The organism is Legionella bozemanae (assembly GCF_900450575.1).
In the GTDB taxonomy this organism is placed as follows: Bacteria; Pseudomonadota; Gammaproteobacteria; order Legionellales; family Legionellaceae; genus Legionella; species Legionella bozemanae.
Genome location: NZ_UGGY01000001.1, coordinates 290,001 through 347,671 on the forward strand (window position 1 = coordinate 290,001; position 57,671 = coordinate 347,671).

A 57,671-nucleotide genomic window follows, 5' to 3' on the forward strand; every position below is an offset into this window, starting at 1 on the left:
GCAGAGTAAAATAAAAAATCGAAGTAAAAATGGGTCTGTAGATCAGTTGGTTAGATCGCACCCCTGATAAGGGTGAGGTCGGTGGTTCAAGTCCACCCAGACCCACCAATCCTACGGAATTCTTCAGAGGCTTATCCAGATTAAAGTGCTTTTGTTTTGAGGGTATTTTCATCTGGAGTAACCAGAGGTTCATTAAAAATTAGGGTAAATGAAGAGGTAACACAAGCGTACTTGTATTGAAGCAGTATGGACATATAGTTTGAGGTAATTGAGATTATATGGTCAAGAAGAGAAGCGCAAACGGTGGATGCCTTGGCAGTAAGAGGCGAAGAAGGACGTGGAATCCTGCGAAAAGCTCTGGTGAGCTGGAAACGAGCGTTTAACCAGAGATGTCCGAATGGGGGAACCCGGCCATGAGCAGTCATGGTCATCGTTAGCTGAATTCATAGGTTAACGAGGCGAACTCGGGGAACTGAAACATCTAAGTACCCGAAGGAAAAGAAATCAAGAGAGATTCTCCAAGTAGCGGCGAGCGAACGGGGAGGAGCCTGGTGTGATTTATAGTGTAAAGAAGTAGAACAACTTGGGAAGGTTGGCCATAGAGGGTGAAAGCCCCGTATATGCAGATTACATTAAGAACTAAGCACGCGAGCAAGTAGGCCGGGACACGTGAAATCCTGGTTGAATATGGGTGGACCATCATCCAAGGCTAAATACTACTTACTGACCGATAGTGAACCAGTACCGTGAGGGAAAGGCGAAAAGAACCCCGGAGAGGGGAGTGAAATAGAACCTGAAACCGTTTGCGTACAAGCAGTGGGAGCATGGCTTAGGCTGTGTGACTGCGTACCTTTTGTATAATGGGTCAGCGAGTTACTTTCAGTGGCGAGGTTAACTGAATAAGGAAGCCGTAGAGAAATCGAGTCTGAATAGGGCGCGAGTCGCTGTGAGTAGACCCGAAACCGGGCGATCTAGTCATGTGCAGGATGAAGGTTGGGTAACACCAACTGGAGGTCCGAACCGGGTAATGTTGAAAAATTATCGGATGACGTGTGACTAGGAGTGAAAGGCTAATCAAGCCCGGAGATAGCTGGTTCTCCCCGAAAGCTATTTAGGTAGCGCCTCGTGAATGATTGTTGGGGGTAGAGCACTGTTTCGGCTAGGGGGCTGTCATGGCTTACCAAACCGATGCAAACTCCGAATACCGGCTAATTGAATCACGGGAGACACACGGCGGGTGCTAACGTCCGTCGTGAAGAGGGAAACAACCCAGACCGCCAGCTAAGGTCCCAAAGTACTAGTTAAGTGGGAAACGATGTGGGAAGGCATAGACAGCCAGGAGGTTGGCTTAGAAGCAGCCACCCTTTAAAGAAAGCGTAATAGCTCACTGGTCGAGTCGGCCTGCGCGGAAGATGTAACGGGGCTAAAACTAGTCACCGAAGCTGCGGATGTGTACTAAGTACACGTGGTAGGGGAGCGTTCTGTAGGCTGAAGAAGGTGGATTGAGAAGTCTGCTGGAGGTATCAGAAGTGCGAATGCTGACATGAGTAACGATAATGAGGGTGAAAAGCCCTCACGCCGGAAGTCCCAGGTTTCCTGCACGACGTTAATCGGAGCAGGGTGAGTCGGCCCCTAAGGCGAGGCTGAAGAGCGTAGTCGATGGGAACCAGGTTAATATTCCTGGACTTTTTATAAGTGGTGAAGTGGGGACGAAGAAGGCTAGATGAGCCAGGCGTTGGTTGTCCTGGTATGTGCATGTAGGGGGATGGTTTAGGCAAATCCGGACCATTGTTAACTCTGAGGTGCGACATGGTGCTGACACTTCGGTGTACAGCGAAGTCATTGATGCCCGGCTTCCAGGAAAAGCTGCTAGCCATAACTTATAGAGAACCGTACCGCAAACCGACACAGGTGGACAGGTAGAGAATACTAAGGCGCTTGAGAGAACTCGGGTGAAGGAACTAGGCAAAATGGTACCGTAACTTCGGGAGAAGGTACGCCCTTTTTGGTGATACGCCTGCGCGTAGAGCTGGAGAGGGCCGCAGAGACCAGGTGGCTGCGACTGTTTATTAAAAACACAGCACTCTGCAAATTCGTAAGAAGACGTATAGGGTGTGACGCCTGCCCGGTGCCGGAAGGTTAATTGATGGGGTTATCTTCGGAGAAGCTCTTGATCGAAGCCCCGGTAAACGGCGGCCGTAACTATAACGGTCCTAAGGTAGCGAAATTCCTTGTCGGGTAAGTTCCGACCTGCACGAATGGCGTAACGATGGCCACACTGTCTCCACCCGAGACTCAGTGAAATTGAAATCGCTGTGAAGATGCAGTGTACCCGCGGCTAGACGGAAAGACCCCGTGAACCTTTACTATAGTTTTGCACTGGACTTTGATGATGACTGTGTAGGATAGGTGGGAGGCTAAGAAGTAGGCACGCTAGTGCTTATGGAGCCGACCTTGAAATACCACCCTGTTGTTATTGAGGTTCTAACTTAGTCCCGTAATCCGGGATGAGGACAGTGTATGATGGGTAGTTTGACTGGGGCGGTCTCCTCCCAAAGAGTAACGGAGGAGCACAAAGGTACCCTCGGTACGGTCGGACATCGTACCAAGAGTGTAAAGGCATAAGGGTGCTTGACTGCGAGAGCGACGGCTCGAGCAGGAACGAAAGTTGGTCTTAGTGATCCGGTGGTTCTGAATGGAAGGGCCATCGCTCAACGGATAAAAGGTACTCCGGGGATAACAGGCTGATACCGCCCAAGAGTTCATATCGACGGCGGTGTTTGGCACCTCGATGTCGGCTCATCACATCCTGGGGCTGAAGCAGGTCCCAAGGGTATGGCTGTTCGCCATTTAAAGTGGTACGCGAGCTGGGTTTAGAACGTCGTGAGACAGTTCGGTCCCTATCTGCCGTGGGCGTAGGAAAATTGAGAGGAGCTGCTCCTAGTACGAGAGGACCGGAGTGGACGAACCTCTGGTGTACCGGTTGTCACGCCAGTGGCATTGCCGGGTAGCTAAGTTCGGACGGGATAACCGCTGAAAGCATCTAAGCGGGAAGCCTCCCTCAAGATGAGTTTTCCCATGAAGCCCGTTGAAGACTACGACGTTGATAGGCAAGGTGTGGAAGCGCAGTAATGTGTGAAGCTAACTTGTACTAATTGGCTGATTGTCTTGACCATATAATCTGAGTTACTTCAGAGTGACTGATTGAATACAAGGGCATCTAGGTTGGGTAACCCTCAGCCTAAATGCTGAAATATATGTGAACTCTTTATTTACCTAATGCATGATTCGGGTATAATACGCCCATTGTTCATGCAAACCAGTTTTCCTGGCGACCATAGCGGTTTGGAACCACCTGATTCCATCTCGAACTCAGAAGTGAAACGAACCCGCGCCAATGATAGTGTGAGGTCTCCTCATGTGAAAGTAGGTCATCGCCAGGGTTTTATTCTTAGAAAGCGGCTTTAGAGCCGCTTTTTTTTTCAGCTTTATATTGCTATAAAAACTATAAATGATACGCAGTATTCAGGCCGTTTTCCTATGAGCATTGTGAATTGAGATAAATTCTTGCCTGCTTTTTAATTTAGTTTCCTATAGTTACTGTTATTTCTTGTAAAGTTTAATAATTGATTTTTATTTGACTTTAGTTTAAGTTAATCTTATTTAAGGATAGGTTGTAGTTTATGTTAGTCCAACGAATTTTGGATTTTATTCAAACTTTAGAAAGGGAAGGCAATCTCAGTTCATGTGATGCAAAGTTACATGAATGTCTTTTTGAGCGTTTTTCTAAACGAATAGCAGGTGACGATTTAACCCGTGATGACTTTTTTTACCTTCTTGCTTGCTATAAAAGCCGTTGGGAAGCAATTGTGGATCGTGACGATGATTACACACGTAATCCCTCGACTATTAATCAACACTGGATCGATTTGGCTAAAGAACTTGCTCCATTAGTGAAGATTAATTATTTAAAAATTCTGATACCAACTTTGGTAAATGAAAAAGATTTAAATGATTTTTCATCGCTTGATGAAACCGTAAATCTCTTTAACTTTTATCTAGGCCATGGCGAGAAGACTTTATATAGAAAATTGAGCTTTTGCAGGCACTTAGAAAGCTGGCAATTTGAGCTATCGACCTACAGAGCAGATAAAAAATTAAGTGTTGTTACGGTAGATGAATTGGCTCGTCTCAAATTATGCAAACAAACTTCACGAGAAGTAAGCGTAAATTCTGAACCATTCAAAAACTTTTGGGATCTTATGCGCAAAAAAGTCTTTGTTAGGTTAAGAAATCGGGGCCATATGCCTATAGCATTTTTGCCTCATTTACTGGAGTTAATCGAACAATACTATTCTTTAAAAGAGAGGGGTTTAGATTTTACACACTTCAAAAAAGAAATTAATAATCTTTTCCGACGCTTATATGATTATAATTTGGCTGATGTAAATTTCTTGTACGGCACGAAAATTGAGTATAAAGAAAATGAAGAATACCTGTTGGATTTATTTATCGCACTTCATACTGCGAATAGTTATGATGAGATAAATTATGAAATGCAAACGCTCGGTAAATGGCTATTTGCATTTAATTCAGATTTAAAAGCTACAAGTAAGGAATTACAACCTGTTTACCAGGATCGGGCCGAAAAAATTGCAGAAAAACCATTCATTAAAACAGATGCTTTTGTGAATTGCTGCAAGCTGCTTGTTTCTCTATTTACTACTCAATTTGAACTTTCGTTTTTTTTCACGCGGCAAACGCATAGTTTATGGGATAAAAAAGCCAACGTTTTTCCAGAGGCATATGGGATTTTTACGGTTTTGCTACCCCTTATCGCAGCAAATAAGCCTAAAGCTTTGGAAGACGCTTATGAAGAAATTATCCAGGATATTATTATTCCTGCACGTAGAGATAATAGTTTTTATACATGGTTTACTCGTTATCAACCGACAATTAAATGGTTGGAGCTTGTTCAAGATTGTAAGTTAAACGAACTTGGTGTTCATTGGTTTGAGCCCGAGTTGTTATTTAATGCATTGCAGCTTTTTGATACAAGAAATCCGTCAGTTCAAATGCGTATTAATCATTTATTAGATGACATCATTCAAACTTACGCTCAACACCAAAATGAGCTCATGAAGCAGTTTCGTGTTAATATCTTATTTACTGAATTTCTCAATGGATTAAGTGAATACCATTCTAAGCGATTATTAATTTTAATTAAATTATGTGATTTAGAAAGGGCAAAGTCCCAATTTCTCAGTAATTGCACCAAACATATCAATGCACAAATAGCTCAATTGAGTCAAAGTACTGAAAGTTCATCGTTATGCTTTTTCTCTCGTATCCGTAATAAATCAGAAAGGGTAGATTTATTTAAATTGCCCGAAAAAGCAAAAGATGTTGAATCAATGATTGTTGAGTATAAAACTCAATTATCTGATCTCTCTGTTGAACCCAGGAAAGCAGAGAATATAAGTACCTACTTATTTAAAATAGGCCAACCTATTTTAACTGTAACGCAAAAGGAAAAGGCTAAGAATAGCGGCAGACCCATTCTTGATTATATAGGTCAATATACGTAACGATTTTAAAGTTCTAAATGGAATAATGGTGAGCAGGCAGTTAACTTGCCATTATAGATTTTTGCTTTACATCCGGGACTCAAATGGTCAGTGTTGGGCTGCAAGAAGGTTTTATTTAGTATATTGTGCGCAAAGCTTGATAAAATTTTCGTATCGTTTTTCTGAAATCAAGCCGTCATTTTTTGCTTTAATAATGGCACAATGCGGGGTGTCTTTATGGGTGCAATTACGAAATTTGCATTGCGGCAAGTAGGGTCTAAACTCAGGGTAACCGCGCACGATTTCAGCAGTATCTATATGCCATAAGCTAAATTCCCTTACTCCAGGAGAGTCAATTAAAGCCCCGCCACTAGGTAAATGGTAGTAGCGAGAATTGCTCGTAGTATGCCGACCTAATTCTGATATTTCAGAAATTTCATTAATTGAGATATTTTGTTCGTGAGGCAGGATGCTCGAAATAAGCGAAGATTTACCTACCCCAGATTGACCTACAAAAACACTGATTTGATGATTTAATCTATGTTTGAGTTGCTCTAAGCCCTTAGGAGAGTGTTTATTAGTCAGTAGAATGGGATAATTAAGATTTCCATAGTCTAGAAGTAATTGTTCTTTAAGCGATTCACAGGGTAAGTCAGTTTTATTTAATAAAATTATTGCCTGCAAGTGCAGGGTTTCCGCCATAACTAAATAGCTATCAAGCAATGGCCAGGATATTTCTGGTTTTGGTGCGATGACGACTATGAGTTGTGTGATATTAGCAGCAACAGGTTTTATCAGCCCTGAACTGGTTGGTTTTGCCAAGACACTGCTTCGTGGATATAGGCTGACTACTACACCTTGATTAACGCCCTCTGCTTGCCAAATTACCCTATCCCCGGCTACTACTGTTTCCAGATTAGGTCTGATGGAACAATGAATCTGTTTACCCTGATTGTCTTCGACTACAACGTGCTTGCTAAAGCGAGTAATAACTAAACCATCAACCAGATCACCATCACTTTTTTTATTTTCATGATAATTTTGTTGAATTTTTTCAATACGGGCAGATTGTTGTTTAGTAATACGTCTTTTACTCATGGTTCTGATCTATATTATAATTATTAAAAATATCCTTAGCTCAGAGAGAAAGCCAGAGCTAAATAATCAATACAGTATGAAGGTAAATTAAATTTAATGAAAGTCTACTTGGTGGGTGGTGCTGTTCGTGATCAATTATTAAATCTTCCAGTAAAAGAGCGCGACTGGGTTGTTGTTGGTTCTAGTTCGGATGAATTATTGGCAAAAGGATTCAGAAAAGTTGGCCGTGATTTTCCAGTTTTTTTGCATCCTAAGACCAGTGAGGAATATGCTTTAGCACGAACCGAAAGAAAATCAGCTTCTGGATATTATGGTTTTTCCTGTGATTTTGATAAAACTGTAACTTTGGAAGAGGATTTAGTACGTCGTGATTTAACAATTAATGCAATAGCTCAAGATGAAGAAGGGCAGCTCATTGATCCCTTCAATGGCAAAAAGGATATAGAGGCTAAGTTACTCCGTCATGTATCTCCAGCTTTTGTAGAAGATCCTGTACGTGTGCTGCGTGTTGCTCGTTTCGCCGCACGCTTTCATCATTTAGGTTTTAAATTAGCTGATGAAACACGTGCATTGATGTATACCATGGTTCAACGAGGTGAATTGGCTCATTTGGTGCCCGAACGTGTTTGGCAAGAATGGCAAAAAAGTCTGGGGGAAAAAAATCCAGAACAATTTATTGCTACCTTGCGTTCCTGTGATGCATTGCGTGTTATTTTGCCTGAGCTTGATGCACTGTTTGGTATCCCTAATCCTTATCGCTACCATCATGAAGTAGATACTGGAATTCATACTTTGCTGGTTTTACACGCTGCAGTGACTTTAACTGCAGATCCTGTGATACGTTTTGCTGCATTAGTTCATGATTTAGGTAAGGCTTTATCACCAGCAAACAATTGGCCAAGCCATCATGGCCATGAAGAACGAGGTGTTCCTATTATTGAGGCTTTGTGTTCTCGTTTACGGATTCCCAATGATTATCGTACTCTCGCAACTATGGTTTCACGATTTCATTTGAATATTCATCGTTTATCTGAGTTGCAAGCCAGTACCATTGTAAGACTTTTAGAACAATGTGATGCATTCCGCCGCCCACAACTCTTTTATAATATGTTAATTGCTTGTGAATCTGACGCAAAAGGCTGTGGCCGAGATATTGAGTACCGGCAGAGTAAATTATGGAGTTACTTGCTCACTGAGTGTGCTAAAGTGAATAGCCAAGCGATTATTGCTGAAGGTTATAAGGATGATGCAATTAAACAAGCCTTGCATCAAAGACGAGTGGCTTGTGTAGAACTGATACTAAACTCCTGGAAGACAAATGAAAAATAATCAAAATTTAATTTGGATAGATTTGGAAATGACAGGACTTGAGCCTGAAAAAGATAGGATCATTGAGCTTGCTACGGTGGTAACTGATCCCCATTTAAATATAATTGCTGAAGGACCAGTCTTTGCTATTTCTCAACCTAAAGTGTTGCTGGATGGAATGGATTCCTGGAATACCAGACAACATGGACAATCTGGTTTAGTCAATCGAGTTTTGCAAAGTCAAATCAGTGAGGCGCAAGCAGAGCAATTAACCATTGAATTTCTAAAGCAGTATTTGGATAAAGGTAAATCGCCAATGTGCGGTAACAGTATATGTCAGGACAGGCGATTTTTGTATAAATACATGCCAGATCTTGCTGCATTTTTTCATTACCGAAATTTGGATGTGAGTACATTAAAAGAATTGGCCATACGTTGGAGACCTGAATTGCTAAATGGGGTGGTTAAAGAATCAAAACACCTTGCATTAGACGATATTAAAGATTCCATTGCAGAATTAGTATATTATCGTCACCATTTTATAAATTTGCCGGATGTAACAAAATGACACAAAGAGAGCGATTAGAACTACCTAACAGTGCAGATAAATTGTTATTGCATTCATGTTGTGCACCCTGCTCTGGTGAGGTTATGGAAGCGCTTATCAGTTCAGAAATTAATTTCACTATCTTTTTTTATAATCCGAACATTCACCCTGTTCAAGAATATGAAATCAGAAAAAATGAAAATATTAATTTTGCACAAAAACACAATATTCCATTTATTGATGCGGACTATGACAAAGATAATTGGTTTGCTCGGGCTAAGGGTTTGGAGTGGGAACCTGAGCGTGGTAAACGATGCACCATGTGTTTTGATATGCGTTTTGAACGCACAGCATTATATGCTCACGAACATGGTTTTCCTGTGATCAGCAGTTCTTTGGGAATTTCACGCTGGAAAGATATGAATCAAATTAATGATTGCGGCATTCGAGCTGCGAGCAAATATCCCAATCTGGAGTATTGGACTTATAATTGGCGCAAAAATGGGGGTTCAGAACGCATGTATGAAATTGCCAAGCGCGAAAAATTTTATAAACAAGAATATTGTGGATGTGTGTATTCTTTACGCGATACAAATGCTTGGCGTAAACAAAAAGAGCGTAATCGAATAAAAATCGGCATTAATTATTATTCGGAAGAGCAAAAAGATGAAGGAGCGTTATGAGTACGCACTCACATGGTGGTGGTTCACATCATCATCACGGGCAACAGCATACTGCTACGTATAATAAAGCGTTTATTATTTCCATAATAGCCAATGGCCTTTTTGTACTCATACAAATTGTTTTTGCCTACTTATCTAATTCGACCAGTTTGTTGGCCGATGCGTTTCACAATTTGGGTGATGTTTTAGGTTTAATTTTAGCCTGGATTGCTACAGTACTTATGAAACGCGCACCTACGATGAAAGCAACTTATGGTTTAAAAAAAATATCCATTCTCTCCGCGTTGGCAAATGGGATTTTGTTAGTCTTTACTTGTGGAATTATTGCCACCGATGCTGTTTATAAATTATTTTCACCATCAGAGGTCCAGGCTTTATCCGTGATGATTGTCGCAGGTATAGGTATTGTAATTAATTCAACCACTGCTTTATTGTTTGCTCATGGTTCTGAGGACTTAAATATTAGAGGAGCTTATTTACATTTATTTTATGATGCCTTAGTTTCAGTTGGCGTGGTTTTGTCAGCGGCATTATTGTATTGGACTGGTTGGCTTTGGATAGATCCTGTAGTCGGTTTGTTGATTGCATTAATTATGCTTAAGGGCACCTGGAGTTTATTTGCAGGGAGTTTCAGATTAATTATAGATGGCGTGCCAGACAATATTTCCTGGACGGCTGTGAGCGATTTTCTATTAAACAAACCGGGTGTAAAAGGATTCCATGATTTACATATTTGGGCACTTAGTACTCAGGAAAATGCGATGTCAGTCCATTTACACATGCCTGATGAAGAACTTTCTGATGCATTAAGGGCAGAATGGGTTAAACAATTACGTCATGAATTTAATATTCAACATGTAACAATTCAAGTAGAAAAAACTAAGACAGATTGTAATGATGCATGTCATCAACCAAAGTTCTTATAGATAAGTATCAGAGGTCATTGCTGGCTTTCAGCTTGAGATATCATTACTTTTTTAATTTGTTTAATCTGTAGACTCCAACGTCCCGCGGCTTGTCCGCAGGATCCAGAGATATACAAAATTGCAAGGTATTTTTGTTATTTCAAGATCATAGTGGATCCCGCGGACAAGCTGCGGGACGTAGGGGATGGAGAAATTTAGCCTTAAAAGGTGAGAGTACCTCAGGCTGAAAACCCAGTTTCTTTTGGGTGCCAAAGTATTTTTCTTTAAGTTGATGCCCTAGGCTCAGCACTTACGATATAAATTTAGGTTTCTTTGGTGATTAACTCTAATCCTTGCTTATAACTTTTACATGCGAGTGATTCTTCGCCAAGCTTTTCATGCAACTGTCCTTGAATTTTGTAGGCTAAAGAGCTAGGTTCGATCTCATTTGATTTTTCAATATAATATTTGGCTTTGCCCCACAGTTGTTGTTTCATACAGATTTGCCCTAAACATAAATAAAGTGCTGCTGAATGCGTATTTTTTTTGAGTAATCCCTCAGCAAAAGCCAATTGCTTTTCATTAGATGGTAATGCGCTATAAAGTCCAATCAATTGGGGGTTAAGATCTTTACGCAATGCACGTTGCAGCAGATTACTCGCGGTAGTATAGTCCCCTTTTTTTAATAAGAAACGTACATATTCTGCGATAATATTGGGCTCATTAGCCAAAGGTTTAGGAATTGAATGAAAAAAAGCATCCACAACTTCTGCTTGATTTTGCTTTACCAGGTCAATAAGCCTTTGTAAATAAGCATTATATTGTAATAACTCAAATTCCTGTTGATTCACAACCTGATGCTTTTTTAAATCAGGCAAAATAGTTATAAGTTGCGGCCAGTCTTTTACTTCTTGATAAAGCTGCATGATTAGTTTTAAAACGTAAGGATGGCGTGGTGCTATATCATGTAAATGTTTTAAGGTCGCCAGGGCTTGTTCCCATTGATGGTTTGCCAGTTGCAACTCTGCTTGCGTTAATTCAACAGCAATTTTAGCTTCTGGCATTGAGTGCTGGGCTTCACGCAAATAGTCATCACGTAATTGATTGTCCCCCATTTTTTGCGCTGCTCGAGCTGCTGTTAAATAATTGAGTAGCGGCGTATCGGTATTAGGTAATGCCTGAATCAAATGATTTTTTGCTTTTAACCAATATCCCTCACTGTATTCAATTAAACCTTTTCGAGTAATTGCTTGTGCTTTTTGCGCCAGTCGTTTCGAATGCCATTGAGTTAATGCACTTGGGGTATGCGAAATCTTTTGACATAAGCGAAGAAGAAAATACAAAACAATAAATAAAATAATAATACCAAAGACAGCTACCCAGACGGTTGTTTCAATGGTCCAATGGTTGATTGCAATTAATACATAGCCTGGATCTTTATTAAGTTGAACTCCTAAAGCTACAGCACCGAGTAAAATCAAAAAAGCAAAGAGAAGACGCATCATTATTGATTTCCTCCTTGTTCGCTATTTATGGATTGGTTTGCTGAAGTTTTTTGGGTATCAATCAATTCATTGAGCATAGGAAGTGCAGAGCCTATACGGGGTCTTTTTTGAGTGATATTTGTTTGTTGCAACTCAGTGAGTTTTTTGATTAAAGCGGCCGTGTTTGGCGTATTTGCATTAAAGTTCGTTTTAAGACTGTCAATTGCCTGTTTTAGAACCAGTTGATAAACAAAAGGTTCATTATTTAGAATTGCCCATTGTGCTTCTTGAAGATTAAGCCGGAGTTTTTCCTTAAGTATGGCTTCGAATGCGGGGGATATAAGTGGTTTAATTTCCTGCTTATGACGTCGGATCACAACAAGTTTTTCCAGTACATTCATACTGTTTTGTAAGCGAGTGCGCCAAGTGGGTGAGTTATTTGCTGGCGATGTTGTATTTTCTGTTGAAGTTACCTTTTCACTTACCGGTAATGGAACACCCAAATTATTAATGCTGCTTTGTGCTGCATCCAGTTGGCTAAGCAATCCAGCAATATCCACAGAGGGTAGGGCCTGGGTTTGGGCTATATCTTTAGCGACTGCCTGCCGTATATCCAAAATTTTAGGACCATTTAATTGTTTTAAGAGCTGATCTGCTTGTCTTAACAATGCTATTGTGGAGTCCGCTCCGTTACTCCAATGTGCATTGATTTGCGCTAATTCAAGGTAGTAACGTGCTTTAAGAAGAAGCCAGTCCTGATTTTGATAGAACTGTTGGTTCATTGCATTTTGTAATTGTTTGCTTAAATTTTCAAATTTGGTTTGTAATTGTTTTTGTATTTCTTCAGCATTATTTGTTTTTGCATTGATCAGCTCTTGAGCTTGATCTTGTTTTTGTTCTAGTTGTTGTAGGTGTGTGGAAAAATTATTTTGCACTTCACTTAATTGATCGTGCAATTGTTTGTTCAGAAAAAAGGTATATGCAGCGAGGCCAAGCGCGACGAAAGCAATAAGGCAGCTTAATACAAATATTAGATATTTATTTTTACAAACAGGGGAATTACTTTTGGGTTTCGTCTTTTCAGTAGGTGTCGCGTTGACTGCTTTTTTTGCTTTTTGTATTTGTTCTTCTTTGCCGCTTGCCATAAATTAATCCTTGTTTCTATAGTCAAACAATGTATTCATTACCCGATTAGGAGTGCATACTCTAATATTTCTTATTTTCATTGAAGAGGCAATTTGAGCCAGCCGCTCACTAATTATTAGCCATTTTTTATTGCGAAGCCAATCATGGGCTTCTTTATCAAACAGTTTAAAAAGGTTATGCAAAGACTGTTCGCTTGTTAACAGTATAATGTCCACTAAATCATCGCGCCATATCGATTCAATAAATTGACGGCTTATTTGAGGAATAACCCTTTGATATACTTTGAGAGTAATCAGTTTGGCTCCTCTTTGCATCAATTGTTCCTCAATGAGAGGTCTACCTCCCTCACCCTTAAATAGTAGCACGTTTTGTTTTTCTGGTTGTTGTAATGTTTTTAATGCCAACAAATGTTCACTGTCAGGCACCTCAGGAACTGCACTCACACGTATGCCGAATTTTTGCAGTGCCGCTGCACTACCTTGACCGATTGCAATGACTTGAATCGAAGATGGCCATTTAATATGTCGCTGGTTTAATTGAGTAAAACAATAATAAACCGCATTCGCGCTAATAAAAATGGCTTGATCCACTTTTTCTAAATTAGGTAATGAATTGATCCAATTGCTGTTTGCTGCTTCAATTTTTAAAGTTGGTAGTTCAATTGCTACTCCTCCTGCCGCACGAATACTTTGGCTCAATTGACGTGCTTGCTCTCGTGGGCGAGTATTTAAAATGCATAAACCGTGAAGTGAGCTGCTCATCGTGGAACTGATGCAAGAAGGTTTGCTGCACCTTGTGCCAGCAAGGATTGAGCACAACGCTCAGCCATGCTGGTCGCTTGCTCTATTGGGCCGGTTTGCGTACTTGTGATGATTTGTGATCCATCAAGGGTTAAAATTTTCGCGTGCAAAGAAAGTTGCTTGTTCTCTATTGGAGCGCAAAAAACTGCTAAAGGCACATGACAATTACCGCCAAGAAGAGCGTTAACTCTTCGTTCTGCGTGGACACAAATAGAAGATATGGGATCATTGAGTTCCGTAATGAGCGTTTGGATTTCATGATCATCGCTTCTGCATTCGATTGCTAAGGCGCCTTGACCGCACGCAGGAAGCATAATTTGTGCTGATAATTGTTCGGTTATGACATCAGTGAATCCCATACGCTCAAGGCCCGCAGCAGCAAGGATAATTGCGTGATACTCTCCTGATTTGAGTTTTTCAAGTCTCGTATTAATATTACCTCGTAAGGATTTAACATTTAAATCTGGTCTGTAAGCTAATAATTGCGATTGTCGTCTAAGGCTTGATGTACCAACAATAGATTGGGCAGGCAGCGTTTGCAACTCGTTGTATTGGTAGCTGACTAAGACATCGAAAGGATTGTCTCTTTTACAGATCGCGGCCAAGTTCAGGCCTTCAGGAAATTCCGCGGGCATATCTTTTGAAGAATGAACGGCAAAATCAGCTCTTTTATCCAATAATGCTTCTTCTAATTCTTTCACAAATAATCCCTTGCCCCCAACAGCCAGAAGCTTATCTTTGAGAAATTTATCTCCAGAGGTAGTCATGGGTAATAATTCAATCTGCAGATTCGGCCATTTATTTAATAATAAATCTCGAACATGATTGGCTTGCCATAAAGCAAGTGGGCTTTGACGCGTTGCTATACGTAATGTTCTTGAGACCATAGAATACCGCATTTTGGAACGAATGCAGTATCATACTATGTTCATTATAAGGATGCACGCACAGAACGAGCGATAAAAGCATCCTAAGAGGCTACATCATGAGTCTGGATTTTTTAGTTGCACCCAATCCTCGGGGGTATGGCGACGCTTTAGCCTGGCTGCAGAACATGAATATTATTTACAGCTGTCATAAAGAGCATAAGGTTTTTGTTTATAATAAGCCCAGTAACGGTCTCCATAAGACCAATGCCAGTATTCATTGCGATAATTAACGAAACCAACAGCCTCCAAGGCTTGACTCATGATTTTGCGGTTTTGCTTTGCTTCTTCGCTAATAATCTCTGAGGCAGTTAGTGAAAGAGAGCCATCTAAATCCTCCATCCAATCTTTGGGATGAATTCCCATTTCAATGGCCTCTCTTTGCTCATTGATTAAATATACATCAATTGCCGCGCCCGTTGAGTGCGGCGGGATATTGGGCGAACCGTCTTGATTAATTACTGGGGAAACCATGCGTGTTGTTTCAGTGAAAACCTGTTCATATGACCATTCAGGATGTTTGTTCTTAACTTTCTCATAACGTGTGTCAAAGAGCGATTTTTGTAATGTCAGACTCCGATAACTTTCATACAAACAAAAACGCAATCCTTTAGGCAACAAGAATTGGGCTTGTTTTAATTTCTCATAAACCGTGTTTCGCATTTTTGTGTAATCAGTATTGTTTGGTATTTCCGGAGATGGACCATAGCTAATTTCTTGAAGACCCACTAAATCAACCATAGGCTCGTGATTATCCATCACCGGAATAGTGACTATTTTCCGATCTGCAATGAGCAAAATTGAGTCCAACTCAATGTAATCTGACATTTAAGGTCCTTATAACATTACTTATTTTTTTGCCATTGATGCGAAGAAATCTACTGCATTTTTTCTTATTTCCTCATCGGTTAGATCTCGAGTATGCGTGGCAATCATCCAGGAATAGCCAAAAGGATCTTTAATATGTCCGGCACGATCTCCCCAGAACATATCAGCTACAGGCATTGTTATTTGGCCACCGGCAGCTACCGCCTGTTGGAAAACGGAGTCTACGTCAGCAACATAAATAAAAAAACCGATTGGCGAGTTGCCAAGGGTCTCCGCGCTTTTGGTACAATTGTCTCCTTCCATTTCATCACCTATCATCATCATGGAGCTGCCAATCTGGAGGTGGGCATGCATAATACCTTTTCCATCCAAAGAGGGGAAAACATGCAGTGCTTTGGCATCAAATGCTTTTTTATAAAACTCAATCGCTTTCGCACAATCTTTAAAAGTCAAAGTCGGAGTTACAGTATGAAAGCCTTCAGGAATTGCTTGGACCATGTTTTATCTCCATAAAATTTTGGCTAGAAGAGCCATTAGACCTCTTTCCAAACTCTGCTGAGGAAGTGCCTTGTTTCGTCGATACGGTGCTCAAATCCTTATGTACTTGTGTGTACATTCCGGTTCTCTGCTTCGTGTCCCCCCAGCGAGTTTGGAAAGAAGTCTATTATAATCTTATGAGAACAAAATGATAGGGTCTGTTTCCATTCTACTGTCTTGGGCCAAACTATCCTGATTTTTTGTGCTGCTATGCTCGCATACTCCATGTATGCTGGGCAACGGTACTCTCGAAAATCTGACCATTTGGCTCCAGCTCAATGCAAACAGATCCTGGTTTTTAATCGTGCTGGAAAAAAAATTCACTTCTAGGTATCATGTCAAATTATTATCAGACAGGGTAAATGGATCTGATTATTGAACATAAATCAGCACTTTTTGCCTATTTGTCACGCATAAAGCGCTGGATATGGTCATTTTGATTTTATTTATCATCCTAGCTAGATACGTTTACCCTGTATTCTCATGAGGTGTCTGGGCATGAAGTTGCAGTTTTTGATATCATTGTTTTGTTGTTCATTTGCTCTGTATGCAAGTGATGAATTGCAGCAACGAGAAATTCAATTAAGAATTCAACCAGTAGGAACAGTTACTGTACAAGGCCAGGCTCAAGATAATAAAGCAATGAGTAATGCCGCGACAAAAACAGAGCCCGGACAAGAAACATACCAACAATATTGTATTGTATGTCATCGAGATGGTCTCGCGGGGGCGCCAAAGTTCAGAAATGAACAGGATTGGAAACCGCGTTTATCAGGGAGAGAATTAAATGATTTGCTTGCTTCTTCAATTAAAGGTTTGAATGCCATGCCTTCAAAAGGAACATGTATTAAATGCAGTGATGATGATCTTAAAGCGGCTATATCCTATATGTTGCCAAAATCATGAGAAAAATTACTTATAGAAAAATTCAAACCTTTAATGCAATGCTGACTTTGTTTGTATTGTTTGCTTCTTTTTATTTTCAATATGTGGTTGGCCTCACGCCATGTCCTTTATGCATCATGCAGCGTGTCTGTGTTTTTTTGTTGTTGGCCGTTATGGGGTTAAGCTTTCGAACTTTAAAGAGGGCGCGTATTATCAGTTTGCTGCAAATCATCATTGCCTGTGCCGGACTCTATTTTGCTTTACGCCAACTATGGTTGCAGTCTTTACCAGCAGGTGAAGCGCCTGCCTGTATGCCAGGACTGGATATTCTAATTCGTTATTTTCCCTGGCAAACGGTATTAAAAACTTTGTTTTGGGGAACAGGGGATTGTGCTGAAGTCAGTTGGCAAATGTTAGGAATCTCGATGCCGGGATGGTGTGCTTTGTACTTTTTATTCATGGCTCTCATGGGATGTTTTTTGTTTTGGAACACTCGAAAAAGCGTGCTTCATATATGATAATTTATAATCTCTGGGTGCTTTGTAGCCTGAGCCCATTTCGTTTTGTCCAGGCCATCATCAGTATTTAAATTGTTGTTGAGGTATTGAACTGCAGATTTCGCCCAACAGTGCCTTCGTGTTCTTCCACTGCTTGCGATAAATGAGACCGGGACTGATTTTTTTCCGGATAAGCGAAACGAAGCATCTGATTTTTAAAATGAGCGATGCGAGCAGCTGATTCTGGTGATTGCGGTAAGCTGATTTTCTGCACTAGTTCCAATAAAACATGACGTGGTTGATGACAGACGATCAACATATCGCAACCGGCTTTAAGCGCTTCCTCTGCGCGAGTCATTAAATTGCCTATATCAGCACCTGTCATACTCAGGCAATCACTTAGAATTAAACCTTTAAATTCCAATTCATGGCGTAAAATCTTTTGCAGCCAAATTGTTGAAAAACCAGCTGGCTTATCTGCATCAATTGTTTTATAAGTTACGTGAGCGGGCATCACAGCGCTCAGTAAGCCTTTCTGGATAAGCTCGATAAAAGGCTTCAAATCTTTAATTTTCAATTCATCCATCGAAGCAAGAGAAACAGGCATCGCAGTATGTGAATCAGTACCAATGGAACCATGGCCGGGAAAATGTTTGGCAACCGCAGGCATCCCTGCGGCATTCATGCCTTCAATAAAAGCACTTGCCAAAGCAATAATGACCTCAGGATTAGAGTGAAAAGCGCGATCCAAACGTGCAATGACAGGACTTCTATCATGGAGATCAAGGACCGGAGCAAGACTTAAATCAACACCAAACGCTAATAGATCTTTAGCCATAATTTCGCCATATTGTCTCGCAAGACGGATGCCCACTTCCGGGCTTAGATCATATACATCGCCATAAACGCGAGGAGCAGGCAGGGCGCGAAATCCCTGGCGCAGAAAACGTTGCACAAAACCACCCTCATGATCGGTCGTTATAAAAATACCAGGATTGATTTCGCGGATTTCATGAATTAAGTGTTCCAACTGCAGTGGATTTGTAAAGTTACGAGTGAAAAGAATCACGGAGCCGACATTAGGATGTTTTACAATTTCCCGTTCAAGATCTGAAAGTTCAGTATTTTCGATATCAATCATGAATAAATGAGAATTTGAACTGGACATATAATGTGTATCCTTTTTAGAGTTTGGATGAATAAGACCATGCTTCCTCGGTTTTTTGCCGATGATATCATAGATTAGATTTCTTTCGAAACTTTACTGTAGCGGCAATGGCCTTGTCGATGCAGCGAATCCTCTTTTCTCCTATTTGGGGAGTCCTCAAGCATAACGCGCGGTACGTAGGGGGGTAAATTTCGCGGGGATCGCTCAGGGATAAGCCGTGGGGTGTAGGTATCAAGAGACTGCTCAGGTGACTGCAAATATATGCCAATTTTTTCTCCTCGCACTTTACTCACTACAGTGAGTTGAGAAAGAAGTCTATTGATTCATGATTCACATGACTAACGCTGGTAATCTGAGTTTGACTTAGCTATCATCGGCTTTTTTGAACTATTTTTAGCAAATGAAAACCTTTTCTTGTGACGTGTTGTATAAGCACTCAGCTACCCAGGCACGGGTGACACGTGTCACTACTGCTCATGGTGAATTTATTACACCAGTTTTTATGCCGGTTGGTACACGTGCCGGTGTCAATAATATGACCCCTGTGGAATTGCGTGATGCACACAGTCAAATCATTTTAGGAGGTAATACTTATCATATGTTGTGTGCCCCAGGCATGGAAGTCATCGAAAAAGCAGGCGGTATGCATCCTTTTATGGGGTGGCACGGACCTATGTTAACGGATAGTGGTGGCTTTCAAGTTTTTAGTTTGTCCAAGAATAAAGAAATCTGTACTATTGATGAGGAGGGGGCGCATTTTAGGTTGCCAGGCAGTGAGCGATTAATTCACATGACCCCGGAAATGTCTTTGGAAACCCAAAAAATTATTGGTGCCGATATTATTATGGCTTTTGATCAGTGCACTCCAGACAGTTGTACTAAAGATGAAGTAAGTCATATCATGACGCGTACGCATCGTTGGTTAAAACAATCCATGCAATACCATCAACAATATCCCAACTCGCGATATGGTTATGAGCAAGCGCTTTTTGGTATTATTCAAGGGGGTACTTTTAAAGATTTACGCCGTGAAAGTGCGGATTTTGTATCTTCCATGAATACTGAAGGCATTGCAATTGGCGGTGAAACCATCGGTTTTGATATGAAAACCACTGTTGAAGTTATCCGATGGGTACGCGATTACCTACCAGAGAATAAACCGCGGTATACCATGGGCGTTGGCATGTCGCCCCAAGACCTTTTAGACGTCGTTGCCGAAGGAATTGATATGTTCGATTGTGTTGCTCCTACACGTAATGCACGGCATGGGTCTTTATATTGTGGTGAGTTAATTCGCGAAGGTAATTGGTTACGTTTTGCCAGTGAGTATGAGAGTGAACGAATTCAAATAAAAAAATCATGTTTTGCTGATGATATGTCGCCAATTATGGCACAATGTTCGTGTTATACTTGCCTTAATTATTCACGGTCTTATTTGCATCAACTAGCAAAACAAAAAACAAATTTATTTACCGCATTAGCAAGTATTCATAATGTTCATGTAATGCACGATGTTTGTGATAAAATGCGTGAGTTGATAATGAGTGAACGTTCGAACTAAAAGGCAGCCATGCCATTTACGTCGCATAACGCGTGTTATCCTGTAAAAAGCAAAGTCTTTTTATATGCAGAACCATCAATTAATTTAAAAAATGACAGGAGATATAATGGTTGTAATTAGCACATCTAAAGGTGATATTCATCTACAGTTAGATACAGAAAATACTCCGACTACAGCAGAAAATTTTCTTAAATATGTGCGCAGTGGTTTCTATAATAATACAATTTTCCATCGTGTTATTGCCGGTTTTATGATTCAAGGCGGTGGGCTTGATTCAAATATGAAACAAAAATCGACTAACGAACCGATTAAGAATGAAGCAAAGAATGCGAAACCAAATAAACGCGGTACTATCGCAATGGCACGAACTATGGATCCGCATTCTGCAACGGCACAATTTTTTATTAATGTTGCTGATAATGCATTTTTAAATTACAGCGGCGAACACATGCAAGGATATGGATATTGTGTATTTGGCGAAGTGGTTGAAGGTATGGATGTTGTAGATGCTATTGCCAAAGTAAAAACTGGACAAAGCATGGGACATGCTGATGTACCCGTTGAAGAAGTGAGTATTCTTGAAGTTAAAGAAATTTAAGTGTGCTTAACTATCTCGCCTACTCTCCACGACTTGTCCCTGAGAGAACCACGCGAAATTTTATCCCCCCTACGTACCGCGCTTTATGCGCAGTATCCAGAGGATGTTTATTAAGGCACAAAAGGTTCTGATTAGGATGGGCCATTGTTCTGTATACTGCGTATAAAGCGCGGTACGTAGAACGTTGAGTATCGTTTATTTAAAAACATAAAGTGACATTCAAGTTTCGCGTGGATCGCTCAGGGCATGTCCGCGGGGTTCAGTGTTTTAGCGCAGATCTTTGGATCCTGCAGCAGATAATCCCGCGAACAAGTCATGGGGGCGGAACGTAGGAACAACCTCTGGGTTTTTCAGAGATGTGTAGAAGATTCAGATGAAAGCAACCAGGCATTCTAGGATTTCCTTCTGCGTTTTTTGATGCTTTCCGAATAATCAAATATCGGTATTTCAATATGGAAAAAAATGGCTAATAGGCGCGTGGTAAAAATACTGATTAGTGTGATGATTACATTAATATTTTCCGAAATATGAAAATAGTCGAGCGTGATAAACAGTACTGCGCCAGCCAAAGCAATGACGGCATAAAGCTCCTTTCTTAATACCAATGGAATATCATTGCATAAAATATCTCGTAACATCCCCCCACAAATACCGGTGATCATCCCGCTAATGACGGCAATGCTTGGTGATAAACCATGATTTAGTGCTTTTTGAGTGCCGATGATCACAAAAGTAGATAGTCCCAGTGCATCAAGGATTAAAAATATTTTCATGATTCGAATCAATGAGTGTGCAATAAATATGGTGAGGAAAGCAAATAATGATGTATAAAGTAAGTATTCAGGATGAATTACCCAGGTCAGAGGATACGTGTTAAATAGAGCATCCCGTACAGTACCGCCGCCTAATGCAGCAATGCAGGCAATCAGCATGACACCAAAAAAATCCATTTTTTTGCGACCGGCAGCTAATGCGCCTGTGATCGCTTCAACACAAATACCTATGATGAAAAGACAATGGAGTAACATATAAGCTCAGTGTGTTTTTAAAATGCAATAATACCACTATTAGGTCAATGGTGAAATATGTTGTTAGGTAACGCTAATCTTGAGAGAAGAGTTGAGGCTTTATGAGCCTGCATAGGACAAGTTTGGTATTACACTCCCTGTGAATAACTAAAATGTTTCACTGTAGATAAAGCCAAGTCAATGATTTTTTTAGACTGTTCTTCATCTGCATTAATTAGGCTGACATCATTGATTAATTCCATTAAAAAATTAGGTATCTCCTGCTCCAGTAGCGTTCCGTTATAAAGACATGATGCTTTGGTGAAAATATAGTGAAGCAGATTTTTATTAATTGATATTTTTTTTGGGGTAATTCCCTGATCATTATGGGAGTCCCCAAATAATAACCATCCTGGTGAAACATGAATTTTTACTGCGATTTCTCTTAATTTAACAGGATCAGGAATGGCCTCACCGCGGAGATACTTACGACAAATTTGTACTGAATAGCCTGTAATTTCCGACAGCTTATGGATGCAGACACCAGAAGTAGAGCGTTGCGAATTAAATCCTGCCGCGATCATTGCATCACGCAAACGGTCAGCGAACTGTTTTGCTAGGTTAACTTTTTCCATGATGATCCAAGCCAAGTTTTAAGGATATGAAGTATAACAAATCGATATAAATTATGCAAAAAACGGATTTTTAGAAACTAAAAGTTTCTATTAGAAATTATTTGTTGACTTTAGAAACTAAAAAATTATAATGTCGCCGAACCCCAAAGGAAAAGGGGTTCTACTAGCCTTAAATAAAGGTAATTCGTGATATACGATGGAACACATATCACATATAGTACAGTCCAATAAAAAAAGTGGCATACTCATAGCGGTAACCTCGCAATATCATGGCTTGAATGGTTCCCCTCTATTCGAGCCTTTCTAGCAAACTCAAAAGAGAGAGCCATTCCAAGCGAATCTGGGCTGCAAAAAGTAATTCGTTAGAGTGTGTTTTATCTTTGAAGGTCACGAAAAGTTATTGAAGTCGCGACTCCTGGCCATATTTTGTATTTTTAAAATTATGTGAATTTTCTTTATTATCCTGTAACTAGGTAGTTTGAATATTGATAATGAAGGAAAGAAAAATGCTGGAATTACTGAAGATGGCTTAATGATTACATTTCCATTTTTTTGTTTCTTTGATTAGTCAGGTCTCGTAGACAAGATGAACGAGTGTTAATACGGATAAAAAATAAACTTTGATTCCTTTTAAATGTCTTTGAGCAGATTAACCAATAAATTAATTGAGTTAGCCAGAATTATTTGTTCCTTTTCATCTAAAGAACGAAGATTTTCATTAAGGCGATTATGTAAAAGGTAGGGGGCGGCACGAACAAAATCTTTTCCCTTTTCGGTGATATCAATATAAATAATACGACGATCCTTACGGTCTCGTGTACGAAGAACAAATTCTTTTTCTTCCAAGCGATCGATCACACCCACTAAGGTGCTCATAGATAAATACACTTTTTTAGATAAGCTAGAGATGGTCATAATTCCATTTTCATAAATTTCATACAAACATGCGATTTGCGGTATGGTTAAACCATAACATTTATTTAAACGTCTGGAGTGAAAATCCATTTGCTGCATGATTTTGCGCAAGGCAAGAATAATACTTTTAGAACGCAGTTCAGATTGTGTTTGCAGATCAATCTTTTGATCCGTTTGATTCTTTTCAATAGTGCTCATGGATGGTCTTATAAAAAATTCAAGGTTGAAATTGAATGCGTTAACCATTAGTATCTGAAATGATTTGTATACGAATCATTTCATCAGATATGAATGTTTAAGGGTATATTTATTGTACATCACTATTAAATCTAACTATATAGAGCTCCTCAAAAATATGCGAAGAGGAGACTTTCCCATGCTATTTCCAATAATAAAAAGAAGGATTAACTATGCAAAGTCAATTCAACGAATCCTTATCAACGCAACATCCAGATACTACTCAATCATTAGCGGCTTCAGAAGATGAAATTCTTTTTAACAGTAATGGAATATTAACTTTGGGTGTAGAAATAGAACTACAACTCATTGATGCTGAAACCTACAATTTATGCTCTCGAGCAGAAGATGTTTTAAATGCTGTGTCTCATCTTGAGAAGATCAAGCCGGAATTCTATTTAAGTACTATTGAAGTAAATACATCCAAATGCAGTTTGGTGCAAGAAGTTGAAGACGATCTTTATGCAACACTTTTTGAGCTTCAGCATGTTACGAAAAAATTGGGCATTTTACTGGCAACAACGGGCTCTCATCCTTTCTCAAAATATGCCGATTGGGTCATCTCGCCGACAGCTCGTTATCAAGATTTAATTGATCGCAATCAATGGCTTACACGTCGTATGAGCGTATATGGCTTGCATGTGCATCTAGGTATGTCGAGCGGGGAAGAGTGCATACGGTTTAATAATTTTTTCATGTATTTTTTGCCTCATCTATTGGCGTTGTCTTCCAGCTCTCCTTTTTGGCAAGGAATTGACACGGGACTTGCTTCGTGTCGCCCTACTACTTATGAGGCTCTTCCTACAGCAGGCCAGCCCTATCATGTTCGTTCATGGCAGGATTTTGAATACTTGTATAAGACGCTTAGATCATGTGGTTCTATAAAATCACTTAAAGATTTATGGTGGGACCTAAGACCAAGTCCTGGTTTTGGGACTCTGGAACTTCGTGTATGTGATGGCGCGGCAACACTTGCGGAAACATTGGCGCTCGTTGCATTGATTCATGTTCTTGCTCATTGGTTTGCCGATAATGGGAGTTGGCTTGAATCAGTTGCCTACCCTCCTTATTGGCTTGCTCGGGAAAATAAATGGAGGGCGATTCGTTATGGTTTGGATGCTGAATTAGTCATGAATACGGATGGTAAAATCAAATTAATGCGCGACGATTTGCAGGAGTGGTTTGAGAAATTAAAGCCATACATCGAGCAACTTGATTATCAAACCTATTTTACAACGCTTCAGGCTATTATGGATTCAGGAACAAGCTCCGAACGACAACGGAAAGTATTTGCCTATAACAATTGTTTTAAAGAGGTGGTGAAACATAATGTAAGCGAGTTTTTACTGCAAGTACCACTCTATAGACGTGAACTGGCGATTTCTTGAAAGAAAAATAATTAAAGCGAGCAAAGTAGTTGAGCCTAGTGGGCAACCCGCAAAACCTGCTGGATTTTTAAATTTTTGCTTACCGCAGAGATGAATACTGCAATCATAAAAAAATTTAAAAGACCGGTGTCTGCAGCGCCATTAAATGCCACTACGTATTCAATTGCTTTTTCTAGGTTAAATGATTGCTTTGTAATGCCACCTTATTATATACTTCATCCCAATGTATATGCAGGTCGTTTTATAGGCACGTAGCTCAGTGGTAGAGCACCACCTTGACATGGTGGTGGTCGGTGGTTCGATCCCACTCGTGCCTACCATGCAAATAAATCGTATTCCAGGAGCGCCCGCTTTCACTTGGGATGATGATTGACTCCTCTTAAATTAAGTTTTAAGCCCTGCCATGCAGGGTTTTTTTTTGAAAAGAAGTGCTTACGGATAAAATTATGCCAAACATTAAATTGCCTGATGGAAGTATAAAACATTTTGAAGCGCCTTTAACTGTTTATGATGTCGCCCATAGTATAAGTCCAGGATTGGCTAAAGCTGCATTGGCAGGTCGTGTCAATGATCGTTTAGTAGATACTTCTTTCCTTATCGAAAATGATTGTGCATTAGTTATCCTTACTGAAAAACAAGAAGAAAGCCTTGATGTCATTCGTCATTCCACCGCGCATTTACTCGCGCAAGCAGTTAAGAGTCTTTTTCCAACAGCTCAAGTGACCATAGGCCCTGTAATTGAAGATGGCTTTTATTATGATTTTGCATTCCAAAGACCATTTACTCCCGAAGATCTCGAAGCAATTGAAGCAAAAATGGTGGAATTGGCCAAGGCAAATTATCCTGTAACGCGCAGAGAATTGCCACGTGATGAGGCAATCAAGTATTTCAAAAGTATCGGTGAAGAATACAAAGCGAAGATTATTGCTGATATTCCTGAAGATGAAGTATTGTCTTTATATAAGCAAGGAGATTTTGAAGACCTTTGTCGTGGTCCTCATGTTCCCTCTACTGGATTTTTGAAGGCATTTAAGCTGACTAAATTAGCTGGGGCATACTGGCGCGGCGATTCCAATAACGAAATGTTGCAACGCATCTATGGTACTGCCTGGGCAGATAAAAAATCTTTAGCTGATTATTTATTTCGTCTTGAAGAAGCCGAAAAACGTGATCATCGCAAATTGGGCAAGAGTTTAGAGTTGTTCCACTTCCAGGATATTGCCCCTGGAATGGTGTTTTGGCATCCCAAAGGCTGGACTATTTATCAAGAACTCGAACGTTATATGCGTAACCGGCTGGCTGACTTTGGCTATCAAGAAATTAGGACTCCGCAATTAGTTGATCGGGTACTTTGGGAAAAATCCGGTCATTGGGCTAATTTCAGAGATGAGATGTTTGTCACCGAGACAGAAAATCGTCACTATGCAGTGAAGCCAATGAACTGCCCGTGTCATGTGCAAGTATTCAATCAAGGTTTAAAAAGTTATAGAGATTTACCATTAAGATTTTCCGAATTTGGTAATTGCCATCGTTGTGAACCTTCAGGCGCATTACATGGCTTGATGCGTGTTCGTAATATGGTTCAAGACGATGCTCATATCTTCTGTACTGAAGATCAAATTCAATCCGAAGTGGCGATGATGCTTGAGCTAGTCCAGTCTGTATATACCGATTTTGGTTTTGACGAGATTAAATATCGTTTGGCATTACGTCCTGAAAAGCGAGTTGGAAGTGATGACGTTTGGGATAAAGCAGAGGCTGCTTTAAAACAAGCAATGAAAGATAGAAATATAGAATGGGTTGATGCTCCAGGCGAAGGAGCTTTTTATGGACCTAAAATTGAATGCTCCTTAGCAGATTGTTTAGGCAGAATTTGGCAATGTGGAACCATACAAGTTGATTTTTCGATGCCAGGCCGTTTGGAAGCTTCATATGTCACAGAAGACGGTAGCAAACAAACTCCAGTCATGTTACACCGTGCAATTCTAGGTTCTTTTGAACGTTTTATGGGAATTTTAATAGAACACTACGCAGGAAAATTACCTTTATGGTTATCTCCAGTGCAAGCAATCGTCCTGACAATTAGTGAAAAGCAGAACGAGTATGCAAGTAAAGTAACCCAAATTTTACAAAAAAGAGGTGTTCGTGCCAACTATGACTTGAGAAATGAGAAAATTGGCTTTAAAATTCGCGAACATACTTTACAAAAAGTACCTTATCTTTTAGTGATAGGTGATAAAGAAGTTGAAGCAAACCAGGTTGCTGTGCGCTCACGTGAAGGAGCAGACTTGGGTGTGATGACAATAGATACAATTTGTGATACCTTAGCGCAAGAAATTGCTCGGAAAGGGTCTTATTAATTAACAAGCAGGGGGGATTAAACCATTAGTGCACCAACTAAGCGTGAAAATGATCGCGCACGAATTAATGAACAGATCAATGTACCTGAGGTACGCTTAATTGATGTCGATGGTAATCAGGCAGGAATCGTCCCAACACGTGAAGCCCTGCGTGCAGCGGAAGAAGGTGGATTGGATTTGGTGGAAATATCTCCAACAGCAAAGCCTCCCGTATGCCGTATTATGGATTATGGTAAGTTTCTCTTTGAGCTGAGTAAAAAACAAGCTGAAGCGAAGAAAAAGCAGAAGCAAATTCAGGTCAAAGAATTAAAATTCCGTCCTACGACGGAAGATGGAGATTATCAGGTCAAGCTACGCAACCTGATCCGTTTCCTAAATCATGGTGATAAAGTCAAAATTACGCTACGTTTTCGTGGACGTGAAATGGCTCACCAAGAACTCGGTATGAAGATTCTTGAGCGTTTACAGCAGGATACTGCTGAATTTGCTGTTGTAGAACAGCAAGCGAAACGCGAAGGAAGACAATTACTGATGGTGTTATCACCCAAAAAAACTAAGTAGCTGAAATAAATGCGGAGTATATTGTTATGCCGAAGTTAAAGTCACATCGCGGAGCATCTAAACGCTTCCGTAAGACAGCAAGTGGCGCGATTAAACGTCGCGGTGCTTATAGAAATCATATCCTCACCAAAAAGTCTACTAAAGCAAAACGACATTTGCGTGTAGAGGCAGGTACTTTGAAGCCATGCGATGCACGTTTGGCAGAACGTATGTTGCACGGTAGTTAAGGGGGGAATGAAGAATGCCAAGAGTTAAACGTGGTGTGACAGCGAAAGCACGTCACAAGAAAGTTTTAGACCAAGCAAAAGGTTATTACGGTGCCCGTAGCCGAACCTACCGCATGGCAAAACAAGCAGTAATTAAAGCAGGTCAATATGCTTATCGTGATCGACGCCAGAAAAAACGTCAGTTTCGTGCGTTGTGGATTACGCGTATTAATGCACAAGCTCGTGAGTGCGGATTATCATACAGCCGTTTAATTGATGGGTTGAAAAAAGCATCAATTGAACTGGATAGAAAAGTATTGGCTGATCTGGCTGTTCATGACAAAGTAGCTTTTGCTGCGATTGCTGAACAAGCTAAAGCTGCATTAGCAAAATAATCTTTATTAAAGGCCACTTGGATGTAGCATAGCGGGACCTGGGATCGGGTTCACCACGCTTCATCCTTGGTTGAGAGCACTAGATAAAGATGAAATTTATTTTAAGGAGGCTGCGGCCTCCTTTTTACTTGTGGGTATAATTATGCAGGATATCATCACCATACAAGAGCAGGCTTCTGAAGCAATTAAGAATGCACAAGATGTATGTGGATTGGAAGCAATCCGCGTTGATTTTTTAGGCAAGAAAGGCAAGCTAACAGAAATTTTAAAAAGCCTTGCGCATCTCTCAGCTGAAGAAAAACCGAAAGTAGGTCAACTAGTAAATCAGGCAAAACGTGAAATCAGTACCTTGATTGAAACGAAAATGCTTGAACTTAAAGAAAAACAATTATTGGAAAAGCTCTCTGCTGAACGTATCGATGTCACCCTTCCAGGACGTAGGAAAGAAAGCGGTTCATTGCATCCTGTGACCCAAGTGAAGCACCGAATTAATGAATTTTTTAGCCGCATGGGCTTTGATATTGTCGATGGACCGGAAGTAGAAACTGAATTTTATAATTTTGAGGCATTGAATATCCCCGGACATCATCCTGCACGGGCAATGCATGACACTTTTTATTTTGGTGACGGCCGATTATTGCGAACCCATACTTCACCAGTACAAATTCGTACTATGGAGCAACGCAAACCTCCTTTCCGCTTAATTGCGCCTGGACGTGTCTATCGTTGTGATTCGGATTTGACTCACACACCTATGTTTCACCAAGTTGAAGGTTTGTTGATTGATAAGCAGGCTACTTTAGCAAGCTTAAAAGGATTACTAGAAGATCTTTTTGCCGATTTTTTCGGTCGTAAATTGGCGTTGCGCTTTAGACCATCTTATTTCCCTTTTACAGAACCTTCCGCAGAGGTAGATATTGAATGCACTCAATGCAGCGGTAAAGGATGTCGTTCCTGTAAGTTTACTGGATGGCTTGAAGTTTTAGGTTGCGGCATGGTGCATCCTAACGTGCTTAAAGCAGTGAATATTTCTCCTGATGAGTATCAAGGTTGGGCGTTTGGTATGGGTATGGATAGACTGGCAATGTTGTATTATGGAATCGATGACTTACGTATGATGTTTGAAAATGATCTTACTTTTTTAAGTCAATTTTAAGAAATGTCGCTGGTTGAGATACTGAATTGTTTTCAGTATTGAAGTTCCGTAGATGTGCGCTGTCTATAGAAACTTAATAAACAGTTTAATAAGGTGGTAAGGACTATAAATGAAATTAAGTAAATTATGGTTGCGTGAATGGGTAAATTTCTCATTAACTGAACAAGAATTAGCAAGTCAACTGACTATGGCTGGCCTCGAAGTAGATGCAGTGAGCCCGGTAGCAGGGGAGTTTACTCATGTAATCGTTGCTGAAGTTCTTAGCACTAAACCTCATCCTAATGCGGATAAATTAACCTTATGCGAAGTGAACGCAAACACCGATAAGCCGCTGCAAATTGTTTGTGGTGCTTCTAATGTAAGGCCAGGGTTAAAGGTAGCCTTAGCAATGATTGGAGCGCGTTTGCCAGGTGGTTTTAATATTAAAGAATCTAAGTTACGCGGCGAGCTATCCCAAGGAATGCTTTGTTCTGTTAGTGAATTAGGAATGGCCGAGCAATCTGAAGGCATTATGGAATTAGAAAGTGATGCACCAGTGGGAATGGATTTACGGGAGTATTTGACTCTTGATGACCATATTTTTGATATTGATTTAACGCCCAATCGAGCTGATTGTTTTAGTGTTTTAGGCGTTGCCCGTGAAGTAGCTGTTTTAAACAAATTACCCTTAGCGGAAAAAAGCATTTCCGAGGTGACTCCCAGTATTGATGATGTATTGACTATTGAGTTGAAAAATACTGAGGCTTGCCCACGTTATTGCGGTCGAGTGATTCGTAATATAAATCCTAAGGCAAATACACCTTTATGGATGAGTGAGCGTTTGCGTCGAAGTGGTATCCGCACATTACATCCTGTTGTGGATGTTATGAATTATGTAATGCTCGAATTGGGACAACCTATGCATGCCTTTGATTTAGCAACAATCAAAGGTGAAATTAAAGTGCGTTTTAGCAATAACCAAGAGCAGTTGGAGTTGCTTGATGGCCAAGAATTAACTTTAAATGAAAAAGTATTAGTGATTGCTGACAAAGAAAAACCCTTGGCGATGGCTGGTATTATGGGGGGAGAAGCGAGCTCTGTACAAGCGCATACACAAGACGTATTTTTGGAAAGTGCTTATTTTAATCCAATTGTCATTGCCGGTGTTGCCAGAAAGTTTGGTTTATTCAGTGATTCATCCCAACGTTTTGAGCGGGGAGTCGATCCGTGCTTGCAGATAAAAGCATTGGAACGAGCTACCGCGTTAATTTTAGAAATTGCAGGTGGAAAACCTGGACCTGTTATTGAAGCCCAAGACAAAAAAAACTTACCAGAAACAGTAAGTTTTTCTTTTGATACAGATAAAGTTAAAAAATTAACCGGACTTAATATTTCCCTGCAAGAAATGAAAAGTTTATTGGAAGGACTTGGTATTGTTATTGGAAAAGAACGACATAATTTTCTTGATGTTACTATTCCTTCTCATCGTTTTGATATCCAGCAAGATGTTGATTTAGTGGAAGAAATCATCCGTCTCTATGGTTATGATAATTTACATGCTCAACCTACGTATACATTGGTGCAGGCAGGGAAAGCGTGCGGGAATGAAGAAATAGCGACAACGCTTGCACGTTGGTTCAGCAATAGAGGCTACCACGAAACCATTAGCTACAGTTTTGTTGATCCCGAATTACAACATGAGCTTTATCCTCATAAAGAGTTTATGCAATTGTTAAACCCTATTTCTTCAGAATTATCACAAATGCGTACCGGGATGTGGCCAGGATTGATCGCTTCAATGATTTATAATGTGCATCGTCAGCAAAATGCAATTAAATTCTTTGAAATTGGTGTGGTATTTGATGTGAATAAGGGACAACTTATTGAACGTCCATGTGTTGCTGGTTTATTGATGGGAGAACAAGGAAGTGCTAATTGGAGTGAGCCTACCCGAGTTTTTGATTTTTTTGATCTGAAAGGCGATCTGCAATCTTTATTTACTTCACTCAAATTAAAGCAGGTTGAATTTACCACTGCGGTACATGATGCGCTACATCCTGGACAATCCGCCCAAATAAAGATTAATGGAGTGGCTGCTGGGTGGGCAGGTATGCTCCATCCACGTTTGGTAGACGCATTGGATTTACAAGAAGATGTGTTGTTATTCGAAATTAATTTAGCCGCATTAATTGGACATGAAGCACCGCATTATAAAACAATTTCAAAGTACCCGCAAATACGTCGCGATTTATCCTTCTTAGTTGATGCGGACATCAGTGTGATGCAAATTGAATCCGCTGTTCGATCGACTATAAAAGAGAATTGGTTAAAGTCTTTTGATGTATTTGATGTGTATACCGGAGAAGGAGTTCCTCAAGGCAAGAAAAGCCTCGCAGTTGCCATGATTTTGCAAGATGAAAGTCGGACTTTGGTGGACGCAGAGATTAATTCTCTAATTAGTGCTATAATCAATACGTTAGAAAATAAATTTTCAATCATATTGAGGGAATAATCGTGAATGCACTGAGCAAAGCAATAATGGCAGAAACCTTGTGTGATGAATTAAAATTGTCTAAACCCGCATCAAAAGAAATGGTCGAGAATTTTTTTGAAGAATTGCGGCATGCTCTTGAGCATGGACATCATGTAAAATTATCAGGTTTTGGCAATTTTACATTAAGGGACAAGCCACAAAGGCCGGGTAGGAATCCAAAGACAGGAGAAGAAATTCCTGTAGTTGCCAGGAGAGTTGTAACGTTTAAACCTGGTTTAAAGTTAAAAACAAAAATTGAAGCTATTGAATCTATAGGAAAGTAAACATTGGCCTATTACAATAAACATGTTCTTATATGCACCAATCAAAAGGCTGCAGGCAAGCAATGCTGCGCCAATTCTGGCGGTGAAATGTATTTTGATTATATGAAGTCGCGACTCCTGGAGCTGGAAATGCATGGCCCAGGTAAGGTTCGTGTGAGTAAATCAGGTTGTCTTGGACGTTGCAGTTCTGGTCCATGTATCGTGATTTATCCAGAAGGGGTATGGTACTCCTATTCATCATTTGCTGATATTGATGAAATCATAGAAAGACATTTAGTTTCTGGCAGAGTTGTTGAACAGTTACTTATTGATCAAGAGTGATCAATAAGGCGAAGTCATAAGTCGGGTTCTGCTTCACGGCGCCCAGGTCAAAATAGAGCAAAAATTATTATGATTTTTGTTTGAAATTTGTTATATTTACGCGGATTTAATTAATTGTTTATAAATTTTTATCCTTTTTACTTGTAGGATGTTTCTGTTTTGGTTAAAATCGCCCGTCCATGATAGAAGATTACCAATTTAGGCGGTTCGGAGTTCATTTAATGAAGACATTTAGTGCCAAAAGCCACGAAGTCAAACGTGACTGGTTAGTAGTTGATGCCAGCGATAAAGTTTTGGGTCGCTTAGCAACTGAAATTGCTCGTCGTTTACGTGGCAAGCATAAAGCTGAGTATACCCCCCATGTTGATACTGGCGACTACATCATTGTTACAAATGCAGAAAAAGTTATTGTGACCGGTCGTAAGTTTACCAACAAGATGTACTATCGTCACACCGGATATCCTGGTGGAATAAAATCAGATAGTTTTGAAAAGTTACAGGCTAGAAATCCTGTTAGAATTATCGAACTTGCTGTTAAAGGCATGTTACCAAAGAATCCTTTAGGTAGAGAGATGTATCGTAAGCTAAAAGTATATGTTGGCAACGAACATCCACATACTGCACAGCAACCCAAGCAACTTGATATTGAGGAATAAGTATTATGGCTGAAATGAAGCAATACTACGGCACTGGCCGTAGAAAAAGTTCAACAGCTCGTGTGTTTTTACGTCCAGGTAAAGGCGAGATCAAGGTAAATGGCCGTACTTTACAGGAATATTTTTGCCGTGAAACTTCTTGTATGGTTGTCATGCAGCCATTGGAAACCGTTGACCTTGTTAATAAATTTGATGTTTATGTTACAGTTTCTGGTGGTGGAGTTTCTGGCCAGGCAGGTGCTGTACGTTTGGGTATCGCAAGAGCATTAGTTGCTTATGATGAAAAAGGATTGGCAGAAGATGCTGAACCCAATCCAAATTCTGTTCGAAGAAGACTTCGTGCACGTGGCTTGTTAACTCGTGATTCACGTCGTGTTGAAAGAAAGAAAGTGGGCTTGCACAAAGCACGTCGTGCAACTCAATACTCAAAACGTTAATCGTTTATTGGTTAAAAACCCCGCATCGGCGGGGTTTTTTTGTTTATACAACCACATAAGCAGACGATATGGTGAATCAAATTACTGATCCTGAGCAGGATAAAAACGATCTGGTAGATGAAGATCGTCGCCGGTTTTTGTTAACTACAACTTGTGTATTAGGAGGGATAGGGGCTCTATGTGCCTTAACCCCCTTTGTTGTTTCTTGGTTACCAAGTGCCAAAGCGCAAGCCGAAGGTGCACCAGTACAAGTTGATTTAAGCAAACTGGAGCCAGGTAATATGGCGGTTGTTGAGTGGCGTGGCAAACCTGTATGGATAATTAGGCGAACTGAAGAAATGTTGCAACGCTTAACGGCGTACTCTTCAAGATTGCGCGATCCGAACTCGTTGACTCGACAGCAACCTTCTTATGCAAAAAATCAACATCGTTCTATTAACCCAGAATATTTAGTACTTATAGGGATTTGCACTCACTTGGGTTGCTCGCCAAAATACAAACCACATCTTGGCGATTTAGGGCCTGATTGGCCCGGCGGGTTTTTCTGTCCTTGCCATGGCTCTACTTTTGATCTTTCTGGCAGGGTTTTTAAAGATGTCCCTGCGCCGATTAATATGGAAGTGCCTCCATATTATTTTATCGATAAGCAAACGATTGTGATTGGCGAGGATAAAGCGTAGGTTTCATGTAGTCTGTAGCCTGGGGTTCTTGCTTCGCCACACCCGGGCTATAATTTTTCAAATGCAATGGGTAATAGAAAAAGGCTCGATTAAATGAATAGACTCTTCAAATGGCTCGATGAGCGTTTTCCTTTGATGAGCACCTGGAAAAATTATTTCGGTGCCTATTATCTTCCAAAAAATTTAAATTTTCTTTACTTTTTTGGTTCATTAGCTCTTGTGGTTTTGGTTAATCAATTCATTACCGGTTTGTGGCTGACCATGTTTTATACCCCAAGCGCTGAACAGGCTTTTTCATCCATAGAATACATAATGCGCGATGTCAATTTTGGTTGGTTACTTCGGTATATGCATTCAACAGGCGCCTCCGCCTTTTTTATTGTTATTTATTTACATATGTTTCGTGGTCTACTTTATGGCTCATACCAAAAGCCACGAGAGCTCGTTTGGCTTTTAGGAATGTTTCTCTACATCGTACTATTAGCTGGCGCTTTTTTTGGCTATTTATTGCCTTGGGGGCAAATGTCCTACTGGGGAGCGGAAGTTATCACTTCATTGTTGAGTGCTATTCCTTATATTGGTGACCATCTTGTTGTTTGGTTAAGAGGCGACTACACCGTGGGCAATGCCACCTTGCAACGTTTTTTTGCGTTGCATGTTATTGCCATTCCATTCTTACTCTTTTTTCTGGTTTTCTTGCATGTCGTTGCCTTGCATAAGGTAGGATCGAATAATCCGGATGGAATTGAAATCAAAAATATGCTGGATGACAAAGGAAAGCCTTTGGATGGAATTCCTTTTCATCCTTACTACATAGTTAAAGACTTAGTCATGGTGGTTGCTTTTCTCATCTTGTTTTTTGCAGTTGTGTTTTTTGCTCCTGAAATGGGGGGGTACTTTTTAGAGCATAATAATTTCGCTCCCGCGAACCCTTTAATTACCCCAGATCATATTGCTCCAATGTGGTATATGGCTCCTTTTTACGCCATATTGCGCGCAATACCCGATAAATTATTGGGGGTAATGTGCATAGGATTTGCTTTATTAGTTCTTTTCTTTTTACCTTGGCTTGATCGTAGCCCTGTTCGCTCAATGCGCTATAAAGGAAATTATTCACGAGTTATGCTATTTCTAGGGGTGGCCGCTTTTGTGCTATTAGGTTATTTGGGAACAATTCCCGTAACCCCTGTGCGTTTGTATTTGGCTCGTACCTGTACTATATTATATTTTGCCTATTTTTTGTCGATGCCTTTTTATACTCGTTTTGAAAAAACGCACCCATTACCCTCTCGCTTAGGAGGGCAATAATGCGTATGAAAGGAGTAGCTTTTTATTTGCCTGTATGGTTTTTTAGCTTACTTCTACATTCCGTTGCATTGGCGCATTCGACACAAGTTGATGTACAAGCTAAGGCCAGCTTGCAAAGAGGCGCTAGATTATTTATGAATTATTGTTCTGGTTGCCACTCTTTGAACTATTTGCGTTATAATCACATGGCTAAAGGATTAGGCATAACAGGATTTGATGGTCGAATAAATGAAGATTTATTAAAAAATAATCTGATTTTTACGCAAGCAACAGTCAATGATCCAATTCGCATTGCTTTGTCGCCCGAAGATGCAAAACAGTGGTTTGGGATAGTACCTCCGGATCTATCTTTAGTTGCTCGAGAAAAAGGAACAAAATGGCTTTATAGTTATTTAAATGGCTTTTATCGAGATGATTCTCGGCCTTTTGGTACAAATAACCGTCTTGTCCCTGATGTTGCTATGCCTAATATTTTAGAAACGTTGAATCATGAATTATCTGAAGATGATTTTAATAATGATTTACACGATTTGGTTGCTTTTCTTGCATATGTTGGCGAGCCAGTACAGTTAATACGATATCAAATAGGCTTCTATGTTGTTAGCTTTTTATTTGTTTTATTTCTTGTTGCTCTCGGTTTAAAAAGAGTTTATTGGCGAAAAAACGGCATAAAGTAACCCAAAAAGGTAAAAATGTGGTAAAGTGCAGGTTTTGTGTGTTTGTACTTACTTTTGTTATAGGTTGAATTAAATAGGAGTTGCTCATGGCAATTGTTGCGAAGCGCACTATAATGTCTTTATTTTCCGATACAGATGATGTTTATAGCCATCAGGTTCGGATTGTTTTGGCTGAAAAAGGGGTAAATGTAGAAATTCTTGCTGCGAAGCAGGCAGAGCCCAGCGCTGATCTTTTATCAGTTAATCCATATGGGACAGTTCCTACTTTAATTGATAGAGAACTTGTACTTTATGAACCACGTATTATTATGGAATATTTAGATGAGCGATTTCCTCATCCACCATTATTGCCTGTCTACCCTGTTGCTCGTGCGGAAACACGAAAAATGATGCACAGGATTGAACATGATTGGTATTATTTAATGAATCGCATTTTAAGGGATGATAATACAGAACAGGCCAGGACAAATTTATTCGAAAGTTTAACTGCGCTTGATCCTGTATTTGCAGATAAATCTTATTTTTTAAGTGATGAGTTTTCTTTGTTGGATTGTGCATTAGCACCTTTGTTGTGGCGTTTGCCTCGATTGGGAATTGAAATTGCACCGGAGTTTAAAGGAATAATTGCTTACATGCAGCGCTTGTTCAAACGTGAATCGTTTCAAGCAAGTTTGACTGATGCTGAGCGACAACTAAGAGCGGCATAAATAATGACAATGACATCGAACAAACCTTATTTAATTCGTGCTGCCTATGATTGGATAGTAGATAACGAATTAACTCCTTATATCCTGGTTAATGCAGCATATCCGGGTGTGCAGGTGCCGAGAGAACATGTAAACCATGATCGCATCGTGTTAAATATTTCTCCGGCAGCAACTCGCGGTCTTTTATTGGAAAATGATCGAATTATCTTTACTGCGCGTTTTTCAGGAAAAACAGAACAGATTTTTGTTCCGCCAGGATCAGTATTAGAAATCTATGCTAAAGAAAATGGCAGAGGCATTGCTTTTGCTATCGAAGATGAAGAAGAGCCACCTCCAGCATCTTCTGGCTCATCAGGTGCTGAATCTGATGGTTCAACTGCTTCTAAAAGTAAGCCTTCGTTAAAATTAGTCAAGTAAATGGAAGTAGCCTGGTGAAGGCGAAGTCAAAACCCGGGAATTCTGAAGCTCGGGTTTGATTCACTCCTAGACTACATATAAGAGACGTGTTCGAAATATAGCGTCATCCACTAAGTTCTAGACAAGGCGCAAGTAAAGTGAGGTGAAGGAGTGTACAAAAATACATGACTGAACCGAATGAGCTGGCAACGATGTATAGAACTTAGTAGTTGCGCTATAGTAAATTTGGAGCACAAGGTGATCATACCAACACATGCACTTTATCGTTGTGAGCAAATTAGAGCTTGTGAGCAACAGGCTACTTCTTTATATCAATTAGATGAAAATGCACTGATGTCTCGTGCGGGAGCGGAGGCATTTTTTCTTATAACAAAACTATATCCCCATGTTCGACATGTTGCTGTGTATTGTGGCGCTGGAAATAATGCTGGTGATGGGTATGTGGTGGCACGTTTAGCGCATGAACATGGATTATTAGTGACCATTTACCAATGTAAGGCAGTGGCCGACCTTCCTATTGCAGCGCAACATGCAGCTTTAATGGCTATAAATGCAGGAGTTGAGTGCCAGGCTGCAGATGAACCATTAGACAGCGAAACAGAATTGGTTATTGATGCCTTATTAGGGATTGGTCTGAAAGGACCTGTTCGTGGTGCTACTGTATCGGCGATTAATCAGATTAATACCAGTGGTCTACCTGTCGTAGCTTTGGATATTCCATCAGGCCTTAACGCAGATACCGGGAAGGTAGAAAATTTTTGTGTTAAAGCCAATACCACTTTAACGTTTATCGCCCAGAAATCGGGGATGTATACCGCGGATGGCCCTGATTATTGTGGGGACATACACTGTTGTTCTTTACAACTTGACTCCTGTGTGACTCAACTGGCTCCTGCTGCATGTCTTTTAAGTTCAGATACTTTAGCTTTGCCGCTTGCCGGACGCAAAAAAAATTCACATAAGGGAAATTATGGCCATGTTTTAGTAATTGGTGGAGGACCAGGAATGCCTGGGGCTATTAGCCTCGCGGCCAAAGCTGCAATGCGAACAGGCGCAGGTTCAGTAACTGTTGCAACTTGGCCTGAACACGCAAAGAGCGCCTTATCATTAATCCCTGAGGCTATGGTAAGTGCTGTGGAAACCGCTAGAGATTTAATACCGCTTTTAGATCGGGCTACAGTGTGTATTATTGGCCCCGGCCTGGGAGAAAGTGAATGGGCTATTAATTTATTTTTAATGGCAATTACATCACAATTACCTATGGTTATTGATGCCTCAGCGTTAAGATTATTAGCCCAAAATTCACAGATGGATGATAATTGGGTATTAACCCCACATCCTGGTGAGGCGGCTTGTTTGCTTTCTTGTTCTACTGATTTGATTCAGAAAGACAGATATCAGGCGGCAGCTAACATCCAGAAGCAATACGGTGGAGTTGTTGTATTGAAGGGGGCTGGAACCATAATTCAAACAGCGGAGAAAAGTGCATTTGTTTGCCCTCGGGGCAACCCTGCTATGGCTAGTGCGGGTATGGGCGATGTATTAAGCGGTATTATCGGGGGGCTTTGTGCTCAAGGATTTTCTTTATCCGAAGCAGCACAATGTGGTGTATGGGCGCATGCAGTTGCCGGAGATCTGTTAGCAAAAAAAATGGGAGGAGCTGGTTTATTAGCCAGTGATTTGTTTGATGTTTTACCGCATGTTTTGAATTACCCTGAATGATGATAAATAGCGAATCGAATACGGTTATAACACTGAATTTGCCTGATGAAACGGCGAGTGAAAATTTTGCTGCTCATCTGGCTTCTTGTCTTTGTCCTTCCCTGATCATGACTTTTAGTGGTGATTTGGGTGCAGGTAAAACAACTATTATTCGCGCCATGTTGAAACATCTAGGTATTCAATCGGCAATCAAAAGCCCTACCTTTTCATTGGTAGAAAGTTATACATGCAATCATTTAACCATACACCATTTTGATCTCTATCGAATACACCATGAGGAAGAGTTGGAATATATGGGATTCAGGGATTATTTTACCCAGGAGAGTATCTGTTGTATTGAATGGGCAGAACATGCTGGAAGAGCATTGCCCCATATAGATATTCGTTTTAAGTTAGGTATTAAAGGGGCTGGACGTGAAATGCAAATTATGGCATTAAGTGCAGCGGGTAAAAGAATTTTAGCTCGCCTGGCAGGTGAAAGATGATATTTCGCTCATGGTGTTTTGTTGTGATGTGTTTTTGCTCTATTACAACATTTAGTGCTCAACTACAGTCTGTTGTTTTAAAACAGCAGGGGAACCAAACGTCACTTTTTCTCACAATTAATGGACCATTCACCCATAAATTATTTTTTTTGGATCATCCTGCGCGTGTTGTGTTGGACCTAAAGGAAACACAACTCGCTGTGAATTTAAATCAATCGGGATTAATCAATGGATTAGTAAAACAAGTTCGCAGTGGGCATTCGGACCCTAGAACCTTAAGATTAGTTTTTGAAGTGGCCCAAAAAGTACAACTAAGATCATCTCCGTGGAAACCTAGTGGTGCTTTTGGTGGTGTACGTGTTGATTTAGTACATAGTGGTCGTCTAGGTGCACCAATTGCAGCAAGTACTCCTAAAACTGCATCTATAGTGCCGAAAACATATACTACACCGAAAATGCAACAGGCTAAATTACCTGCAAAAATTGCACCCAAGCAAGCAGCATACCCGATTTTAGCAAATCAGAACCCGATTAAAGTAAGCAGTAGACCTTCTAAATTGCGTGATGTTATCGTTGTTTTGGATGCAGGGCATGGAGGCAAGGACCCTGGGGCTCGGGGCCCACGTAATTCCCGAGAAAAGGATGTCGTTTTGGCAATTACTTTAAAACTAAAACAATTAATCGACAAACAGCCTGGGATGCGTGCAGTATTGACTCGCTCGGGAGATTATTACGTGGGTCTACGACAACGCCTGGATATTGCCAGAAAATATAATGGTGATATTTTTGTTGCCATTCATGCAGATGCGTTTAATAACCCTCATTCAAATGGTGCTTCAGTATTTGCTTTATCACAAAGAGGAGCAACAAGTGAAGCAGCGCGTTGGCTTGCAGAAAAGGAAAACTATTCTGAATTAGGCGGAGTAAATTTAGGTGATTTGGATGATCAGAACGGAGTTGTTCGCTCTGTACTCATTGATTTATCACAAACAGCTACAATTAATTCAGGTTTACAAATGGGAGGGCGTGTTTTAAGTCAGCTCGGTAATTTTACTAATTTACATAATAACAAAGTGGAGCAAGCCGGATTTGTAGTCTTGAAGTCTGCTGATATTCCTTCAATTTTAGTAGAAACAGGATTTATTTCAAATCCTATAGAGGAGCGAAATCTAACGAACCCTGCTTATCAAGCTCGTTTGAGCCAAGCAATTTTTCAAGGAATTAAAGGATACTTCTGGGACAATCCCCCGCACGGGTCGCGCATTGAAGCAATGACGACGAATAATGTCCATTGGGTTCGCGCAGGAGAAACCTTACCTGCTATCGCTGCACGATATCATGTTTCGGTTGCAGCGCTACAATCCATGAATCATTTGCGCGGCATTACTCGGCTTAAGCCAGGGCAAAAATTGGTGATTCCTCAGGCATGGGCATAAGAATTCAGCAATTACCACCGCTTATAGCAAATCAAATTGCTGCGGGAGAAGTGATAGAACGGCCTGCATCGGTAGTGAAAGAACTCCTGGAAAATTCTTTTGATGCAGGTGCGGATGCAATTATTATAGAAATAGGTTATGGCGGTCTAAATCAAATCAAAATCAGTGATAATGGAATTGGTATCGTAGCAGAAGATTTGCCCTTGGCGATTGCTGCGCATGCGACCAGCAAAATCAGCACACTTAACGACTTATATGCAATTGATAGTATGGGCTTTCGTGGCGAAGCATTAGCCAGTATCGCTTCTGTAGCAAAAGTCACAATTAGCTCCAAACCGGAACAACAAGAAACAGCAGTGATGCTGCGAGTACAAGGTACAGAAAGAGCGATTTCCCCTTGTGCCCGCACCGTAGGAACGACAGTAGATGTTGTTGATTTATTTTTTAATGCACCGGTACGAAAACGATTTTTAAAAAGCGAAAAACTAGAATTTCAAGCAATCGAAACCGTAGTGAAACGTTTTGCTTTAAGTGCTCCTGAGATCGCATTAACATTAAAACATAATGGAAAACAGGTTTTGTCTCTTCCTGCTGCAAAAAATGAACAAACTCGTTTGACACGCATGACCCGAATATTGGGTAGTGCTTTTGTTAAAGAATCGATTTATCTTGATGTAGAGCATGGTGCAATGAAACTCTATGGATGGATAAGTAGCCCCAATTTTCAGCGCAGCCAGAATGATCGATTATGGGTTTACATTAATCAGCGTATGGTAAAAGATAGGCTAATCCACCAGGCGTTAAAGCAGGCTTATGATGGCTTATTATATCCTGGTCGTTTTCCCGCCTGTGTGTTGTATTTGACGATTAACCATGCAGAAGTCGATGTGAACGTACATCCTACCAAGCATGAAGTGCGCTTTCAGCAGCCTCGCTTGGTTTTTGATTTTTTTACCTCACAATTAACTGTCGCATTGAAAACAAAAAATGAGTCCAATGAAGAGATTTCATATACATTATTCGAACAATCGCGTCCTAAGCAAGCCCAAGCGATTTATGAACCCTATCCTAAATTGGCTGTATCAAGCAAAAGTGTTTATAATTTAGAAACCGAATTACCCTGGATCATTTTAAATAGCCGATACATTTTGGTATTTATCCATCAACAACCGTATGTTGTTGATGTGGTGGCCTTGCATCAATATAGATTGCAGGAGCAAATACCGCAATTGGTTTTGCCTTTGGCAAGTAGGCCTTTATTGGTAGCGATGCGTTATTCCTTTCCCAAAAAATTACAAGGTAGCTCTCTGGAGCTGGAGCAGTACCTCAAACAATTAGGAGTGAATCTTGAATGGTTAGGAGATAATGAAGTAATCATTCGAAGCATCCCGCTTTGTATGCCTCATTTAGATTTGCGGTTATTCTTGGATGCTGTTGCGGCTTGTGATGTAGTGAATCAGAATACCTTTCTTGAATTAATGAACCGATCACAAATATTGGATCCCAGGCTTTTAAGTCTTGAGGAAAAAATGGAATTAAATAAGTTATTCCTTAGACTATATAATGAGGAAAATAAAAAATCGGGGCTATTTAAAGTGTTAACAAGCGACGATTGTAAAAATTTATTGCTTGTCTGAACATTACATTTTGATTTTTATTGTAGCCTGGGTGCAGCGCAGTGAAACTCGAGTTTGTTGGAATATTGACTCCTCGGGTTTCACTGCGCTGCACCCAGGCTACATGAAAGGAAGACTTGTTTTTAATTGAGATAATGAATGGTTAAATTAATTTTTTGTTTGATGGGACCAACTGCCTCCGGAAAAACGGCTTTAGCTTGTGAATTAGTAGCACGATATCCTTTTGAAATTATTAGTGTTGATTCTGCAATGATTTATCGTGATATGAATATAGGAACTGCAAAACCAACTCCTCAGGAGCTGTACATAGCGCCACATCACTTAATTGATATCAAGGATCCTAGTGAGTCTTATTCTGCCGCTCAATTTTGTACCGATGCTTTATCTTTGTGTGATGCGATCTTCAAAAAAGGCAAAATCCCTTTGCTTGTCGGGGGAACAATGATGTATTTTAGTGCATTACAAAAAGGCTTATCTGTTTTGCCTGAGGCGAATCCGGTGATACGTCAGCAATTGGAAGATGAGGCAGCTTTATTGGGTTGGTCTATTCTTCATCAAAAACTGGTACAAATTGATCCCGAATCTGCTGTACGAATTCATGCTCATGATGCACAACGAATTCAACGTGCATTAGAAGTATATTATGTGACTGGTAAAACTCTGTCTGCATTTCTTGAGCAACATAAGGAAAAGCCGGATTATCATTTTGTGAATTTTATTCTTTTTCCAGAACAAAGAGCGTGGTTGCACGAACGCATTGCACAACGTTTTGATCATATGTTAACTGAAGGTCTTATTGAAGAAGTAAAACAGTTACAACAAAAATGGCATTTAACCATAAGCGTACCTTCCATGCGTTGCGTGGGGTATAGGCAAGCTCTTGAATATCTTCAAGGCGATTATGATTATTCTACACTGCGCGACAAAGGGATTGCTGCTACCCGGCAATTGGCGAAACGCCAATTAACTTGGCTCAGGCATTGGGGAGCAGCTTTATATTATGAGCCACAAAATGGGGCTTTTCGCGATGAGATTCTAGCGAAAATTGAGGAAATATTAGATAATCCTATTAAATGAGATTTAAAGGAACATCATGTTAAAAGCCAAAAAAAAAGAACCAGCGAGTACAAAAAAAAATTATGTAGTACACCGTAATGAATTACCTCTGAGCTGTCCGACAAATGATATGGTTTTATGGAATGCTCATCCCAAGGTTTATTTACCTATTGAAAAAACCGGAGTAGAAGTGTGTCCTTATTGCGGTTCACGGTTTGTTTTACAGAATGATTAAATCCATTTGTATTGTACGTTTATCTGCATTAGGTGATGTTCTAATGGCTGTACCACTCATTAGAACCTTACAAGCCAATCTGCCCCAAGCTAAGTTGACTTGGATTATTTCCAGGCCTGCTTTTGATTTGGTAGAAGGGATGGATGGAGTGGAATTCATTTTAATTGATAAACCGAACAGTATTGTAGACTATTGGCGTTTTAAAAAACAAATGAAAGGACGTACCTTTGATGTATTATTGGCGCCGCAAGCAAGTCTCAGAACGAATTTACTTTATCCCCTAATCAAAGCAAAAAGAAAAATAGGTTACGATGACCATCGAGCAAATGATGCACATGGCTTATTTGTTAATGAACGAATTACTCCAGGTTTAGAGCATACCTTGGATGGTTTTTTGAAATTTGCGCAAGCCTTAGGAATAAAGGAACGTGTCATTCGCTGGGATTTACCTATTTCTTCTGCAGATTATGCATGGGCGGAGCAACAGTTACCAAAGCAAGGTCCAATTTTGGTAGTTAATCCAGCGGCAAGTAAACCTGAACGTAGTTGGCCTGTTGCCCGTTATATTGATGTCTTGCAAAAAGCACAAAAACAATGGAATGTGCAGGTAATCATTACGGGGGGACCGATTGATTTTGATAAACATTTGGCAGAACAGATTATGCAAGTAATTCCTACTGCAATTAATCTTGTTGGTAAAACCAAACCCAAACAATTATTGGCTCTTATCAGCAAAGCCACCGTAGTTCTTTGCCCGGATACGGGTCCTTCGCATATGTCTGCTGCAGTAAACACCCCGGTTGTTGCCTTACACGCGGTGACTAACCCTCTTATTTCTGGCCCTTATCTTTTTCAACATTTGGTTGTAAATCATTATCCTGAAGCTGCAGAAAAAATTCTTGGCAGCAAATGTATTGAAGATGTTTGGGGACAGCATGTACATGGTGACGAACCCATGCAAATGATTTCTGTTGATGAAGTGATGGACAAGTTATCTATTATTTTAAATAACTCAACTGAGAATTTCATATGATGTATACCTTGTGAAGGCACAACCCATGTCCAGAATGCTCTAATTACAATAATTGGTATTTAGGGACGTTACCTGGTAAAACGGTATTTAAAATCAATAGCAGAAGCAGACCGTAGAGAAAAAAACGGGTCCTACTGCGCTTCACCTGAACTATATCGTTATATGATAAATGATATTAATGGCATGATTTGGGTTGTCCCATCTTATCACAAATAGGCGTATGGTTTTCAATACAAAATTGATGGGTAGTTATCTTGCAAGGCGGCCTAGGTTCACTCTGAAATATCGTTGCAAGACATTCTCCTTGATTTTTAAAGATTAAGCCTGGGTCGCAATGCATTGTTTGGGATAAAGGGATGCAAGTAAATTTATCGAAATCCAAGCAATAGGGACTATTGGCCTCCCAGTCATTATAGGGAATGCACACGCAGTATTGGTAGATATCTGGAAAGCAACCATCTTCGTCGGGACCACAGAGAAAATAACGATCACTGCAATAACTGGAGGTGATCATCATGAAATACAGCAGCATGAAAAGCTTCATTTTTTCCATTGTTATTATTCCTTTCTAGTTAGACTCTATTTTTCCATGTAGAAGTGTGGTTTATCATAATAGATAAACCGAACAGCATTGTAGACTATTGGCGCTTCAAAAAACAAATGAAAGGACGCAAGCGAGTCGATGAATGAACTTTCTTTATCCTTTAATCAAAGCAAAACGAAAAATAGCTGCGATGAGCAGGTGATACCCATGTTTTATTTGTTAACGAACGGATTATCCCTGCTACTGGACTTGTTTTACAAACAAGAGTTTGAAAAACTCTCCCTATCCAAAATAGGTTCACTTGCCTGTCGTGTTGTTTCCTGACTTTTATATGTTCTGCTGAGAAAAAAATCATTCGTTTTCTCCCTGGCTGTTATATCAACTGGCTCCGGCAAATCAAGAGCATCTATTGAACTACTGCTTGGATGGCATTCACTTGCATCTTGGGTACATGGTCCAGACAGTAAAGAAGTGGATAAGATACCAAGGAACACACCAATCAGGCTGAGAGCCGATAAAGTACATGCGCTGCTAAATCCTATAGCTGCTCCCGTTGTAAATGCTATAAGTGGTAAGGCTAATCCTCCTGTTGCAATGGTTGCTACTAAAGCGCTACTGATGAGCAGGGTGCTTGCTGTTAATAATAATCCAATTGAAAGATTGGAGCTTAATAGTTTTTTAGGCCATGAAATTTCTTTATCTAAAGCGGCGTCAATATTGAGTTGAGTTCGATAAGAATTAAATAAAACAAAAAGTGTTGTTGATAGCATAACTCCCATTGGAATTAATGGCGAAACAGCAACACCCGCTATAGAAAAGCTAATGATAAAAGCAAGAAAAGCGATGGTACTATAAATGAGTATTCCTTTGTTTTGGGTTATATTTTGCTGGAGAGAGTGATTTAATTTATTGTGTTCAAACATATAATCTAATGAACCATTTAAAGTAATATCAGTAAAAAATGCTGATTTATCATGGGAGTCCATGGCGCAGCTAACCCCTCCTTTTTCAGAGACAATCCGACAACAAGGCGCATCATTTAAACCATCTCCGACAAACCATACCCCTTTAGGATTCACTCCTTTTTTACTCATTATATCTTCTAAAAATTTCTCTTTATCTTTTGGAGTTTGTCCTGCATGAATATCTTTGTCACTAAAAAGAGAGCCCATTTGTTTATTAAAGCCTTGGGCTGATAAAAGGTTATCTCCAGTTAGCATGATAATTTTTTTACCTTCATCTCTTAACCGGGTAAGTGCCTCGATGACCCCTTTTCGTACTTCATGTTTCACGTAGATGACCCCTTTACAGGCGCCATCTTCTGCTACACAGACAGCTGAAAAGCCTTGTTCGATTTTTGATTTTTCAGGTACAGGGGGAGTAATACCACTTTCTCTTAAGTAATCAACGCTTCCAATTCGGATTGTTCTCCCTTGCACTCGCGCCGAGAGCCCTCGGTTTTTATGATCTGTCGTACATTCGCTTATTTCATCAAAAAGAAGTGGATTATTAATAGTAGCTTCATAGTATTTTTGAATTGCTTTTGCAAGAGGATGCTCTCTGCCATAAGCTTTTTCCAATAAATAGATTCTTTGCCATAATGCCCGATTTTTTATAGAAATGTTGGATGATTCAACAATGGAATTTCCCGTCGTTAATGTTCCTGTTTTATCAAAAACTACCGTATGGATTTTATCAGATTGCGGTGTAATTAAACTGTCATCACGTAATTGGATGCCTTTATTATTACGATGATGGATGCTGATGAGCTGTGGTAATTGATGAGCAATCGCAATCGTACAAGGACATACAGAAAACAAAATACCAATGATGTTTTGTATTACTAAAGGGATAGTCGCTATTCCTAATCCGATTGGAGTAAAAATGGCCGCCAAAAGACCAATGATAATAAGCCCTGTATATAGATAAGCAAATTTGGGAGTTTCTTCTTTAGTAGTGAGTGATTCTTTAGCCCGGTTTGAGCGAAAGAGCAGGGTATTAACCGTGCTGTTATATGAGTTTTTCTCAGCGTACACAATAACCTTTTTTCCAAGATTAATAGCGCCTGAAGGAATATGCTGCCATAGTTGTTTTGTTTGGTGCGGTTCACCAGTCAGAAGCGACGCATCAATTACTGTGTTGCCTTGAATTAAAATACAATCCACTGGAAAACATTCGCCAGCGTTAACTTCAATTAGCATTCCTTCTCTTAAAAGATTTCTTTTTTCTTCACTTATTTCTTTGGTCTCTAATATTTTTTGAATAAATAATCGGCATTCCTCTTCTTCATTATGCAATTGTGAATCCGTTTCTGAAGGGTTTTGTTTCTTAGATGAAACTAGGAGGTTCATTTCTTTCGATAAGAGCTGGAGTTCAAGTTGAGTGAGCTGATAACAATGATACGATTCTGACATTTGAGGAAATAATGTTTTAATTCCTTTCAATTGAATTTTTTTAGATTTTTCAATAACAAGACGTTTAATCTCATCCATGCTATTGATGCAAGCAATCAACATCGCTGGCATCATAAAGTTCATAAAAATCATGGAAAAACTGCTTGCCAACGGCATGCTAATGGCATGAAAAAGAGTGTGAGCCATGGATAAAAACCAGCCCAGGGTAATAGTTGTTGCCATATTGGCAAAATTTTTAGTGCGAAAGTTATGCCAAAAAGCAACTAGGTATTCTCGAGCAGTAAACGCAGTTGAAAAAAAAGAAAGGGCGGTCAAGCCAATGGTTAGAATTATTGATGGAGGAAATATAAGTGTTAAAGTAAGTACGACGCCCATGCACAGTAGGTTGATAAGGATATTAATCCAATTCTTTTTGTCATTTGGTTTATTCCCTTCCTCTTGCTGCTCATCAATGATGTCAAAATAAATATCACTCTTAATCTTTTCAAAGACGACGGAATCAAAATTTGTGATACGAATAAAATTATTTTCCTCACTTTCAATGGAAATAGTGAAGCGATGAATCCCTAAACCACTAGGTTCAGCATCTACAATAAGTCGTGCGTCTGCAGGAAGAATCTTTTTTTCAATACAATCATTGATACACGTATGAAGAAGGCGTTGCATTGAGTTACCACAACCATCAAAACACATGATGCCGGAGACTAAGAACGATTTTTGAAAAATAATAGTTTTGGACATAGGAAAATGAGCAGTTAAATGCGTCAATCTAAATTACTTTGACCCAAATGTCATCAACATTTAACTGATTATTTCAACGAAATTACTTAAGATGCCTTATCCGTTATCAGTAGGCCTTTTATGCGTGACATCATAAACCCCATTTTTTAAAATTTGTTAGGACTTTTTTATAAAAAATTGTAGTTTGGTTTAAGTGGGCAACCCTAACGGAATATGTTAATGATGAAGTGATGTGTTTGAACCTTGAGTTTTATAGGGGGGTGAAAGAATTTCTTTCACCCCGTATTTTAACGAAGACTATTGCGATGGTTGTGCTCCGGGGCTTAGCGCATCAGCATTAGGAGCGCCCGTACGAACACTTTGTAATAACAAGAGGCTATTTGTCATAAGCAGGCGTTCATGGACTTGACGATCTAAATAAAGTTGGTAATTAATCTCAGCAAGTAATATAGCAATTTCTTTTTCTACAGTGGCAGGCGGTGCATTATTAAGGCTGTTAATCCATGGGGTATTCCCAGGCTCGCCAGTACCACCTGTGCCGCTAGCCGCCGCGGCAGTAGCACTTGCACCGCCAGAACTTGTAGTATTATACAATCTCCAAGTTGCCATATTAAACTCTGTTAAGGCCTGACTTGTTGGGCCAGAACTACTTCCAGTCTGCCCGCTTGATGGATTAGTCTGCGGCATTCTTTTTGACATGATAAAATAAAGGTTGCTGATTCCTACAGAGGTTTGCGCTGCATAGGTACGTAAGCTTGCAAGATATTTAGCAAGAGTTTGCTGCGCTTGCATTTGTTTTGTTGATGGCTTACTGGAAGGTTGATTCCCACCAAGGGTTTGCTTATACCAGTAGTCATAATCGTTCCATTGCGGTAAGCTTATAGGAAGTATACTACCACTAACATAACGAATAAAATTTGCTGCAAGTTGTTCTTGATTTTGTGCGTTTAGTCCATTTTTTGCTATGTCGCCTTGTTGTTGCTGATTGGTTCCAAGGTCTTGCGTTGAATACATTAAGGGACCAGTTAAAGCGTTGCTATTAAGTTGATTTAAAAATTGTTGCAGGTATTTAGGGTCAAAAAAAGTGGTCGCCGAGGGAATTTCCCCTACAACGTTCAAGGGTACCAAGGTGTTATAAATCAATTGGCAACCAGAAACAAAGGTTGGGGTACTATTAGTCGGATCCATGCAGTACGTATAATCAGGGGTTGCCAAAATATTTAATACCGCTTGACTTACTGGGTCCTGTTGAAAAGTTTGTTGGTCTATCAACGGAGTCACACTCACTCCGGTAGATGATGTTGACGCGTAATTTGGAAAAGCAAGATTAGCCAGAGGATTAATGACCGTTGCACTGGGATTATATTGTGATGTATTCGCACTATCAGTCGGCAGAAACTGAGCAAAAGGATTTCCTGTATTTGTTGTTCCTGCCCCAGATTGTTGACCTTGCCCACTAAAAGTATTCACTGGAATCGAGCCTAATAAAGTATAAAACTGATAGGCTTGTGCTAGTTGAGAGGTTGTTAAATTAATGAGTTTATAGCTCACTGTAAAATCTGTATTGTCTTCTGTAGGAGCTTTCTGTACTTGAAAACCCAAGTATTGACCAAAATTTTGAAAATACTGTAATAGTTTTTTCGTATTTTCTGATGTTTGGTTTTGATAATACTGATCAGTTGAGGTTGTTGAATCCTGTGCTGTAGCAGAAAATGCAGCAAAATAAAGCACATTCAGCAACATAAGTTTAGATGCTAATTTCATTTATTCTTCCCCTTCAAGTGCACGTAAAACAAGTTTTAGACGATACTGGCAAAAAACTCGCGACAACAATCTTAAACGTTCAAATACAATGTTTCGTTTGAGAAAAACTCCAGCAGGATCATGGCTTCCAGTGCTTGTTTCCTCGGCATGAATTAAAACACGTGAAGCACTGCCAGGGTGAACTGTATCGATTGCTTGCAGCAATCGAAGTCCCCGGCCAGATTTGATATTTCCTACAATGCGAATAAATTTTTCTTCTTCAGCTAAAAGGCTCATGTCTATTTTTTCTATGTCATCAAGTTCTTTGCCTAACTGCTCCATGGCTTGCTCAAACTCAGGATTTCCATCCAGAGTCCAATCTTCTACACTTTCCATAAAAGTAATTACTCTATAGATCATAGGATCAATATATTCAAACCAGTATTGGGCGGACGCTTCGTGGCTTAGATCAGGCATATTTTACTCTTTCTTTACTGTATTTCAGCAGATGGACGAAATCATTACTTACTACTATAGTATATTATGAAAGATAAAAGAAAGAAGTAAAAAATATGAAAAAGCAGTCGCGAATAGTTAGATTAGTTTCGAGAATTATTAATGTTCGTAGGTGGTTTGATTGGGAACGGATGAAAGCATTTACTATGTATTTAGGAAATGGTTTTAAACGTTTATTTGTACCACAGAAAAAAGTTGAAGGTGAATCCTTCAACGAAGCAGTTCAGTTATTTAATCTTAGCGACGAAAGTTTACTTATAAAACAAAAATCTTTATTTCGATTGAGTATTATTATGGTGTTAGCTGCTCTTTTGATTTTGGGATATGCCGGATATCAGCTTTTTTTTGGTTCAATAAAAGCGTTTCTTGTGAGCCTCATTGTCACGTTGATTGCGCTGGTTTTAGCCTTCCGTTACCACTTTTGGTACTATCAAATTAAAAACCGTAAGCTCGGGTGTACTTTTAATGAATGGTATAGGCAGGGGTTGTTGGGAGAAAAGAAATGAATAAGTTGATAGTAACTCTGCTTCTCCTTGTATGTCCTGGTTTAGTTTTAGCAGATAATTCCAGCTCTTTAAGTTTTGCTCCTCCTGCTAGTGATTATTCGGTAGTATTCCTTGGCAATTTATTCGGGGTTGTAGATGGTGTTTTAAGCGGGACAGGCAGCCAAATCATGGGCAGTATGTTTGCCGTATTTAATGCTGCAGTTTTGGCGCTGGGGGGTATTATTATTATGTATACCCTCCTGGTATCTACTATGAATACTGCCCATGAAGGGCAAATGCTTGGACAAAAGTGGTCTTCTATTTGGATTCCAATTCGCTCTACAGTAGGTTTGGCTTTATTGATTCCCAAGGCTTCCGGCTATTGCTTGATGCAAATTTTTGTCATGTGGGTTGTGGTTCAAGGTGTCGGGGCAGCAGATAAGGTATGGGATGCCGCGTTAAGTTATTTGAACCGTGGCGGGGTTATTATTCAAGCACAACAGATAAATCCAGCCCAAGCACTTGTGACTGGCGATGATAACTCGGGAATAGGTGGTATTACAAAAGGTGCGATTAATATACTTTCCGGCCAAGTATGTATGTTGGGCTTACAGACACAATTGACCAATCTCCGTCAGAGCCTTCTTGATGCTCAGCAAAAACAATCAGGAGATTGTTATAAAGCCTCTAAAGCGGGGGATACTAGCTCTCCAATAGCTAAGTTTTGCCAAAATACGGTTCCTGATTTTCTTAGCACTGTAAACGCAATTTCTGTTCAGAGTAAGGCCCCGGGGAACAGTGACTGGACTGTTGAGATGCCTCATTTTGAGGATTCATCTTCACCTTATTATTTTCTGAACGGGATATGTGGTTCCATTCATTGGAAGAGCATTACGAGTTCACAGGGATCAGCTTTTACGGATTCATCGGGAAAAAGTTTGCTGCCTACGGATCCTACCGCGGGAAATAATGTGACACTCGGAAATAATACGCTCACTCCTGCAGAGATTGCCGCAACCCAGATGTCGCGAGCGATTGCCGTCCAGCAAATGTATATGGATTTGTCTACAGTAGCTCGAACCATAGTGGGTAATGATCCGCAAATGTCAACAACGAGTAATTCCGAGACAAAACCTTATACTCCAGTTGCGACGCAACAATTTGGTGTGCCTTATAAACAAGACGGAACGATTTGTAGTACTTATAATAAAGACATTGCTAACAGTAAGGATAATGAGGGAAGTTTATGTATGAGTTGGGGACCTGTGCCGGGATCTGCTGTTGGGGGGACATTGTTTAATGGTAACGAGTTAACTAACGCAATTAATGATTATAATGGGATTATGATGCCAACAGTTAATCTATCGCGTCTAATCAAGAATGCAAAAGATATGGAGAAATCCACTGACTTTATCAATAAAGCTACGAGCCAGGGATGGATTATGGCTGGTGCTTACTTCTTTAACTTGGTAGCGATTCAGGGCTCATCTGGTACAATTGACAATGCGAGCCAAACGGATTCAGACACTGGATTGGATACAAGTAAGTTTGATCCTTCGGCAATAACGAGCCCATTTGTACCTAGCAGCGACGGTAAAACCATGACCTGCGATAAAGGAAATATGACCGATCAAAATAAAGACTTTACTCAATTATGTAAATGGTTTGGCCAAGATAATACCCAGGTACTGCAAGTACAGTCATTAATTACATCAGATACTAAGAATCCACCAAAGCAGGCGAAAGAGCTAAAGGTGCAAAGTGGCGCAGCCTCATCTACAGTGTGGGGTTTTCTTAACAATTCACTCATGATGTCAACCCCTGGTCAACCAGGAGTTAAGCCATTGACTTTTGCTAACTCAATTAATTTTAGTGTGAGTACCTCGTTATATCGATTAGAAAGACAAAACTTCTCTTGCGGCGAAGTCAAACCTTTCTTCTCTATCTGTCTGGGACAAATACTCGGCAATATATTTTATAATATTATCTTGGTGACCATATATAACCTGTTTCTTGATATCTTTGGCCAGATTATCAATAGTGTGGTGTTAGCATTCCTGATGATTCCTTTGCAAGGAATGGCGACAATCTTTCAACAGGGTCTGCAAATTATCGCGCAGCCTGGGGTAAACCCTGTAGTTGCTTTGGCAAATATGGGTAATGAGTACATCAATTTTGCCGGTAACTTATGGATGCTCTTGTTGAATATGGCAGTATCCAGCGCATTAATCCCCGTATTTGGTATCTTCATTTTTGCCATGATGTCTTTGGCTATGCCGCTTGTGATTGCATGGGTAGGCGTCATGGTGAGCGTAGGTTTTACTACAGCTTATTACATTCCAATCTTACCCTATATGATTTTCACTTTTGGCGCCTTGGGTTGGTTAATCTCGGTAATCGAGGCAATGGTTGCTGCGCCTATTGTGGCATTAGGGGTAACGCATCCGGAAGGGCATGAGGCTTTTGGTAAAGGTGAAGCAGCGATCATGATCTTGGTGAATGTATTCCTCAGACCTTCCATGATGATTATTGGTTATATTGCTGCTATAGCATTATCCTATGTGGGGGTATGGGTTTTAAATGCTGGATATGATCAGGCTATAGCATTTATCCAACAGGAAAATACAGATAGTGCTAAACTCGCTGGTGGAGTTTGGGCATATGGTGGTTCGGATTCACCTTCTGGTACAGGCGGATATACGGATTGGGCGGGAATTTATGCATTCTTCTTCTCTATATTGACCTATACTACGTTGTATTTAGTAATCATACAAAAAGCATTTACATTGATTTCTTATTTGCCGGACAAAGTGTTACGATGGATAGGCGGTACTCCTGAAAGCATAGGCCAAGAAACGTCACAATGGGGTGAGGAAGTAAAGGGTAAAACTCAAGAAGCAGGTAAAGAAACACAGACTGCACAAGGACAAATTGATAAGACTCTTGGCGGATATGGCGCTAAAGGTGTGGGCATGATTAAAGGTGCTTTGGGTAAAGGTGGTGGTGGCGGTAGTGTTTCTGCCGAAGGTAATGCTACACCAAGCAGCGATAAGGAGGAGGGGGATTCTAAGGGTAAGGGAAAGGGTAAGAAGAAAGGTGGGGGGAATCCTTTAGGTTCTGTAGGGAAGTAATTTATGAAGAGAGCATCATTGTCTACAAAGTACTTTGATGCTCAATCTTTTTTACAGGAAAATTATACTAAATTGTTGTATAATTGTAGTTAAAATAAACATTTGATCGATTCATATTATGCCTGAATTATCTGCTCCTAAAAGCACAATAACAAACCAATCACAAGCCGCTGAAGACAAACTTAAAGTTTTGCAAAAAGCAAAAATGGATGAGGAACGATTTATACAAGAATTGTTTCTTTTTTTGCAAAATATGCGCGATTCAATTTTAAAGTCACAGGTTGACCCACAAGCTCAATTAACCGATCTTGCTAGGGATTGCGGTTATCAAGATCTTCCTACTGCGCTAAATAGTACAAAAAATGCACGAGGGCAGACACCATTAGTTCAAGCGCTGCAAGAGCAAGATTTCTCTATGGCAAGGATTTTACTCGATTCTGGGGCAGAGTATGACGCCCTGGCACGAGAAGAATATGATATCGCAATACATAGTAAGCGGGGACAACAGGCACTGCAGCAGCAAATAATTTCTCCTCCTGAAGGTTATAGTCCATCATCTCCCGAGAAATTGCATACAGTCAAAGAATTTGGCCTCGTACTTGGCATCAATATAATAAGTGTAGATGGTACTCCTTCTCAACGCGCGCATGTAGGACCTACATATCAATTGATGACTGATACGGTAAAGGATTACAGTCAAAGTCGTAGTAAGGAGCCAGAGAAGGGGGATTTCAAACAAATTTCAGATGCCTTCGCTTTTGCAAATAAAGCGGCAAAGTATGACTATAGTACCCCTGAAGGCAGTCCTGAAGCTGGGAATGCTCTGTGTGAACGAATACAAGCGGGAAAGGTAACCAGTGTCCCTATTAATTGCAACGGACACGCCATGGGGTTATCTTTTGTGCCCGTCGAAGGAAACCCGGATAAGGCGTACTTGGTATTTACTAACCGCGGGGAAGGATCTGGAGGAAAGCATGGAACTCAAATCTATGAGGTAGACAAGAAGGATATTACCCCCGATTTTCTAAACAATGTAATGAGCGGCCATGATCAGGGGCATTCACATGCGCAAGTCATGGAGCAAGTTCATCAGGTGACTAAAGGAAAAGAGCCCATATATCACATTGAGCAAAAACGACAAAAATATGATAATTGTACTGTAGCAAATACACGCGCAAATATTCATGGAGTCCTTCTGTGCCAAGAAGCAAATCGCAAAGGCGGTTTTGAGAATGTGAATCAACAAACAAAAGACGAAGTAAAACAACGCTACAAAGAGTTTACTGATGATATGAGAAGTAAAAAAGTCCAACAGCTGGAAAAAGCTTTAGAGAAAAACCCTGAGGATCCAGACCTAAAAGCTTTAGCTAAAGCATATATAGATAAACCCAGCAGTAAATTTTCTGATACTTTGAAATCTGTAGTTGCTGAAGAATCGATCAATATGAGTTCGCCCTAAATGAATGGGCAACTTAGTATTTAGTGTTTCATTTGACTCAACAACTGTTGCACTTCAAATATGGAGCCTGTGTTGGAATGACAATATCCGCTCAGCTTAACGGCTAGGGTCTATTAAGCCCAGCCTTTAAAGTCTATCGATAAAATAACAAAGTAGTCCTCAGCATGTTACGATTTATTGTGTTACTCTTTGGATTGATGATTTACTATTGAACGATCAGAAATTCCACGGATAAATTCTGACATTTCAATTGGCTCTTGACCTATCTTTAACGAGCTCCGAACGAAATTTGCTGCCTCGAGAACGCTATCCAAATTGTATTTTTTTAATTGAATTGAATGTAAATAGGCAACAAAAAACTCTGTTTTTAAATTACCAGTACCTTTGCCCATACCAGCAAGAGATGCATCAATAAAGCGAACTCCCGAGCTCATTGCTGCCAAGGCATTAGCTTGTGCCAGGCCGAGATTATCATGGGCATGAAATCCAAATGGGAAAGGATAATTATTAATGTATTTTTCATAAATTTCTTTGACACGCGTAGGGAGTAAACTGCCATTTGAATCAGCGAAATAAATGATATCAGGCTCATACTCGCTTATCGTTTTGATTGAATCATCAAGTTCATTTTCTGTATAGTAAGAGATATTCATGAAATTAACTGAAACATTCATGTTTGCATTTTTTACCATTTTTATTTTAGGTAAGGCAGATGCAAGTTCGTTTTTAGCAACGCATAGTCTTAATAAATCGACACCGCATTTTTTTAATTCAATGAGATCGTTTTGAGTAAGATTATTTGGAAAAACCATAACTACCATTTTTGCTTTTTGAATCAAAGAGCGACAAAGAAGTAGGTAATCTTTGGCACACCATCCAGCTCTCCCGACCTGGGTAGGTGTTAAAGTTCCATTGCGATAGCCAATTTCAATATATTCAATGCCTGAGTTATCTAGAGATACAAGAATTTTTTCTAATTGAGCGTCTTCAAAATTGAAATTAGTTCGGTGTCCCCCGTCTCTCAATGAGGCATCTAAAAGTACTATAGAATCGTTCATATAATTTCCAAGAGGCAACAAAAAACATACCTTCTTTTAAAATTATAGCTAAAATAACGCTGAACCGATAAAGAACAGAAGATATATATATAAATTGGATGCGATTTTCGCAAAGGAAAGCAGATCGAAAAACATTTTGAGTTTATTGCTGGTATTCTTTGGCCCCAGCAATAATTAATTTGTATACCCGCTCGCTGATAATACCTTGTTCAAACTTTGCTTTTGCATCCCAAGTCATCAGTTGGCCCTTTTGTCGCACTAATTTACGTGTGGCAGAGGTGACATCATTAGGATCGCTTTCAAGTAAAATATCTCGAACCTCTTCATCAAAAACTAAATACTCTCTCAATGCTACCCTTTTTTCATCTACAGTAGGTACAAGTTTTTGCCAAATACACAATCTGATTGTCTCTAAAATATCAATAGTTCTTCCTAAGCGCTCTTCACCAGAGAATGAGGTTACAAGACGGCGCATGGTTTCAGCCACACCTGAGGTATGCAAGGTTGTATACACTGGGTGCCCAGTAAGCGCTGCTTCCAATGCAGCACTAATTGTTTCTGCATCCCTACACTCACCTA

Annotated in this window: 52 protein-coding genes, 2 tRNA genes and 2 rRNA genes (1 of these 56 only partly in view); 39 read left to right on the forward strand and 17 right to left on the reverse strand. The window is 40.0% G+C overall.

The genetic code is table 11. The features are described 5' to 3' along the window. Positions 1-31 precede the first annotated feature (31 nt). The 4 genes from DY223_RS01335 (at position 32) to DY223_RS01350 (ending at position 5,588) form a co-directional block, all read left to right on the forward strand. A tRNA-Ile gene (locus DY223_RS01335) sits at positions 32-108 on the forward strand. Between the two features lie 172 nt (positions 109-280). After that, positions 281-3,176, forward strand: a 23S ribosomal RNA gene (locus DY223_RS01340). A 151-nt stretch (positions 3,177-3,327) separates the two neighbouring features. Then, positions 3,328-3,443: ribosomal RNA gene (gene rrf / locus DY223_RS01345) — 5S ribosomal RNA — on the forward strand. Positions 3,444-3,683: 240 nt separating this feature from the next. Continuing rightward, positions 3,684-5,588, forward strand: a complete 1,905-nt coding sequence (locus tag DY223_RS01350; RefSeq protein WP_058457958.1) for a hypothetical protein — start codon at positions 3,684-3,686, stop codon at positions 5,586-5,588. A 111-nt stretch (positions 5,589-5,699) separates the two neighbouring features. Here the strand turns inward: DY223_RS01350 and rsgA are convergent, their stop codons facing one another. After that, on the reverse strand, positions 5,700-6,665 hold the full coding sequence (rsgA, locus tag DY223_RS01355; protein WP_058457959.1) for a small ribosomal subunit biogenesis GTPase RsgA: 966 nt from the start codon (positions 6,663-6,665) through the stop codon (positions 5,700-5,702). Positions 6,666-6,761: 96 nt separating this feature from the next. Between rsgA and DY223_RS01360 the strand changes: the two genes are divergently transcribed. Genes DY223_RS01360 through DY223_RS01375 form a run of 4 tightly spaced genes read left to right on the forward strand, consistent with a single transcriptional unit; the run spans position 6,762 to position 10,129 of the window. Beyond that, a complete protein-coding gene (locus tag DY223_RS01360; RefSeq protein WP_058457960.1) occupies positions 6,762-7,994 on the forward strand; it encodes a multifunctional CCA addition/repair protein in 1,233 nt (410 codons plus the stop codon). Next, a complete protein-coding gene (gene orn, locus DY223_RS01365) occupies positions 7,984-8,541 on the forward strand; it encodes an oligoribonuclease (RefSeq protein ID WP_058457961.1) in 558 nt (185 codons plus the stop codon). Before DY223_RS01360 ends, orn begins: the two co-directional genes overlap by 11 nt. Then, a complete protein-coding gene (locus DY223_RS01370) occupies positions 8,538-9,203 on the forward strand; it encodes an epoxyqueuosine reductase QueH (RefSeq protein ID WP_058457962.1) in 666 nt (221 codons plus the stop codon). Before orn ends, DY223_RS01370 begins: the two co-directional genes overlap by 4 nt. Next, complete coding sequence (locus tag DY223_RS01375; protein ID WP_058457963.1) at positions 9,200-10,129, forward strand: cation diffusion facilitator family transporter; 930 nt, start codon at positions 9,200-9,202, stop codon at positions 10,127-10,129. The genes DY223_RS01370 and DY223_RS01375 overlap by 4 nt, the downstream gene beginning before the upstream one ends. Before the next feature lie 302 nt (positions 10,130-10,431). On the opposite strand, the gene DY223_RS01380 is transcribed toward DY223_RS01375, so the two are convergent. From DY223_RS01380 to DY223_RS01405, 6 genes are all read right to left on the reverse strand, one after another. Beyond that, positions 10,432-11,613: a heme biosynthesis HemY N-terminal domain-containing protein gene (locus DY223_RS01380; RefSeq protein ID WP_058457964.1), complete on the reverse strand. Its 1,182-nt coding sequence runs from the start codon at positions 11,611-11,613 to the stop codon at positions 10,432-10,434. Next, positions 11,613-12,737, reverse strand: a complete 1,125-nt coding sequence (locus DY223_RS01385; RefSeq protein ID WP_058457965.1) for a uroporphyrinogen-III C-methyltransferase — start codon at positions 12,735-12,737, stop codon at positions 11,613-11,615. Before DY223_RS01385 ends, DY223_RS01380 begins: the two co-directional genes overlap by 1 nt. 3 nt (positions 12,738-12,740) lie before the next feature. After that, complete coding sequence (locus DY223_RS01390; RefSeq protein ID WP_058457966.1) at positions 12,741-13,499, reverse strand: uroporphyrinogen-III synthase; 759 nt, start codon at positions 13,497-13,499, stop codon at positions 12,741-12,743. After that, positions 13,496-14,425, reverse strand: coding sequence for a hydroxymethylbilane synthase (gene hemC, locus DY223_RS01395; RefSeq protein ID WP_058457967.1), 930 nt, complete (start codon positions 14,423-14,425; stop codon positions 13,496-13,498). The genes DY223_RS01390 and hemC overlap by 4 nt, the downstream gene beginning before the upstream one ends. Positions 14,426-14,599: 174 nt before the next feature. Beyond that, on the reverse strand, positions 14,600-15,292 hold the full coding sequence (locus DY223_RS01400; protein ID WP_058457968.1) for a M15 family metallopeptidase: 693 nt from the start codon (positions 15,290-15,292) through the stop codon (positions 14,600-14,602). 21 nt (positions 15,293-15,313) lie between these two features. Continuing rightward, positions 15,314-15,790, reverse strand: a complete 477-nt coding sequence (locus tag DY223_RS01405) for a VOC family protein (protein ID WP_058457969.1) — start codon at positions 15,788-15,790, stop codon at positions 15,314-15,316. Between the two features lie 537 nt (positions 15,791-16,327). Here DY223_RS01405 and DY223_RS01410 point away from each other — a divergent pair. Both DY223_RS01410 and DY223_RS01415 read left to right on the forward strand, forming a co-directional pair. Next, the gene (locus DY223_RS01410) at positions 16,328-16,735 is read left to right on the forward strand and encodes a c-type cytochrome (RefSeq protein WP_058457970.1); all 408 of its coding nucleotides are present in this window, start codon (positions 16,328-16,330) and stop codon (positions 16,733-16,735) included. Beyond that, positions 16,732-17,232 carry a disulfide bond formation protein B gene (locus tag DY223_RS01415; protein WP_058457971.1) on the forward strand — a complete coding sequence of 167 codons (501 nt, stop codon included), beginning with the start codon at positions 16,732-16,734 and terminating at the stop codon, positions 17,230-17,232. The genes DY223_RS01410 and DY223_RS01415 overlap by 4 nt, the downstream gene beginning before the upstream one ends. A 67-nt stretch (positions 17,233-17,299) precedes the next feature. On the opposite strand, the gene nagZ is transcribed toward DY223_RS01415, so the two are convergent. Next, entirely contained in the window at positions 17,300-18,379 is a 1,080-nt protein-coding gene (nagZ, locus tag DY223_RS01420; RefSeq protein WP_058457972.1) for a beta-N-acetylhexosaminidase, read from the reverse strand. A 400-nt stretch (positions 18,380-18,779) separates the two neighbouring features. Between nagZ and tgt the strand changes: the two genes are divergently transcribed. Continuing rightward, on the forward strand, positions 18,780-19,940 hold the full coding sequence (tgt, locus tag DY223_RS01425; protein WP_058457973.1) for a tRNA guanosine(34) transglycosylase Tgt: 1,161 nt from the start codon (positions 18,780-18,782) through the stop codon (positions 19,938-19,940). A gap of 106 nt (positions 19,941-20,046) precedes the next feature. Continuing rightward, a complete protein-coding gene (locus DY223_RS01430) occupies positions 20,047-20,538 on the forward strand; it encodes a peptidylprolyl isomerase (protein ID WP_058457974.1) in 492 nt (163 codons plus the stop codon). Between the two features lie 392 nt (positions 20,539-20,930). Here the strand turns inward: DY223_RS01430 and DY223_RS01435 are convergent, their stop codons facing one another. From DY223_RS01435 to DY223_RS01445, 3 genes are all read right to left on the reverse strand, one after another. Then, positions 20,931-21,566: a trimeric intracellular cation channel family protein gene (locus DY223_RS01435; protein WP_058457975.1), complete on the reverse strand. Its 636-nt coding sequence runs from the start codon at positions 21,564-21,566 to the stop codon at positions 20,931-20,933. 128 nt (positions 21,567-21,694) lie between these two features. Next, on the reverse strand, positions 21,695-22,180 hold the full coding sequence (locus tag DY223_RS01440; RefSeq protein WP_058457976.1) for a helix-turn-helix domain-containing protein: 486 nt from the start codon (positions 22,178-22,180) through the stop codon (positions 21,695-21,697). Between the two features lie 630 nt (positions 22,181-22,810). After that, positions 22,811-23,293 carry a MarR family winged helix-turn-helix transcriptional regulator gene (locus tag DY223_RS01445; protein ID WP_058457977.1) on the reverse strand — a complete coding sequence of 161 codons (483 nt, stop codon included), beginning with the start codon at positions 23,291-23,293 and terminating at the stop codon, positions 22,811-22,813. A gap of 212 nt (positions 23,294-23,505) precedes the next feature. Here DY223_RS01445 and DY223_RS01450 point away from each other — a divergent pair, with 212 nt between their 5' ends. From DY223_RS01450 to DY223_RS01565, 24 genes are all read left to right on the forward strand, one after another. Continuing rightward, positions 23,506-24,720 carry a carboxylate-amine ligase gene (locus DY223_RS01450; RefSeq protein WP_058457978.1) on the forward strand — a complete coding sequence of 405 codons (1,215 nt, stop codon included), beginning with the start codon at positions 23,506-23,508 and terminating at the stop codon, positions 24,718-24,720. 245 nt (positions 24,721-24,965) lie between these two features. After that, a tRNA-Val gene (locus DY223_RS01455) sits at positions 24,966-25,040 on the forward strand. 126 nt (positions 25,041-25,166) lie between these two features. Then, a complete protein-coding gene (gene thrS, locus DY223_RS01460; RefSeq protein ID WP_058457979.1) occupies positions 25,167-27,080 on the forward strand; it encodes a threonine--tRNA ligase in 1,914 nt (637 codons plus the stop codon). Between the two features lie 24 nt (positions 27,081-27,104). Then, positions 27,105-27,641 (forward strand): translation initiation factor IF-3, encoded by a 537-nt coding sequence (gene infC, locus DY223_RS01465; RefSeq protein ID WP_058457980.1) that lies wholly within the window; start codon positions 27,105-27,107, stop codon positions 27,639-27,641. A 26-nt stretch (positions 27,642-27,667) separates the two neighbouring features. Next, positions 27,668-27,868, forward strand: a complete 201-nt coding sequence (gene rpmI, locus DY223_RS01470; protein WP_019234612.1) for a 50S ribosomal protein L35 — start codon at positions 27,668-27,670, stop codon at positions 27,866-27,868. A gap of 14 nt (positions 27,869-27,882) precedes the next feature. Further along, positions 27,883-28,242 carry a 50S ribosomal protein L20 gene (gene rplT / locus DY223_RS01475; protein WP_019234611.1) on the forward strand — a complete coding sequence of 120 codons (360 nt, stop codon included), beginning with the start codon at positions 27,883-27,885 and terminating at the stop codon, positions 28,240-28,242. Between the two features lie 142 nt (positions 28,243-28,384). Beyond that, a complete protein-coding gene (pheS, locus tag DY223_RS01480; RefSeq protein ID WP_058457981.1) occupies positions 28,385-29,398 on the forward strand; it encodes a phenylalanine--tRNA ligase subunit alpha in 1,014 nt (337 codons plus the stop codon). Positions 29,399-29,507: 109 nt separating this feature from the next. Then, positions 29,508-31,889, forward strand: coding sequence for a phenylalanine--tRNA ligase subunit beta (gene pheT, locus DY223_RS01485; RefSeq protein ID WP_058457982.1), 2,382 nt, complete (start codon positions 29,508-29,510; stop codon positions 31,887-31,889). 2 nt (positions 31,890-31,891) lie between these two features. Further along, positions 31,892-32,194, forward strand: a complete 303-nt coding sequence (locus DY223_RS01490) for an integration host factor subunit alpha (RefSeq protein WP_058457983.1) — start codon at positions 31,892-31,894, stop codon at positions 32,192-32,194. A 3-nt stretch (positions 32,195-32,197) separates the two neighbouring features. Next, on the forward strand, positions 32,198-32,515 hold the full coding sequence (locus tag DY223_RS01495; RefSeq protein WP_058457984.1) for a (2Fe-2S) ferredoxin domain-containing protein: 318 nt from the start codon (positions 32,198-32,200) through the stop codon (positions 32,513-32,515). Positions 32,516-32,736: 221 nt separating this feature from the next. After that, positions 32,737-33,171: a 50S ribosomal protein L13 gene (rplM, locus tag DY223_RS01500; RefSeq protein WP_019234606.1), complete on the forward strand. Its 435-nt coding sequence runs from the start codon at positions 32,737-32,739 to the stop codon at positions 33,169-33,171. 5 nt (positions 33,172-33,176) lie between these two features. After that, on the forward strand, positions 33,177-33,608 hold the full coding sequence (gene rpsI / locus DY223_RS01505; protein WP_058457985.1) for a 30S ribosomal protein S9: 432 nt from the start codon (positions 33,177-33,179) through the stop codon (positions 33,606-33,608). A gap of 68 nt (positions 33,609-33,676) precedes the next feature. Further along, a complete protein-coding gene (gene petA, locus DY223_RS01510; RefSeq protein ID WP_058457986.1) occupies positions 33,677-34,288 on the forward strand; it encodes a ubiquinol-cytochrome c reductase iron-sulfur subunit in 612 nt (203 codons plus the stop codon). A gap of 93 nt (positions 34,289-34,381) precedes the next feature. Beyond that, positions 34,382-35,596, forward strand: a complete 1,215-nt coding sequence (locus tag DY223_RS01515; RefSeq protein ID WP_058457987.1) for a cytochrome b — start codon at positions 34,382-34,384, stop codon at positions 35,594-35,596. Further along, positions 35,596-36,273 (forward strand): cytochrome c1, encoded by a 678-nt coding sequence (locus tag DY223_RS01520; RefSeq protein ID WP_058457988.1) that lies wholly within the window; start codon positions 35,596-35,598, stop codon positions 36,271-36,273. Before DY223_RS01515 ends, DY223_RS01520 begins: the two co-directional genes overlap by 1 nt. Before the next feature lie 86 nt (positions 36,274-36,359). Next, complete coding sequence (sspA, locus tag DY223_RS01525) at positions 36,360-36,980, forward strand: stringent starvation protein SspA (RefSeq protein ID WP_058457989.1); 621 nt, start codon at positions 36,360-36,362, stop codon at positions 36,978-36,980. A 3-nt stretch (positions 36,981-36,983) separates the two neighbouring features. Next, on the forward strand, positions 36,984-37,397 hold the full coding sequence (locus DY223_RS01530; protein ID WP_058457990.1) for a ClpXP protease specificity-enhancing factor: 414 nt from the start codon (positions 36,984-36,986) through the stop codon (positions 37,395-37,397). 243 nt (positions 37,398-37,640) lie between these two features. Beyond that, positions 37,641-39,119, forward strand: coding sequence for a bifunctional ADP-dependent NAD(P)H-hydrate dehydratase/NAD(P)H-hydrate epimerase (locus DY223_RS01535; protein ID WP_058458095.1), 1,479 nt, complete (start codon positions 37,641-37,643; stop codon positions 39,117-39,119). Beyond that, on the forward strand, positions 39,119-39,604 hold the full coding sequence (gene tsaE, locus DY223_RS01540; RefSeq protein ID WP_374930656.1) for a tRNA (adenosine(37)-N6)-threonylcarbamoyltransferase complex ATPase subunit type 1 TsaE: 486 nt from the start codon (positions 39,119-39,121) through the stop codon (positions 39,602-39,604). The genes DY223_RS01535 and tsaE overlap by 1 nt, the downstream gene beginning before the upstream one ends. After that, the gene (locus DY223_RS01545; protein WP_058457992.1) at positions 39,601-41,040 is read left to right on the forward strand and encodes an N-acetylmuramoyl-L-alanine amidase family protein; all 1,440 of its coding nucleotides are present in this window, start codon (positions 39,601-39,603) and stop codon (positions 41,038-41,040) included. Before tsaE ends, DY223_RS01545 begins: the two co-directional genes overlap by 4 nt. After that, positions 41,031-42,677: a DNA mismatch repair endonuclease MutL gene (gene mutL, locus DY223_RS01550; protein ID WP_058457993.1), complete on the forward strand. Its 1,647-nt coding sequence runs from the start codon at positions 41,031-41,033 to the stop codon at positions 42,675-42,677. Before DY223_RS01545 ends, mutL begins: the two co-directional genes overlap by 10 nt. Before the next feature lie 138 nt (positions 42,678-42,815). Beyond that, on the forward strand, positions 42,816-43,754 hold the full coding sequence (gene miaA, locus DY223_RS01555; RefSeq protein ID WP_058457994.1) for a tRNA (adenosine(37)-N6)-dimethylallyltransferase MiaA: 939 nt from the start codon (positions 42,816-42,818) through the stop codon (positions 43,752-43,754). A 16-nt stretch (positions 43,755-43,770) separates the two neighbouring features. Further along, positions 43,771-43,968: a zinc-finger domain-containing protein gene (locus DY223_RS01560; protein WP_058457995.1), complete on the forward strand. Its 198-nt coding sequence runs from the start codon at positions 43,771-43,773 to the stop codon at positions 43,966-43,968. Continuing rightward, positions 43,961-45,001 (forward strand): glycosyltransferase family 9 protein, encoded by a 1,041-nt coding sequence (locus DY223_RS01565; RefSeq protein WP_058457996.1) that lies wholly within the window; start codon positions 43,961-43,963, stop codon positions 44,999-45,001. The genes DY223_RS01560 and DY223_RS01565 overlap by 8 nt, the downstream gene beginning before the upstream one ends. 175 nt (positions 45,002-45,176) lie before the next feature. Here DY223_RS01565 and DY223_RS01570 read toward each other — a convergent pair whose 3' ends face one another. From DY223_RS01570 to icmW, 4 genes are all read right to left on the reverse strand, one after another. Beyond that, the gene (locus tag DY223_RS01570) at positions 45,177-45,554 is read right to left on the reverse strand and encodes a hypothetical protein (RefSeq protein ID WP_058457997.1); all 378 of its coding nucleotides are present in this window, start codon (positions 45,552-45,554) and stop codon (positions 45,177-45,179) included. A 245-nt stretch (positions 45,555-45,799) separates the two neighbouring features. Further along, positions 45,800-48,700 (reverse strand): HAD-IC family P-type ATPase, encoded by a 2,901-nt coding sequence (locus tag DY223_RS01575; RefSeq protein ID WP_082642390.1) that lies wholly within the window; start codon positions 48,698-48,700, stop codon positions 45,800-45,802. A gap of 297 nt (positions 48,701-48,997) precedes the next feature. Next, entirely contained in the window at positions 48,998-50,464 is a 1,467-nt protein-coding gene (icmX, locus tag DY223_RS01580; RefSeq protein WP_058457999.1) for a type IVB secretion system protein IcmX, read from the reverse strand. Then, positions 50,465-50,920: a type IVB secretion system protein IcmW gene (gene icmW, locus DY223_RS01585; RefSeq protein WP_058458000.1), complete on the reverse strand. Its 456-nt coding sequence runs from the start codon at positions 50,918-50,920 to the stop codon at positions 50,465-50,467. A gap of 95 nt (positions 50,921-51,015) precedes the next feature. Between icmW and icmV the strand changes: the two genes are divergently transcribed. The 3 genes from icmV (at position 51,016) to ankD (ending at position 56,034) form a co-directional block, all read left to right on the forward strand. Then, on the forward strand, positions 51,016-51,465 hold the full coding sequence (gene icmV, locus DY223_RS01590; RefSeq protein ID WP_058458001.1) for a type IVB secretion system protein IcmV: 450 nt from the start codon (positions 51,016-51,018) through the stop codon (positions 51,463-51,465). Continuing rightward, positions 51,462-54,575, forward strand: a complete 3,114-nt coding sequence (dotA, locus tag DY223_RS01595) for a type IVB secretion system protein DotA (RefSeq protein WP_058458002.1) — start codon at positions 51,462-51,464, stop codon at positions 54,573-54,575. The genes icmV and dotA overlap by 4 nt, the downstream gene beginning before the upstream one ends. A gap of 118 nt (positions 54,576-54,693) precedes the next feature. After that, positions 54,694-56,034 carry a Dot/Icm T4SS effector AnkD/LegA15 gene (ankD, locus tag DY223_RS01600; protein WP_058458003.1) on the forward strand — a complete coding sequence of 447 codons (1,341 nt, stop codon included), beginning with the start codon at positions 54,694-54,696 and terminating at the stop codon, positions 56,032-56,034. 182 nt (positions 56,035-56,216) lie between these two features. On the opposite strand, the gene DY223_RS01605 is transcribed toward ankD, so the two are convergent. Together DY223_RS01605 and dotB are read right to left on the reverse strand one after the other, a co-directional pair. Continuing rightward, the gene (locus tag DY223_RS01605) at positions 56,217-57,092 is read right to left on the reverse strand and encodes a beta/alpha barrel domain-containing protein (protein ID WP_058458004.1); all 876 of its coding nucleotides are present in this window, start codon (positions 57,090-57,092) and stop codon (positions 56,217-56,219) included. 142 nt (positions 57,093-57,234) lie between these two features. Continuing rightward, positions 57,235-57,671: the end of a Dot/Icm type IV secretion system ATPase DotB gene (gene dotB, locus DY223_RS01610; RefSeq protein WP_374930657.1), read on the reverse strand. It continues 673 nt past the right edge of the window; 437 of the gene's 1,110 nt are visible here — the last part of the coding sequence; its start codon lies beyond the right edge, outside the window — the gene reads right to left on this strand; it ends in the stop codon at positions 57,235-57,237.

Coding starts and splice junctions, on each gene's coding strand:
- DY223_RS01350 (WP_058457958.1), top strand. CDS start 3,684: ATGTTAGTCCAACGAATTTTGGATTTTATTCAAACTTTAGAAAGGGAA.
- rsgA (WP_058457959.1), bottom strand. CDS start 6,665: ATGAGTAAAAGACGTATTACTAAACAACAATCTGCCCGTATTGAAAAA.
- DY223_RS01360 (WP_058457960.1), top strand. CDS start 6,762: ATGAAAGTCTACTTGGTGGGTGGTGCTGTTCGTGATCAATTATTAAAT.
- orn (WP_058457961.1), top strand. CDS start 7,984: ATGAAAAATAATCAAAATTTAATTTGGATAGATTTGGAAATGACAGGA.
- DY223_RS01370 (WP_058457962.1), top strand. CDS start 8,538: ATGACACAAAGAGAGCGATTAGAACTACCTAACAGTGCAGATAAATTG.
- DY223_RS01375 (WP_058457963.1), top strand. CDS start 9,200: ATGAGTACGCACTCACATGGTGGTGGTTCACATCATCATCACGGGCAA.
- DY223_RS01380 (WP_058457964.1), bottom strand. CDS start 11,613: ATGATGCGTCTTCTCTTTGCTTTTTTGATTTTACTCGGTGCTGTAGCT.
- DY223_RS01385 (WP_058457965.1), bottom strand. CDS start 12,737: ATGGCAAGCGGCAAAGAAGAACAAATACAAAAAGCAAAAAAAGCAGTC.
- DY223_RS01390 (WP_058457966.1), bottom strand. CDS start 13,499: ATGAGCAGCTCACTTCACGGTTTATGCATTTTAAATACTCGCCCACGA.
- hemC (WP_058457967.1), bottom strand. CDS start 14,425: ATGGTCTCAAGAACATTACGTATAGCAACGCGTCAAAGCCCACTTGCT.
- DY223_RS01400 (WP_058457968.1), bottom strand. CDS start 15,292: ATGTCAGATTACATTGAGTTGGACTCAATTTTGCTCATTGCAGATCGG.
- DY223_RS01405 (WP_058457969.1), bottom strand. CDS start 15,790: ATGGTCCAAGCAATTCCTGAAGGCTTTCATACTGTAACTCCGACTTTG.
- DY223_RS01410 (WP_058457970.1), top strand. CDS start 16,328: ATGAAGTTGCAGTTTTTGATATCATTGTTTTGTTGTTCATTTGCTCTG.
- DY223_RS01415 (WP_058457971.1), top strand. CDS start 16,732: ATGAGAAAAATTACTTATAGAAAAATTCAAACCTTTAATGCAATGCTG.
- nagZ (WP_058457972.1), bottom strand. CDS start 18,379: ATGTCCAGTTCAAATTCTCATTTATTCATGATTGATATCGAAAATACT.
- tgt (WP_058457973.1), top strand. CDS start 18,780: ATGAAAACCTTTTCTTGTGACGTGTTGTATAAGCACTCAGCTACCCAG.
- DY223_RS01430 (WP_058457974.1), top strand. CDS start 20,047: ATGGTTGTAATTAGCACATCTAAAGGTGATATTCATCTACAGTTAGAT.
- DY223_RS01435 (WP_058457975.1), bottom strand. CDS start 21,566: ATGTTACTCCATTGTCTTTTCATCATAGGTATTTGTGTTGAAGCGATC.
- DY223_RS01440 (WP_058457976.1), bottom strand. CDS start 22,180: ATGGAAAAAGTTAACCTAGCAAAACAGTTCGCTGACCGTTTGCGTGAT.
- DY223_RS01445 (WP_058457977.1), bottom strand. CDS start 23,293: ATGAGCACTATTGAAAAGAATCAAACGGATCAAAAGATTGATCTGCAA.
- DY223_RS01450 (WP_058457978.1), top strand. CDS start 23,506: ATGCAAAGTCAATTCAACGAATCCTTATCAACGCAACATCCAGATACT.
- thrS (WP_058457979.1), top strand. CDS start 25,167: ATGCCAAACATTAAATTGCCTGATGGAAGTATAAAACATTTTGAAGCG.
- rpmI (WP_019234612.1), top strand. CDS start 27,668: ATGCCGAAGTTAAAGTCACATCGCGGAGCATCTAAACGCTTCCGTAAG.
- rplT (WP_019234611.1), top strand. CDS start 27,883: ATGCCAAGAGTTAAACGTGGTGTGACAGCGAAAGCACGTCACAAGAAA.
- pheS (WP_058457981.1), top strand. CDS start 28,385: ATGCAGGATATCATCACCATACAAGAGCAGGCTTCTGAAGCAATTAAG.
- pheT (WP_058457982.1), top strand. CDS start 29,508: ATGAAATTAAGTAAATTATGGTTGCGTGAATGGGTAAATTTCTCATTA.
- rplM (WP_019234606.1), top strand. CDS start 32,737: ATGAAGACATTTAGTGCCAAAAGCCACGAAGTCAAACGTGACTGGTTA.
- rpsI (WP_058457985.1), top strand. CDS start 33,177: ATGGCTGAAATGAAGCAATACTACGGCACTGGCCGTAGAAAAAGTTCA.
- petA (WP_058457986.1), top strand. CDS start 33,677: ATGGTGAATCAAATTACTGATCCTGAGCAGGATAAAAACGATCTGGTA.
- DY223_RS01515 (WP_058457987.1), top strand. CDS start 34,382: ATGAATAGACTCTTCAAATGGCTCGATGAGCGTTTTCCTTTGATGAGC.
- DY223_RS01520 (WP_058457988.1), top strand. CDS start 35,596: ATGCGTATGAAAGGAGTAGCTTTTTATTTGCCTGTATGGTTTTTTAGC.
- sspA (WP_058457989.1), top strand. CDS start 36,360: ATGGCAATTGTTGCGAAGCGCACTATAATGTCTTTATTTTCCGATACA.
- DY223_RS01530 (WP_058457990.1), top strand. CDS start 36,984: ATGACAATGACATCGAACAAACCTTATTTAATTCGTGCTGCCTATGAT.
- tsaE (WP_374930656.1), top strand. CDS start 39,119: ATGATAAATAGCGAATCGAATACGGTTATAACACTGAATTTGCCTGAT.
- DY223_RS01545 (WP_058457992.1), top strand. CDS start 39,601: ATGATATTTCGCTCATGGTGTTTTGTTGTGATGTGTTTTTGCTCTATT.
- mutL (WP_058457993.1), top strand. CDS start 41,031: ATGGGCATAAGAATTCAGCAATTACCACCGCTTATAGCAAATCAAATT.
- miaA (WP_058457994.1), top strand. CDS start 42,816: ATGGTTAAATTAATTTTTTGTTTGATGGGACCAACTGCCTCCGGAAAA.
- DY223_RS01560 (WP_058457995.1), top strand. CDS start 43,771: ATGTTAAAAGCCAAAAAAAAAGAACCAGCGAGTACAAAAAAAAATTAT.
- DY223_RS01565 (WP_058457996.1), top strand. CDS start 43,961: ATGATTAAATCCATTTGTATTGTACGTTTATCTGCATTAGGTGATGTT.
- DY223_RS01570 (WP_058457997.1), bottom strand. CDS start 45,554: ATGGAAAAAATGAAGCTTTTCATGCTGCTGTATTTCATGATGATCACC.
- DY223_RS01575 (WP_082642390.1), bottom strand. CDS start 48,700: ATGTCCAAAACTATTATTTTTCAAAAATCGTTCTTAGTCTCCGGCATC.
- icmX (WP_058457999.1), bottom strand. CDS start 50,464: ATGAAATTAGCATCTAAACTTATGTTGCTGAATGTGCTTTATTTTGCT.
- icmW (WP_058458000.1), bottom strand. CDS start 50,920: ATGCCTGATCTAAGCCACGAAGCGTCCGCCCAATACTGGTTTGAATAT.
- icmV (WP_058458001.1), top strand. CDS start 51,016: ATGAAAAAGCAGTCGCGAATAGTTAGATTAGTTTCGAGAATTATTAAT.
- dotA (WP_058458002.1), top strand. CDS start 51,462: ATGAATAAGTTGATAGTAACTCTGCTTCTCCTTGTATGTCCTGGTTTA.
- ankD (WP_058458003.1), top strand. CDS start 54,694: ATGCCTGAATTATCTGCTCCTAAAAGCACAATAACAAACCAATCACAA.
- DY223_RS01605 (WP_058458004.1), bottom strand. CDS start 57,092: ATGAACGATTCTATAGTACTTTTAGATGCCTCATTGAGAGACGGGGGA.